The following is a 57,671-nucleotide window of genomic DNA, read 5'->3' as shown; positions in this document are numbered from 1 at the left end:
GGAATGGTCACATCTCCGTCAGAGCCCTTCCGGCTGACCTCCACAGAGGACGCCCTGCGCTCGCCGCCGCCTACCGGCAGCACGACCACAGCGGGCTCAATGCTTTCGTTGACCGCCGTGACCCGCACGGTCATTTCGGTCACGTCGTCTCTCAAAAGGGTAAATACGCCGAATTCGTCCACCTCGACACTGGTTTCGGGATGGCTTCCCAGCACCTCCCAGAACACAGGGCCGGAATACTCCATTTCCCTGCCGTACTGGTCATAGAACACAGGCGTCAGAGTAAAGCTGTGCTTTCCTCCCGGCACGCTGGTCTCCTGTACGCCAATGGCAGACAGCACGCTGTCCGCATAGGTCAGATCTACCGTGATACTGCCGGAGATCCCCGCGGCCTCAGAGGTGGCCACTACCTTCACATTCCGGGTGGCGGGCACATTGCTGCGCACCGTTACCCGGCCGGTGGTATCGTTCACCGCCATACCCTCCGGCGCGCCTTCCAGCTTCCAGGTAAACACTGCGGCAAACTCGTTGCCGTACTGGTCGTAGCCTACAGCATTGTAACGTACCGGCTGCGGCTCCACATTGGGCGTAAGCGGGATCTCGGTGTTTCCCGTTACCTCAATGCGGTCAAGCACTCTTCTGCCGCCTACCGTCAAGGTCTTTGTGGTGCTCTTATCGCCCAGCACCAATGTTACGGTAACAGACTTCGCACCGGTCTTAGGCGTAATTCTGCCGGAAGCGTCGATCACGGTGCCGCCATCGTTTTCACAGCTCCAGACAGGACGCTCCGTAAAGCTCATGGGCTCGCCGAACTGATCCAGCATCTGGGCGGTCAGCTGGGTGGTCACCCCACCTTCGATCAGATCTTCCTTAATATTGGCCCGGCTCACCTGAGGAACGCCGTGCACCAAGTCAATGATGTATTCGCCCTCCACACCGGAGAGCAGGTCTACCGCCACTACCCGCACCTGTGTCTGTTCCGGCGCGGCGCTGGTCACAGTAAACAGGCCCTTCTGGGTAATGGAAACACCCTCAGGAGCGTTATCCAAATACCAGCCGAACTTGCCCACTGTCTCAGAGCCGTACTGGTCATAGGAGGTTGCGGTAAACTGATAGGTATTTTTCTTTGCGGCTTCTCCGTCATAGGTGGGTACGGAAACCATTCTGCCATCGGGATCCTTCACGATCTTTACCGTCGTCGTATGAGGATCGCCGCTGATCACGATACGCTTTGTTCTGGACATGGTGCCGGAAGCGGATACGCGCACATACACCGCCTGCACGTCCTCTGTCAGGGTCAGCATGCCGCCGTGAGGCGTAATGGAGACCTTGCTCAGCTGCGACTCCGGCTCAGTCTGGGACACATACCAGTCGCTGACGCCCTTATAGTCGATAGCCGTTCCATACTGGTCATAGTAATCCGCATGGAGCTGGGCCACCTCTGTGCCAAAGGGCAGAGAGTTCTCCCGCACCTCTATGGTTTTGAGTATGCTGGGGCTGCGGTCCAGGATCTGAATAGTCCTGCCGCTTATCTTGTTCTGCTTTTGATCGTTGATTTCAGTAGCAACTATCTGAATATTTCCGGGAGCGGTATTGGCCGCTACAGAAAGCTGGTTTGTCACCGCACCGTCCGCGTCGGGGAAGGTAACTCCCTCCGGCGCGCCCCGCAGCTCCCAGGTGACCTTCAGGTCGTTCATGGGTTGCAAATACTGGTCAATGCCGGAAGCGGTATACTCCGCGTGAGCGGAAGTTTGATTGCCATAGGGGATATACAGGATCCCGTAACCATCGGTACGGGTCACCTTGATCTCCCGCAGCTCAGGCGCATCGTCACTGAGAGGGATCACCTTGTTTGCCACAGCAGGCGTTTTGTCCCCTACGGTAACAGTGGCCTGTACTTTTACAGACTCCAGACTTGTGTCAAAGTAAAGCACGCCGGATTCGGGAGAGGCAAAGTAGGTATTCGCGTTGGCGCCGTCGGGCAGCACCCATTCTACCTTGTCATACCCCGCCATTTCCTCACCGTACTGATCCAAAGCCACAGCGGTGAGGGTAAAGGGCATCTGCGCTCTGGGGATATAATCGTTCTTAATGGCGGCGGAGGTGAATTCCGGAGAAGCCCGCTTGATCACCAGAGTAGCCGTGCCGGACTTGCCGGACTCAGACTCTCTGGCAATGACGCGCACTTCTTCGCTGTAAGCGGAAGAGCTTACGCTCACCACGCCGTTCTGATCAATGGACACGCCGCCGGTGGAGCTTTCCACTTCCCAGGTCACTTCGCGGCCTTCCATTTCATCGCCGTACTGATTGTACACATGGGCCTGATAGGTGGCGGTCTCCTTGGAAGAGCTTGCCTTGGCCGGTACGATCACCGCGCCGGTTTTGCCAGTGCGGGTGATCTCCACCTTATCCACATACTCATCGCCGGTCCTTTGCAGCAGCACTTCTCCTGTGGAAACGCCGCGGCAACTCGCTTCCACCACGACCCATGTGGTGGTGGGATCCAGCGGGTTCAAGCTGGCGGTATAGCCATCGGAATTTTCCACCAGACTGGTGAGATAGCCGTCATTCTTTACCAGCTTCCAGGATACGGAGCCCTGACGGGACATTTCCTTTTTATACTGATCCAGCCATACCGGCTCTAAAACCATGACCTGCTTATCGCTGGGCAAAGCCTTCTGCTTGACCTCCAGATAAGTGAATTCCGAAGGCTCCCGGATAATATCCACTTCACAGGTACCGTAAACACCGGTATCGCTGTCGGTGGCATACACGGTCATCTTCATATTGGGGGCGCTGCTGGTCACTGTCAGAACACCGGTCTGAGAAATGTTCACAGTAGCCTCTTTATCGCTGAGGCTCCAGATCAGATGGGTATCCATTTCCACGCCGTACTGGTCATAGCCCTGCGCGGTAAACGCCTTGGTGGAGGGGGCATCGGTGCTTGCCATGTCGGGCACCCGCACGCCGCCTGCCGGGTGAGACGTTACTACGATCTTAGACAGGTATCTTCCTGTTCCCAGGGTAATATCCGCCTCGTCCGTAAGGCTCTTTGTGGAACCCGCATCGGGCAGCACGCTTACCTTCACATGGGCGGAGGTATTGCTGCCGAAGGTGATATCGGCGTTCTGATCTTCCTCCCGCTTTGTCACAGTCACACCGGAAGTAGTAGTGCTCCAGGTGGCATTCGCCGTGGAAGGACGGTTCATCTCATCGCCAAACTGATCCAGATACCGCAGGGTCAGTGTTCCGGTCTCTGTTCCGGCAGGGAAGCCGCTTTCCACGATCTCCACACTGCTCAGCCTGGGAGATTCCCGCACTACCGCAAATTCCTTATAACCGGAGGCTTCCGTCTGCTCAGCGGTATCCATATCGTCACCGATCCAGCAGGTAGCGGTCACACGAACGTCCGGGATTTCTTCCGCTTTCGCCGGAATGGTAACTGTACCGGTGTTCGCGTCGATCGTCGTTCCTACCGGAGCGTTTTGCACACTCCACTGAATCTTTACCTTGCCGCTTTCCAGATCCTCTATGGTGTACGCTTCCGCATACTGGTCATATACCGTGGCGGTAAAAGAGACAGTACGCGCTGTTGTGCCGTTGATACGAACCGGCAGGAAGCTGCCCTTTGCCAACTCTACCTCCACAGAAGTGGGCATCTTGGGATCGGCAGAAACGGGAATGGTCACTTCGCCGGAATTGATCCTGGCTGCTTCTACTGTTACAGTAAGGCTTGTGGTATCTCCTGAGCCGCCAAAGGTCACATAGCCGCCCTGAGATACGTCTACCTGAGTCTCCTCCGGAAGCGCGCGGATCTTATCCCATTCCTCATAGCCCCGCGGGAAGGTCTCTCTGCCGTACTGGTCGTAATAGATGGCTTCCAGCTGTACATTCTGGCGGGGCAAAAGCTTCTTCTGCCGAACACCGATGGAGGAGAAAACAGACTCCTCCTTGGTCAGCATCAGCTCTACCGTGCCGAAAATACCGGTAGCCTCGTCCACTGCGGTGATCACAGCCTTGCCCTCTTCGGCAGAGCTGCTCACGGTGAGCACACCGTATTCATTGATGGAAAGCCCCTTGGAGGAAGCGCCGGAAACCAGCCATTTCACATTGGTCAAGGGCGTTCCATCGTGAATATCCAGATCATACTGATCGATACCATATGCCTCGTAACTTACAGAAACCTGACGATCCGTGCCGTCTACCTGAGCAGGGATCGCCACTGGGCCATCACCTAACGCCCGCCGCACAATAACCTGCTTCAGTATAGAGGGGTCTCCTCCTACTTCCAGGTAATCATGCTTTGGAGCAAGATCTCTCAGGCCCAAGTCCTCAGGATCGCTGCCTGTATAGGAAACGGTAACGCCAACCGAAGTCTCATTTTTCACAAATCTAATCCAAGAGGCGCCATCTGTTTTCCGTGTAATTGACGCACCTATCCCATTATCCTTTACCCAGGTGAAGTCTCCCGGCTCTGTAGGAATTTCTACATTAAACTGGTCATATACAATAGCTTCCAGCTGATATTCTCCCGTGCCTGCGGGGAATTTTTTATTGTAGATCTCCAGCCGGTCCGCCCGGAAAGCGCTGCCTGTTCTGGTGATCTCAACAAAGGTTTTTCCCAAAATACCGGTGGTATAATCCTTGGCCAGAACGGCAACATCCTGCTTCTTCTCCGCATAAATATCAGCGGTAAGATTACCATTCTGGTCAATAGTCACACCTTCCGGCGCCCCTACCAAGCTCCACACCACACCGTCCAGAACACTCTGTCTCATGGTCTGACCATACTGATCATAGGGTGTGGCACGGAATCGCACGGAGCCGGAACCGGCATTGATCACATCGGTCTCACCCTGTACCTTGATCGTAGTGAGTCTGCGCTCTCCCGCCTGATACAGATAGATAGGACCATAAGCCTTTCCGTCCACCGTGATTTGGATCGATACATCCCACGCGGTTCTGGAATAGATCAGGCGGTTTGGCCTGCCGGATTCAGAATGGTCAAAATTGGCTCTGGCCTGCTCCTCTTCAGGCTCAGCACTCAGCACCTCCCAGAGAATTTCTTCCGGTGTATACTCCATTTCCCTGCCATATTGATCCAGAAATACCGGAGTCAGATCCAGATATGTGGTATCACTGTAGGAAACGGGCAGGAAGCGTTCGCGAGTTGTCACATTGGTCAGAATACTGTCCTCCTGCTCAGCTAAAATGCTGAAAGAGGTAAACCCGCTGACGCCGCTGCTGCGGTCCACCGCGGTCAAGGTCAATCCCTGTTCAGAAGTGGAAGCAGCCTTGCTGGAAATGCTCACCGTTCCACGGTTGACCGTTTTTCCGTCAATGGTCACAGTATCTCCCACCACGGTCACGCCGTCAACGGTCTTTTCAAAATTCCAGTTAAACAGCCGTCCCTCGATCTCTTTATCGTACTGATCGTAAACCCGGGCAATGTACTCCACCTTGGCGTCACTGCTGCCAGACCGGGGCACATGCACAGGGATCTCACCGTTGTATTTCACGATCTCGACCCGGGTGGCCTTAGGCGCCTCCCGGCCAATGGTAATGGTCTCCTGGATCGGGGCCACATCTTTTACCGCATCACCCACCGGGGTGATGGTAACAGTAATACTTTCCGTAGTGTCGCCCATCACCAGAACACCATCTGCCGAAACGGTAGCGGCTCCCGCCGTAGGATCCCCTTCCACGGAAGAAACCAGCTTCCAGGAGGCAGAAGCACCGTCTACCACAATGGCGTCATAGTATTGATCGAAAAATTCATATTCCAGCTGTATCGGGCGAGCGGCAGCCGCCAGAGAGCGAGGCGTCTTCATGCGAATGCCAATCAAATTGGGCTCTTCCCGCTCTACTTTGGCCACGCCGGTGGCCACCACCACCGGTTGGCCGTCCGCCGCGCTTTCTGTAGCGGCCTTCACCGTTACATTGCCTGCCGGGGTAGTGCTGAACACGCGCAGAGTAGCACTGGGGTCCTGAGCGGGATCGGTTTTACCAGTAATGGTGATCGCCTGGTCAGGAGTATCCACAATGCTCCAGTGCAGTTTATTTGCACCTGTAAAATCTCTGAATTCCTCTCCGTACTGGTCTCTGGCATAAGGACGCACCTCAAAGCTCTCAGACTGAGGTGTTCCGTCCGCCAGGAAGGGCTTTACCAATCTGGAAGAAGGATCCACCGTCAAGGTCAGCTTGTCCACATAAGGCTTTTCGCTGCTGACACTGATCCGGTGATTCCTGCATTCTACGGAACCTACCGCCACATTGACGTAGAACCACTCAGAATACTGAGTGTAAGTGGCAAGTCCGGCATCCGTCAGAGTGACCGTACCGCCGCCAAACCAGCCGGAACCGGCTCCGTCTCCCGGTTCCCATACAGGAGTACCTGTGGGCTGCATAGGCAGTCCATACTGGTTCAGATATTCTGCCTTCAAATAGGTAGAACCGCCGTTTTCCGGATCCTTATACACCTGCTTCTGCTTGACACGCAGAGAGGTGAGCTCATCCGGCTCATAGCCTACGGAGAAGGTGGCGGAACCGTGGAACCATGTATCCCCTTCCCCGGGAGCTGTCGCGGTGATCGTGGTAGCTTCGCTGGGGTTCGTAACAGAATTGATATGTACCACACCGCGCTGCGTATAGGTAAGCCCGGTAGGTTCATTCTGCATGGACCACGTCACGCCGGCGGGAGTTCCCATGGAATCGCCGAACTGGTCGTACCCAATGGCGCGGTACACCGAAAGCCTTTCGGCATTGAGTCCGTCTCTTCCCACGGGAGGAATATACATATGAAGGCCGCCCAGAACATTCCTTACTTCCAGGTCGGTCAGCACAGATTCCTCCGCGCTGATCGCAAGCTCCTTTTCCACTGTTCTGGAAGAACCGCCATATTCCGCGGTCAAGCTTACCGTGACACTGCCTTCCGTCACACTTTCCGGCACCAGGATCTGGTTTCCGTTGTTTATTTCAACGCCTTCCGGCGGAGAAACCAGGGTCCAGGTCAGCTTTGCGGCGTCAAGGTCGATCAGTTCCTCTCCAAAGCTGTCATACAGTCTGGCAGTCAGCGGTGTCGTCGTGCCGGGCCGCAACCTGCCGTTTGTGATCTCCGCACGGCCCAGGGCATTCTTTCCCTCAGCCGAGTGAACCACTTTAACATCCTTAAAGCCTACCAGATCTGTAATATTTCCTCTTCGATCATAATAGGTCACTGTAAGACGGATCGTTCCCTCCGGCACCTGCTGATTCAAGGTCAGGTTACCGTACTGATTCTGCTTGGTCGTGCTGGTGGAACCGTCCCGTGTGGTCAATTCAACACCGCTCATACCGGGTGCGGAGAATTCCCACTTGATCTTCTGAACATAGTTTCTCAGGCTTAAGTTAGCTCCAAATTGATCCCGCAAATAAACCTGATAGTCCCCTGTGGTGACCGGGTACGTTTCCTGACCCGGCTGCAACGTAATGGTATCAGGACCGCTGATTTCAAGATAGCTTGGTGTTCCGTTACCCTCACCAATAGCATAGATCTTTTTGATAACCTCAGCCGTATGTCCTGTTAACCTGGACTCTACCACTAACCTGATCAAGGTATAGGTATCCGGCGCGGTGGCCTGCACAGAATAAGTATCTGTAACAACATTATTCGTATAACGCCATTCCGTACTGCCGCTGTCCTTCAGCTGTGAATAGTTCTTTTCCAGCGTCTCGCCTGCCCGCAAAGTATAAGGATTTCCATACTGATCATAGTACAAGGGTGTAAGAGGAACATACCTCTCTGCCAATATAATGGATTCCTTGATGTCTACCCTTGCCAGGTAAGGCTCACTTTCATGCACGGTAAAAAGCTTTGCCGTTCCAAAGATACCGGAGTTCCTTTCGATCGCCACCACCGTATAAGTTCCTACAGCGGCTGTGCTGTCCACAGTCACACGTCCATCCTTACTGATGGAAACGCCATTGTGCTCTCCTAAAATATCCCATACAACGGTATCGCTGCCAATATCCAACCCACTGCTGTCCATAACTTTTGCTTTAAACTGCAGATTGCTGACATAATTGGGTGTACCATCTGCCTTGGCCTCAGGGATCGCTACCGTAGTATTATCATCGGTAGTCACCGTAACCGAAGCCGCTTCACCGGCATCCAACACCTGCAAAGCTGTGAGCTCACTGGATACCGTTTCGTCCGGAGTATTCAGCAAAGACGCCTCAAACTGCACCCGAACCAGCTCCGCGCCCTTATAAGTGGTAACGCTGCCAACATTTGCGTCAAACTTTGCATACTGGTAGCCATCAATCCGGTTGGGCGGAACGGTATCAAAGACGTCTTTTAACCAATTAATTTTCAGCCTGGCGGCAGGAATCTGTGCACCATACTGGTCATAACATTTAGTTTCCAGAACGGTGGTTCCCATGCTCTTTACAGCTTCGTTTACCACTTCCGCTCTATCGACTTTGCTATCGTTCTTTGTCAATTCTACCGTGCGGCTCCCTGTTACATTAGCAGTCTCCGCAGTCAGATCTATTTTCCCTTTTGCCGCCTCAGAGGTAACAGTAAACGTAAGTTTTTGCTCCGTTTTCTCCCCATTCAGGGCACCGGTTTCCAATACAACGCCATCATATTGGCCTCTCTCAGGCTTGTATACTACGGTTTCCCCGTCCTTCAGGCTCCAGGGTTCCTCATACTGGTCAAAGAACTTCGCCGTTACAGGAACAGATAAAACACCATTTTCCCCTGTTTCCGAAACCTCCGGAACAGCATAGGTAGTTTTATCTATTGCCAACTCAATAGAATCCAGAGCCCGGATACCACCCCATACCAATGTACCAGTATCAGAGGCTTCCGTTTTGCCATTATAGGTAGGCGTAACCTTTACATGCACTTCGGGATGTTGATTCCCGTACACAGTTAAAAGGCCATCCTCTGTCACCTGATAGGGAACGGGATCATTATGTTCCTTGCTGGTATCGATTTCCCATTTCAGCTGCAGCTTAGCCAGATCTTCTTCCGTCATGATATAGTCTGCGCCGTACTGATCCACCGTGGCAATCTTCAGCTGGAAGGGCTTTTCCTCCGTACCATCAGGATAAATAGTACTCTTCACCCGCACATGGCCAAACTGAGAAGAGCCACGAGTAATGGTCAGCACCGCAGTATCAGAATCCTTCGCGCCGCCCTCAATTGCGACGGACACTTTGAGCCTGATCTCTTTTTCCGCATAGCTGCTGGTAATAGATAAGCAGTTCCGGTAAGGAGTACTTCCTTGCTCTTGAGAATCCCATATCTCGACATTCTCATCCTGAACAACGTCTCCCTTTTCATCTACAACAGACCACTGGTATGCCTTCGGATCTGTCACAGCCGGCATTTCCTGGTGATACTGATCGTATAGCTTGGCCACGTAATAGGTTCGGCGTGGAATCTTGATACCATTTATGGTAGCAGGCAGCGCAAGCTCTGTGGAAGGTTCCACATTCGCAAAAGACGCATCGGTATAGCGCACTAATTCCACAGATGAAAAGCGGGATTCTTCCTTTTGCAGGGCAGCCGTATAAAAACCCTGCTTATCCTGAGAAGTATCTCCGATCCCGGCGGGGTGGAAGGTCGCCTGTATTTTCATGTCTCCCGCCTGTGCATCCGCCGCGGTTTTATCTTCTCCAAAGCTGAATTTCACCTTGATTGGAGTCGTCCCGTTCCAGGCAATCAGGCCGTCCTCGTCCTCTGTCGCTCCGTCCTGAGGAGTCAGAATAAAAGCATCCGATTTTTCTCCACTCAGGGAAAGGAATAGGGTTCCTGCCCCGATGGAGTATCCATATTGATCTTTTACATCTACTGTAAGATCTAGGCCCTTTTCCTGGAAGCTGCCAGGCTCTACAGAAGAAATATCAATCTGTCCGGTACTGTTGCCTTTCTCGTCCTGTACCGCTACAGAAGTAGGCACAGAGGTCTCTTTCGTCAAAGCAACGCTCAAAACAGAATAGGCACGAAAACCGATTCTATCGTCCACAGCAGGAACATGCTCCTCCATGTAAACCAGGTTTCTGGAGGCTCTGAAATACACGGTCAGATCCTCGCCCTCGTTTTGAGAAGCTTCCGGCGTAATTTTTAGCTGGCCTGTGTAAGCCTCTACCTGTACGCCGTCCTTTTCCACCATTTCTGTCTCAAAGCTCACACCCTTGGGCATGTCCTCTTCGTTTGTAATGGGATTTCCCTCCGCATCGCAGAATTCCCAGTACAAATCGGTAGGCGCAAAAGAGCGCACCCGATCCTTCACATCGATACCCTTGATCTTACCGGTATAATCGATGCTGGTGGTTTTGGTCTGTCCAGCCTTGGGAACCTCTTCCGTGATGCTCTGCGCGCCCACGTACAGATGGGTAATGGCCGGAACATCCCAGCCGGTATAATAAATACCAATGTTCCAACGCTCGGGATCATTGGAAATATCCTGGCCGGTAGTCACATCTATGTTGCGGATCTGGCGGGGCACATTATAGTTGACACCGATATTGGCATCGACCGCGGGAAGTACATCGTAATAATAGCCTACCTCGTTCCGCTTTGTGCTGCCGCCGCTTACAGTAGTGCTGATGTATTCGATAGCCGCGATGGTATAGGCCGCTGTGCTGGACACAATGGCCTTTTCCTCGTCATAGCTTCTGGTCTCCTCTACATAGCCAATATCATCTGCCGTACCCAGCCGGAAGCTGTTGTCCGTCAGATTTCCGATATCGTTATTTTTCACTTTGAAGTAGAGAACGCCCGCTTCCACTTCCACGCCGCTGTCCGCACTGGTATTCAGCGTGAATTCATAGCTCAGATAAGTACGGGGGGATTCTCCGCTTTCTCCTTCTTCCGGAGAAACCACCACATATTTACTCTGGGACTCGTCCACCCGTATTTTGGAAGTAGGCTGTGTAACACTTCCTCCTACCGCATCGGAAAAACTGCCGATGGGGCTTTCTCCCTTTAAGCCGTAGCCTCCGGTCTTTCCCTTGTCGGAAGACACCTGCAAAGGCTCCTTGCCGCTGGCCAAATAGGGAGTCAACACCTTCGGATCCACAGAAAACAGAATGCGGCCCGAATGGATCCCGTAATTGCCCACACCTGTGGCCAATACCTTCATTTCCAGAATACCGTTTCCGGAGTCAAATTTAGATTGCTCCAACCGGATACCCGCCTGGGCATTCTGTGTGTCCGGACTGATTCTGGCGGATGCCAATGGTGCGCTGCTAAGCAGCAGCGTCACTGCCAAAAGGAAGGACAACACCCGTTTCATTTTCTTTTTCATGTGATCCACTCTCCTTATTTTTTCATAAGCAGAACTGTAATATTTGAAGTCTTTCTTGCTCAGAGCATTGGGGCTGCCCTGAGCAGGGAGAAAAGCAAAGCTTTTCCCTCTGCTCAAGGCGGTCCCGTTTGGGATCGTCTTAAGTCCCCGGTAAATGGGGAGGTTATTTCTTACGCGTCCGGCTGGATCGGGGAGAAGCTGCGGTACGGATAATGTTCATCCGTATTGCCCAGGTTTCCAATCAGGAAGCCGCGGTCCAGCGCATTGACTACGCCGTCCTGGTTAAAGTCGCAGCGCTTAATGATCGCCTCTTCCTCGGGAGAGGTACCCGGCTGACCTGTATATCGGTTATAGTGCTCGATCAGGATATTCAGGTCGGTATCGTTGACCTTCTGGTCACCGTTCACATCGCCGCCGATCAGACGAAGGTCAAAGGTATAGGTCTTACTGGTGGTTCCCAGCTCCAGAGAATAGGCTGTGGGCCTGGGCCGGTATTTCCGCCCGTTATAGGTAAGGAAGCCGTCCCTTTCTACAACGATGTAATACTTACCACCGCTGTAGGCGCCCTTATTCAGAATATTCTGAATCTCAAACTCGCCGCCGTATTCCTTGCTCTCCGTGGTATAAACCGGAGGCACGTTGAAGCTGCCGTCTTCCTGCAGGGTTGCGTTTTCCGCGTCATACAGGGAGATCTTCGCCACGCCGGTACGTTCGTTCAAGGCAGGCATTTCAGGTGTGATGTAGATGCGGCCCTTCAGGGTGCTCTGTCCCACTACCTGACGGATCTTTATCTTGACCGGTTCTTCCACATGGTCGGCGCTCAGGAATACCCAGCCCTCATATACACCGTCCTCCAGGCCGGACACGGGGTGGATCTCCACTGTGCCGATGCCGCCCAAAGACTGCTTCAGGTTGGTCTCGCTGGGCCTCTCCGCTTCAAAGTAACTGCTGGGAGTAGCGCCCTCACGGTCGTCGTACACTGCCGCCGTAATATTTTCCAGATCGCCCGTTCCACGATTTTCATAGGACAGTACAAGACTGGTAAGCTGGCTGTAATCCACCTGCAAGCCGGAGAACTGGTATTCATAACGATCTATCGCCCCGGTAGAGGTATTCAGCACCTCTTTCATGAAGGGCTGGCCGTTCTCGTCCTTGTTGATGACGCCCAGAATATAGCTTGTGACCGGGCTTTCATCGTCCTGAATGAAGACGTCGGTATAGGCGCCGCCGTTACTTACATAGCAATAGCCTTCATCAGAATTCTCAATGGAAAGTACCAGCCTTACAACCATGTGCCCCTGCATCTTATCCGTATCCTGCAAGGTCAAATACACATCTTTACTGGTGGAAGCGCCAAATGTAATGGTATCATACTCTCTGCCGCCGGCAAATCCAAAGGTCTCCTTTGCCGCTATCAACGCTTCGCCGGTCAGTTCGATGGGGTTGCCGCCCTCCAGAATCAGATTGCCGAATTCGTCCGCCTCATAATAGTGCGGAGTGACTCGCACAGTAGCACTGGCATCGGCGCTCCCCAGCTTATTGATGTTGAACGCCAAAGGCCGGCCCTCCGGATAATCTGCTTCCTTATAGGAGTACTTGCTTCTTGTAAAGCCATACTGCGCCATCTGGAAGCTGTCTTCCGTAGTCAGCACTACATGACCTGCGCTATATACCCTGGGCTTATCCGGCAGCTTGTAGTAAGACCACAGATAATAAGTGGCTCCTTCACTTAAGCCGCTGACACCAAACTTCAGGTTTCCGCCTACCGTAACCGGCGTATGATTGTAGTTTACATACACAGGAGAATCGATATATCCTATTGGGAATTCTGCTCCTGTGTTGGGATTATAGCTGCGGTCTGTTACCAGCAGCACGCCTACCTCATCAAACTGCGGGTGGACGCCCAAATTGGTTTTTACTTCACCGGAAATGTAGTCGTTACCCACGTTTCCTTCCGAATCCACCAGCTTGTAGACCAGGTAAACGGTCTTGCCGTTTTCCACCTTGGTGGTATAGGCCTTATCTGTGTCGGGCAGAGGATCTTCAAAGGTGATGTTACTGGGATCGTAGCACTCATTGTACTTGTCTATGATGTTCTGTATCGTGTACTCTTCCGTAACATAGTAATCGTACTCTGCCTTGGAGGTATCTCTCCAAATAAAGCTCTTCTTGGAGCGAATCTCAGTATAAGGCGCTGCCTTGATTACGAAGTCCACTGTTTGAGAAGAACTGTTCCCGCCGAACTTGGCGACCAGCTTCATCATATAGGTGTTTTCCCTGTCGGTAGCCTTCAGCTCCACATCGGGAATTACCGTATCGCCTTCGCCGGTTTTCAGCCAGGAGCAGATATTCTCCGCCAAGGCATATTCCAGTTCGGCCCAGTAGGTGGTCTTGCTGCCAACGTCCTTCAGGAGCTTATCACCAGCCGTGGCCAAGCGCGCATTGTACTGCTCTTCTGTAATGGTCACATATTTGGTCACAGGCGGCGCTACTCTGGCAATGGCCAAATTCATTCCATCCACTGTCAGTTTTCCGCCCACTACAAACCTGGGGCTGGAAGCATCCGCACCCAGGAGCGCCGTTGCCTTTGCCACCACAGCGGCGTCTCCAGTCACACACAGCTGCTGATACAGCGTGTTGTAATCACTGGAGCCCAAAGCCGCCTGATATTCGGCGGGCATCACCAGCAACGCTACCTTGCTCAGGTTGGTGGAAGCCGCGCTGTCTCTTGCGGCGGCCGCCTTTACCTGTACCAGATCGCTCTTCTGATAAACAGCTTGATTTTCCAGCTGTCTGGAGGTGCCTCCTACCACAGAGGACTGAGGTGTATTGCGGTTTATGACCAGCCGGAGTTCATCAGTGGTCTTCTTTGTCTCCGTGTCGCTGTCAGATGCCCGTATTTCCATGGAGGTGTATACTCCGGTGGGCAATCCGCTGGCGTCAAAGGTAACAGGATACAGATTCTCTCTCTGGGTTGCCGCTTCCTGGCTCTTGGGCATTGCCTCGGTGAGTTCAGGCGCCGCGCCCGGTACTGTGGCGATCGTGCCATTGACAGCAGGCTTAACGGTGCTTTCCGCACGGGAGCCGTCCGGATCCCAGGCAGCCACATTCACATGGAAGGTTTTATCCGCCATGCTCTGGTCTACCAGGAGATAGGGCTTTCCGTCGCCGGCGGTCTGAACCTTTCCGGCATCGTTATCGTAATAACGATCCTCTTCCTTCGCCAGCTCCACGGAGGGGCTCTTATTGAAGGTGATATACTGCTCGTTTACCGGGGTGTCCCAGCCCTCTTCCGCATATCTGGTATAGGCTGCCAGCTCCGCTTCGGTCCAGGTGCCGCTGGCCGTGCTCAGATGAGGCGTGGAGGAATCCTTGGTATACTCAAAATAGTATCCATCCCGGTTCACCACAAACTGCTTGCCCAGTGAGTATTCTACACCCTGGGTCTGACCGCCCAGGTTCTCAGAGGTGGTCGCGCCGTTGGAGCGGATCTCTTTCACATAGATCTTGTACTCATAGGCCGTGCTCAGGTTTTCCCAGGTAGCCCTGGCCGCGGTCTCGCCGGATACCTGAGTGACCTTTGTCTCCTTGGCCTTCTGGGTAACGCCGTCCGCTTCGCGGTTTGCTTTGGTGGGATCCCACTTGGTGATATCCACCTCGTGGTAGATCGGTTTCCCGTCTTCACCCAGCACAGGCTCGCCTTCCGCGTCTGTTTCCTTCTCAAAGGCCTTGAGCGTCAGGAAGTACTTCTGGTAACGGCCGCTTTCGTTGGGATTATAATTCATCTGCACCGTGATCCTGCCGCTGTTTTCCGTACCGGCAGTGCTGGCGGAAACAGGCTCCTTGCAGCCATATTGGAAGCAGGGATAGGTCATGGTCTCGGAGAACAGATATTCATACTCTGTCAGCTCGATCAGATGATCCATCTTTGAGGACTTTTCCGGATCTGCGGTAGAGCTGTACTTGGATCTGTAATACTCTCCGCTGACCGCCATTCTGCTGGAGCCGACACCCGCGGCGTTCACATAGGCATAGCTGTACTTGTAAACAGCGTCCGCCGCAAAGTTTACCCTGGCATCTTCATAGGACAGGGTCTCCGTGTCCAGCTCTACCAGGAACATACCATCGCGGTAGATCTGTACGCCCTTCACTTCTCCGGTAGGCGCATCCCAGTTCAACACAATAGGTGACATGGGAGAAGCCGGCTCCTCAAAGTAGAAGCTGTCGGCGGGCGGAGCCGCAGGGCTCAGCATAATGCTGGTGATATCCTTACTGTTCAAGCTGGTGCTGTACCCATCGTGGTTTCTCGCCACTACCTGCAAATGGTACCACCGGCCGGGGGTCAGGCCCCGAATAATGAACTTATCACCATCGCTTAGGGTTGCCCAGCCGCCGCCGGGCTCCTCCTCGTTAGCGATGAACATATCCGTCATGGAGCTGGAATTGGATACATAGACCATGTATTCCGTTCCCTCTGGGTTCCCGCTGGTATCCACAGTAAGCGCTACGCTCTTCGTAGCGTAGTTACCTGCGTCATCCAGTGCCTCCGCGCCCAGAGTTCCGGGCATGTTGGCCATGGCGTATACGGTAGAAATCTTTTCATCGCTGATATTTCCTACCCGGTCACGGGTGCGGACAGATACATAATACTGCTTATTGGGCTCCAACGGAATTTCCTTCTCCGCACCTTTTGTCAGAATTCCCGTATAGGAAATGGTATTGGATTCGCTCCACTCGCTCCATTCGCTGACATTCCTGTTATGATCGCTTTCCGGGCCATCAGCAATACGGAACTGGTAAGGCTCTTCCGCCAAAGCGTCATCGGCATCCTTTACGTTATTTGCCACTGCCGTGATCATATGCGTAGTTTCGATATGATTGACAGTTCTCTCTGTAAACTCGGCCTCCACGCGAATATTGGAATGAATGTTCTTCAGTACGTAAGAGCTTACCGCGCCCACGGAATAGCTTGTTGTAGCGGTAACACCATTCATTTCAAAGATCGTGAGAGACTTGACCCGGTAACCGGCCTTTGGCAGAGGCAGGATCAATACGTCCTTGCCCTCAGGAACAGCGGTAACAGCCAGGTTTCCGCCATCCGCCGCTTTCAAGCCGATCGCGCCGCCCACACCGGGTTGGGTACTGATCTTATAGGTCTGCCGGTCAAAAATGACCTCCAGCGTACCGTTACTGCCGGGATCTCTCAAGGTATATTGATACTTCCTGACATCTCCGGGCAATAATTTCAAGTCGCTGCTTCCGACCATGTCCTCAGTATCCATATCTCCATCGACCTGATGGCTCAAGTAGAGATGGGAAATCTTATAGCCGGGCTCAGGTGTGATCATAAAGGTTCTGGCTCCGCCAATCGGAAGATTGATGGCGTCTCCGGCGGAAACAATGGTACCGTGAGTCAGGCCGTCTTCGGCGGACACTCCCACACTTACCTTATAGACACGCCGCGCTGTACTGAGCACATCAAATTCTACCTTTACATCGATACCGGGATCTTCGCCCTCGCCTGTGTAGGCCGGCACATAGTACTCGTAAACAGCCGCGCCCGGAAGGAAGCCATCAGGCTGAGCGCCATTGATGAGCAGAGATTTTGTACTGTAGCCGTCATCGGAGTCCATCTGGATATAGATCTCTTCTTCCTCAGGAACACGATATTCGCCGTCACCACTGTTCAACACGTTTTCTTCGCTGTCAAAGATCGTTACACTGCCGCAATCAGAGGTAGACAGGCGCAGTACACGGGTGGGAACTTTTTCAAATCCTGCCCAGACAATGGTGTTGTCTTGATCAACGGTAAGCTCATAGGTACGCACATTGCTGTGCTCAACCTTTGTGAGCGTGCTCACATCGATGACCTCGGAATTCACCATGAACGTGGCTACCCGATACCCGGCGTTGGGACGCAGTGTCACCAGCACCTTTCCTCCGGGGAGCACCTGATTCTGAGACAGGGAAACAAATCCATGGCTATCCAGCTCATGAGCCTCCACATTGTACATCACCGTGGGATCTACAGGATCGGGCTCTGCGGGCTCTGTAGGCTCTGTAGGCTCTGTAGGCTCTTCGGAACCCTCTCCCCCTTCTTCTCCGGGATCTGCCAAAGGCGTGATATTCGCTTTCGGTTCTTCATCGGACACGGTTCTTGCCGCCGCAAACTGTACAGCCGCCATACTGCGGGTAAGGCTCCGGTACACCGGGGCCTCCAGCTCCGTTTTCGGGAAGGTGGCGGAAAGGGTCGCGTCCTCTCTTACATTTTCGATCTCCAGATAGTCAGCGTCTCTCTCGGCGCTGTGCTGTATCTTTCCGGTCACATCCTGGCCCGCGTAGGTCACGGTGCCCAAAATATGCCCTTCAGCGGGATGGAACTCAAAGTATATGCTTTCTCCCGCGGGTACAGCTACTTCCCGATCCAGCTCGTTGACCTCATCGTTCCGAATCGAATAAATATTGCCGGTCGTATCGTCAAAGCTCAGGCTGATCACGTATTCGTCCAGGATGTCCTTCATCGTGGAGGTAGCGGTCAGCGTCGGTCCCTTGGTTTCCGGCGGGGTGGTATCGATACATACCAACACCGTGCGGGGATAAACCGCTTCGTTGCCGGCCTTATCTATCGCCCTGACCAGAACGGTATATTTTCCGCTCTTTTCAAATTCTACCTCAGCAGAACCCTGTGTCAGGCCGCCCAGGGTGATCCAGGTTTTGCCGCCATCGGTGGAATACTGATATTCAGCGGATTCCGCGTTGATATCGGTAGCGCCGGACGCCACGATCCGCACATTTTTTGTCCACACGTTGGAAACGTACTCGCTGCCGTCCTCATTGAGGAACTGAACGTCCAGTCCGCTGGGGGCTGTCTTATCTATGGTGAATCTTACGGTTCTGGTGTCACTGACGATGCCGGAGCCGTTTACCACGGAAGCGGTCACCTCGTACACACCGTCGTCAGACAAGGTCAGCGTCTGCGCGGAGGGGATCACAACATTTACCGGCAGCTTATTCATACCTGCCGCCAGCATCTGGTCATCGGTCCACCATTCCTGGGCTTCTCTGGCCTTATACTTTATAGAATACCGGATATTCGCCACGCCGGTCATATCCGCCGCGCCGTAATAATCCTGATAATATTCCTGCCCGCCCGCATTCAATACCAGATCGCCGGAGCTGTTGGGAGCATACTTTGCTTTTCTGGGATCGAAGCGCACCGTAACATTGGTGGAGGAGAAGTCGAACAGATCGGTCGTCTGCGTGTCTGTCTTTCCGGCGGCTATATTGGCCTGAGAACCGTTTTCGTTGCTGATGTACGCCACATTCTGGTTCATCATGTTTGTGACGGAGATCTCAGGCGGCATGGGCTTGGAAATGGTCAGCTTAATGTCGGTGATCCTTGTTTTTGCGGTCTGGTTGCCTCCGGTCTCGTTAGCCATTCCGGTCTGGTTATCATAGGCAAATACCGCCACGTTCAAAGAATCTACCGGCGTTTTCCGCATGGCGGCCCTGCCGATCTTGATAGAACCGCCGGTCTTCGGCAGCTGCCGCAGGGCCGTCTTCGCATTGGAAACCTGGGTCAAAGTGCCGTCGGCATTCATTTTGTACCACTTGGTCTCCGTGCCAGAGGCGTTCTTATCGTAGAAGTAATAGCCGTAGCCTCTGAGGACGCCTTCCTGGTCTTCAGAGCCGCCCACATTGATCATAACAAACTTATCGTTGCTTGTTACATCCAGATAGCTGTTGGCCGCATAGGGCTGCTGCTCGGAAGAACCGGCCACCAGCATGCCGGTGGTAACCACCTGCGCGGTGGGAGCCTGGGTATCCTTTTCATACAGGATAGAACGGGCAGACTGGTCAGGGATATAGTCCTTATCCGTTTTGCCCAGCGCCGCCGATGCGGCGGAAAGGCCATAGGTCCTCTCAGTAAGCTGGATCTTGATATGCTTGCCGATCTGACCGCGGGCACTGATAAAGGAGTAAGGAACCTCCCACACGCCGCCGGTACTGCCGATTTCTCCGTTGCCGATATTTCCGGTGGCAGTAGGCGCCGTAACGCACTTCAGCACCAGCTGGCTGCCGTAATAGTAATCGTTTCCTCTCTTTGTCAGCTGGGTATACCCGCTCTCCTTATTCGCACCCTCTATGCCGACCTCTGTCAGGTTGATGGCAAAGGACGGAGTAAAGTAGTTTTTCTGGGGGTGAGAGCTGAGACGTTCTACCTTGATAGACCGGTGGGAAGAACCTGCGTCACTGGCGGTATCATACATAATGGTGGGGGTCATGCTCATGACGCTCTGGGGCGCATAGGTGACCGTAACACCTTCTGTGGCGTTGACCTGGCACACATCGCTGACGGCGCCGTTGATGGCTTCGTAGCGATAGCCCGTGACCTGACCGCTGGCATTTTTCACCGCCACTCTGCGGGTCGCGGTATCGGTAACGCGCTCGTAAATGGTCAGTACCGTGCCGGAGGGCATATCATTGTAGCCGGTCAGGCTGTTGAGGGTACGGCCGTTCAGGCTGCTGGTTGACCAGCCGCTTTCTCTCGACACTACCAGCTTATCTCCACTCTTTGTCAGGAACTGATACTTCCATTCCCGCTTGACAATACCGCTGAGCTGAACGCCGCCCTCGCTGATGGGGCCGCTGGGGCAGTCCGGGTCATAGGAAACATCCGTGACCTGCAAAACCTTCGTGCTGCCCTGGTTGGCAATGGTGGCGGCAAATTGCGCCACAGGCCTCTGGTTCACCACAAAATCAAACACGGCAGTGGCGGGATCCAGGGTATTGTTCTTCACATCCTCCTCAGAGGGGGCAAAGTAATAGGTATACCGCCCGGGCAGGGTGATGCCGGTTTCCAGCGCGTCGGAATACTGCCCGCTTCGCACGTCCACCTCATCTCCCATGCCCTTGGGATCGTGCACCATATACCAGCGGCCCGCGGGGAAGTCCGGGTTCGCCGAGGATTCGCCCCGCTCCGGCGGATTGACCGCCAGGTGCAGGTTGGAAATGTTATCCAGGGTATAGGCGACGCCCTTCTGAAGGCCCCCGCTGGGAGATACCTGATCCTTGATGGGCCCGTTGTCGGTATTGAAGCCCAACTCAATATAGTACTGCTGCGTAATATAAGTGGCTATATCTGTATATTCTTGAGCAGTACCTTGCGGTCCAGAGCCAAGTCGGCTTTCATACATACCGTACAGAGCCCGGTCTGCATCAGTCGCGCCCTGGCCCGCCATACGATTTAAGAAATCGATAGTGCCCTGACGCTGGCTGGCCTTGCCCCAGCCTACATATCTTGCCTTATCGTTATTCAAACGCCACTGAATCTGTGCTGTCAGAATAGGATCGCTGAAATCCCCCTGCGGGTCATCGGAAAGGTTCATAATAAATCTTGCCTTTCCTTCGCCCCAGGAAGGCTCTGTAACCACTTCAGACAAGGTACGGCCTACGTTATAGAAAATAGCGATGTTGCTGAATTCTACGCGAGTTTCAATTTGGCAGCTATGGCTGTCATAACCAATAACCGGGCCGAAACCGTAGCAGTCTGTATCACGGTAGGGGTTGGAAGCATCGTCCACATCGCCAATGGTGTGTCCGTCTACTGTAGGACGAGGTGTGGAAACATTGTTCAGGATCTTGTTGCCATTTGCCCGGAAATACTTCACGTTCAGATTGCTGTCTGCCATGGTATTTTCGATTTTATAAATTGAGCAAGTCGAACCGGTCAGATCGATCATGAAATTTTGGATCGTTGCGCCGCTGCCGCTGAGGTTTGCGGTAGCAATAACGGTACCCGTATTTGTTCCACCGCTATCTGCCAGCGTTTCTACAGGCTGATCCGTAAACTTCTGCACCTGAATACCGCAGGCACTGGTTTGACCTCGTTTGTCTGTCAGGCTCCACGAACCACCGCCCTGCACGATCATCACACGGTAACCGGAGACGACCCAGGTTCCCGCCTGGTTTTTGCGGATCGTAGTATTAAACCAGAAACCAGACTGTCTGTAAGTATGGAAGTCGCACTTTGCCGTATCCATAGTAAAGATAATGGACTTATTGGTGTTCTGAGAGAAATGATAGAACAGCCAGTCGCTGTTTGCTTCCTCACTGACACCGGCAAACAGAATTTTGGACCAGTCACTATTCCCGCCGATATCCATAATATGGCGCTTACGCATCATACAGGCATTGGTGTCTTCACCATTATCACCGTTCCCTACGGCATGCCGGTCTGTATACGCACGTACACGGCCATTCTCGTTGATTGCTACACTTGAACCGGTACGAGTATCGTGGTCATATTGCGCCCATTCTGTAATCTTTTTGCTGGCATCTCCGCTCATCAAACCGGAAATATTGATCCACTCCGGCTTATAAATGGAATAGCCCTTTGCCTCCACAATATTATAGGGGCAGCTGGCGCCCTGAGTACATGCGCCTGTGCCGCTGTCTGTAGTGTAGGTACAGGTATGGCTCTGCGTATACAAATAGGGGTTGAAGTCAGCGGCGTTGATATTGCTGCTGCCGGAAGTACCGTAGTACTTCTCATTGATCATCTTTGCCGCGCGCATTTTCAACGGAACAATGTTGCGTTCCATTTCCAGCTCGGTATTACCCAAAGCCATAGCCACCTCAATGGGGTCATGGGAAAGGGTGGCTACCGTGGTCACGTTGCTGGAGGTACGTATCGCAACTTCATTGGATACCATAGACTCATTGCCTAGCATATCCACAGCCTTGAACAGCAGGGGAACATAATCGCTATAGCCCAGGCCGGTAAGGTCAATGCCTACCTGATATACAAAATTCTGAGAGCTTGTATAGTTGTTCCCTGTATATACCGGCACGGTATCGCTGGTGTTGGTAAGCTTTACCAGCTTTTTATCAGAAGCGATGGTGCTGATATCCGTCCAGGTAAGGCCGCCGTTTGTAGAGAACTTAAAGGTTTTCAGCGCTTTGCCGGTCTGAGGCTCGGAGTAAGCGAACGCCCAGACATCGCTTTCGGTATAAGTACGGTTATCATAGGGCTTAAAGCTTCCGCTCTCTTTCTTCGCAAGCCGGGCCTGAGGGGCCTTGGGAGACGTCAGATCCACACGGAAGTAGCCTTCTACCACTTCTGAAATGAAGCCGGCCTCGTCCTCCGCCCGCGCCACTACACGGTAGTAACCATCCTTGGAAACCACCAGCTCGGTCATATTGCTTACAGGGTTTCCAGAGGAATCCAGCTTATCGGACAAGGAGGCCCAATCCTTATAATCACACCCGGTATCGTATGTAGTGGGCGTATAGGTGCTGAGCCTCTGCAATACAGCGGCTGTGGTGGAAAGCCCGCCGGGAACGCTGTCTGTGGGCAGGTAGTACATGCTGTAGCTGTACTGCTTGATACCGGAGCCGCCATTATCCTGGGAATCTCCGATATTGATGCTCACCTGGGCTGCTCCGTCTTCTCCTGTGCCGCCTACTACCACTGCCTTATCCAGGGACAGATCCTTATTTTCTCCGCCGCTGACCGCCCGCATAACAGGCTTTGTAGGCGCGCCGGAGTCAATGGTAAAGGGGTCGGAATAGCTTACGGCCGTATAGCCGGTATACAGGTCTGTCACCACCAGCTTAAAGGCGCAGGTAGTGCTGTTGATGGGCGCTGTATTCCCCGCCACACCCAAATCCTGAAGACAGCTGGGAACATGGAAGTTCAGCCAGGTTTTCGCAAAAGTGGCCGATACTGTTCCGTTGCTGTCCGTCATTTCCTTTGTAGTGCTGTAGGACGGGATCTGATACCAAGCGGAATGATCTTCGCCGTAAACTTCGTTTCCATCCTCATCTGTAGTCGTTGTAAAATCGCGGTTTGCGGTGAAGTAAATATCCGCCTTCAAAGCCGGGCCGCTATAAGTCCTGCCGTCCGCTCCCACATAGTTTTCCACGCCAACCGCGTTGGAATCGTTGAAGGTAGTGAGCATGGAAAGGTTCATCAGGCCCTTACCACCCTGATAAATGGTGGTAACACCGCCGATGCTGAAAGAGTTGATATTCGGCTTCCGGTAATTGAAGCTCAGCTCCGAGGTATACTTCGGCGTATTGGTTTTGCCGTCTGTAGCGATCATACCCCGGATATCATAAGTCTTTCCCGCTTCCAGGCCTTCTACAGAGATATGGATCGGCTCATCGAGATTCCAAGCAGAAAGATCGTCGATTTCCCTTACATACTTCTGGGTAACTGACGTAGTCCAGGCCTCTGTGCTTTTCTTGATCTGATAACCCACAGAAGCTTTCAGGCCGCGGCCTTTTTCGGTAAGGTACAGGTCAAACTCCGCCTTACCGCCTGCTGCGTCGGGGGATTCTACCAAAACACCCGTATTTACCTGCCCGTCGGGAACATCGCTGGAATAAGAGCTGTCATAGCTTGCCGCATAATCGCTCTTATAATCCATTTTCTTGCTGTCGCTGTTCGCTTCGCCCTGAGCATAGTTATAGAACCTGAAGCTGCAGGTATACTCACTGTAGGGCCTGTTTGTGATCTGGTTCCAGTCTGATACAGAGCCGTTCCTGTATGCTTTAATGGAAACAGACCCTTCGCCGTATTTCTCCTGGCTGCTACTGTTAAAGCTAATGCTCAGCTGAGACATCAGGGTATCAAAGCTGCCCTTTGTCAAAGCTTCCCGAGACTTATACGTATAGTACAGTCTGTCGTTTTTATCCCTTTCTTCAGTCCATTTGTTTTTTCCGCTGCTGTTGCTGACTTGCAGCTGCAGCGGGGTGTTTTCGTCAATGTTTGTCAGCGTAATTCGCAGGGAATACACCTTGTTCATGCCGCTGGTGCCAACAAACACCTTATCCGACTGAAAGTTCAGCGTTTCTGTAAGGGAGGCGGTAAGTACGCCATCCTGCTTCACAGTGCTGCTGCCAGCTACCAGAATACTGAACTCGGCATTCCAGGCAAGCGCGGCTGTGCTTCCTACTACTGCCATCAGCATAGCCAGCAGCAAGGCTACTACGATCAGCCTTCTTCCGAAATTTCCTTTTCTGAAACTAGCTTTCATCTTACTCATGAAAACCGTACCTCCTTTTCGTTCCCGCAACGGTTAGGCGATACCCGCCGCACGTAGGACATATGCATAAGCCCAATGCCTCTTATCGATATCAATAAATGGACAATAGGCGTACTTCTGAATGTTGGTGCGCTCCAGGTCGTTCAAAGCGTTCTTCGTGATCATCACGATCAGCTTCACGGCCTCCGCCCTGGTGATGTGCTTTTCCGGACGGTAGGTGCCGTCCTCATAGCCGTCTGCTACCTTGGCTTCCGCCAGAGCTTCAATATACTTTTCATACCAGGCACCGGGCCTTACGTCCTGGAAGGTGCCCGATTTTCCTGAAGTGAGCTTCGCGGCGTCCGCCAGGATCCTGGCCGCCTCGCCTCTGGTGATATAGGCGTTTGGCCGGAAAGTTCCATCACCATAGCCGTCTATGATCTTCAGCTGCTTCGCGTAGGCAATGGAATTGGAATACCATCTTCCCTGCGCTACGTCCTGGAAGGCTTTTCCGTAATTTTTCTCGGAATCAAAGCCGCCCAGGGCCCTTACCACCATGGAAACGAACTCCGCTCTGGTGATCTTATTTTCCGGGCGGACAGTCTTATCGCCATAACCCTCCAGGAACCTGGTGGTGGTCACATCTTTATAGACCGCTACGTAGGTGATATCGGTAAACACGGCTATCTGCGTGGCGTCTACCACCATCTCACCGTCTGAGGTCCAGCCCACAAAGCCGTAGCCCTCCACTGTTTTCACACCCGGCGGGTTCTGGGGCGCTTCGCCGGAAGTGATGGCAATTTGGCTTTCGCCTACCAGCTTTCCGTACTCTCCGGCATCAAAGGTAACGGTCACTCCGGTGTTGTTGTAGGGCCGGTGAACACTGATCTGGGAATATTCGTATACCCAGCGGGATTGATCCATCATATACCGGGTATCGATCACCAGGCACTGCAGCAGGATCAGCTTATTGGTATAGAAGCTTTCCGGCTGTACCGTCAAGGTAGTGGTGCTGTCGGGCGCGTCGTTTTTCAGTACCAGGAACTGGCTGGGCGGCCTTTCGTTGCCCTTTTCGTCCAGCTCCACATTATAGGGCAGGTAATTTCCGCCCTCGTCCTTCTCCGGCAGCATCAGGCTCCACTGAATGGAAACGTTCCCGGTGTAAATTCCGCCGTACTGGTCATAGATCGTTGTATAAACATAGTCCTGAATGGGATCTTTACTGCCCGCCATTACGAAATCTTTGCAAGTGCGGTTGATCTTCACTGTATAGGGGCGAAGCTCTTCCTGAATAATGGGAACTGTCAGTTTCTTAAAGCCAGCCTCGCCCAAGGGCTCATAATTGGCTGTGAAAGCCAGCTTCTCAAGACAATCGCACTCGGTATAAACGGTAAGCTCTCCGGTAAGCCGGTCAAATTCCGCGATCAGGGTTTTTGTTCCGGTCTCGTCCTCCGGGCCGCTGTACTCCACTCGGTATATCTTGTATTCGATGGGCAGATTGCCGTTTTCGGCGCTTTCGCCCCGTTTGTAGATCTCCTCTACCAGAATATTGTTCAGGCCCTCCAGCACGGACCGATCCAGATCCATTGCGATCTCAGCATCTTCCACAGGAGCACCGTACTGATCATACACCACCGGATCAAACTGATAGACCACAGACTTATCCTTCGCATAGGGTCTTTGCAGGGGCGTATCCACGCCGTTTTCATCGGCCCCGGTGATATACAGATAGGTGCTTTCCGGCTCCTCGCGGTTCAGCCGCAGGGTAACTGTTTTGGTAAAGTACCGGTCCTCGGCCTGATTGCTGGTATGCAGCCGCAGGGTCACAGTGTGGCTCAGCTGCCCGGCAGGCACCGCCCGGTTCGTAATGTTAAAGGTAACGTCCTCGCCTTCCGCGATCCCGTCTCCGTCAGTATCGCCAGTGGCAAATTCCACGCCGGTATGGTCGCCCACAAACTCCCACAGGGGGTGATACAGGGCGGAATCAGACCGCATCCAGGCGCCGTACTGGTCTACCACCTCGGCGCGCAGGGTAAGCTGATCGGCAAAATCTGGATCCGGTTTATTCGCCATCTGCTTATTGTTCCAATAGGGGATATCAAACCGGTACTGGTTGGTTTCCGCCAGATACAATTCATAAGCATAGGCGGTACCCTTGCTCAAAACCACCAGCAGGGAGCTTTCGTCCCGAACGTTTTCCGGTTTTCCATGAGGCGTGGCCTGCAAGGTCACCAAAAGGCCCGTTACGGTGGAATTCACGTACAACGTTCCCCGGCTGGTACCGGCCGCCTGCGTCAGCCGCAGCCCCGGCGCTGTTGTAACAAGCTTGATATCCGCTGTTTCTTCCGGCATTTTTCTGCCGTACTGGTCGTAGACCTCGGCATCTATAATGATCTCCTTGGCGGCGGCGCCCTTCGGCGGCACCACCGGCTTTACCACGCCGTTTTCTATTACAGAGCCCTCGCCCGCATCGGTCATTACAGGTACCGCATAAGCAGGTGCGGCATCATCCAGATCCAGATGAATTTTCAGGTCCTCATACACAGTGGTGTCATCTTTCGCGGCACCCCGCAGGGTAAAGCCCACGTCTGCGCCGTTTCGCAGATCCTGCAAAGCCTGAGCTGTATAATACAACCGCACCATTCCGGCATATTCATCATAGATCTGCGCCTGTACTCCGGGGCTGGCATTTTCTACCGTCCACTTTACCATTTTGGAAATGGGGTTCGTAAACTGGTCCCGAACGACCCATACAGCCGTATAAGTCTCATAGCCCTGCCCGGTCTGCGCGGGAAGGGGAAGGGTAACTTCATTCCCCGCCGGAATAGGCTGCACCGTTCCGGAAGAATTTTTGATTCCGGTAAATTCTACCGCTCTGGGCTCCAGCGCTTCGTCCTGACGGAGGGAAAGGTAGAGCGTGCTCCGCAGAGAGCCACAGGCCGCTACAATAGGCACAGAACCCGGAGAAGCGGTGTGATCGATGGTAACGGTTTTCGCCGTGGTGTTTACGGTAACACCCTTGGGCAGCGGAGTGGTGTAGCTCCAGCTGACCGGCGCGTTTTCCAGAACAACACCATACTGATCTCTCACATAAACTACCAGCGGCACCGTTACTGTTTTCCCGTTTTCCGGGATTTGCACGCCGTTGTTATAAACCTCCATATCCTGCGGGAAATACAGGCGGTCCGGCACAGAGGCGTCTCTCGTGATCTTAATAGTCTTGGTATTCCGCACACTGTTGGCGCCGACCACCGTCACAGTGATCTCCTGCGGAATATTGTTGGCCAAGGTAGTGCTGGAGAACCGCAGCCCTCCCCCGGCCGTGAAGGTCACCACGCCCCGGGCGCTGTAAGAATTGCTGCTGAGGTCGTGGGGGATATCTCCCGTCTCCATATCGATCATTTCACTGGGGTTATCCGGGTTTGGCACCTGCGTGGTCCGATACAGGGTGGCATCGGGGAATTTCACCGCATCCAGCCGCCAGGCCAAATCTCCCTGCTGGAACACCTGATCATCGCCATACTGTGTGGTACCGGAAGCGGTCAGATATTGCAATACAGCTCCTCCATCTGTACTGAACACATAGGGAACTTCCGTTTCCTTGATCTCCACAGAATCCGGGCGGGCAGGTTCGCGCCGCACCTCTACCGTAATGCTTCGGGAACGGCTGCTTCCGTTCTGCACGAAAACGCCGGTAATGGTCACATCGCAGTCCGCTGCGCATTTCTTCACGGTCAGCGCCCCGGTGCCGCTGTCAACGCTGATATCTCCCGCGGCGGAGGCAGGGGAAACTGTGTATCTCCATCTGGCGCTGTAATCTGCCATCAAGTCTTCGTACTGGTCGTACACCTGCACCGAAGGAGTATAAGTTTCGTCCCTTCCATTTTTTGTGGAAGGCGTGATCTCATTTGTGCCGTTATAGATCAAATTTTGCACAGTAGTGGGCTTGCTGGGCTCCCGTACAATGTTCACCGCTACCGTATTGGAGCGGCAGGAGCCAAACTGGGCGTAGATCTTAAATTCAGAGGTTCTTGCCGTGGTGTCTACCGTAACATGAGTATTGTTAGCGCCCGTCAGGGAAACTCCATCGGGCAGCTCCCCTTCTACATAGACGCTCCAGGGATCGTAATGGACCCCTTCCTGGTTCAACCTGCCACCGGGCGCATACGCTTCCTCCACCGCGCCCCAATCCCACTGGCTGCCGTACTGGTCAACAGGAACTACGTCCAATAACCGGTCAGCAGTGCCCTCTGCCTTCAAGGGCACCATAATGGTGTACCCGGTCTGATGGGCAGGGGGATAAATTGCGATCTGCTGAAGGCTTCTGGGCTTTCTCGTAAATTGGAACTGATATTCCACAAACCGGGTTTCCCCTTCAAAGGCAGCGGTGATGCGCAGGTTGAAGCGAGCCCCCTCCAGCGTGTTGCTGTTATAGGTAAATTTCCCCTGTGTGTTCATTTCCTGTAAATAAACACCCTGAGGAGCTCCGCCGTCCGGGTAAGAAAGCTCATAAGAAATGGTAAAACCTTTTTGTCTGGCCTTTGCCACATCGATAGCCCCATTGGCGTCCTGGCGAAGCCCGGAAACCAAGTCATGCCTCAAAAGCTCTTCGGGCATCACGTCCTTATCCCGCCACTGATTTGCCAACTCCATAATACGGACATATTCGGTATTGGTGGCAACCTTGTTGTCGATATTGCGGGCGGGCACCTCATAGCTCAACTGATAAACGGTGCCTTTTATGCCGTTTTCCTCTACCTCTTTCATACCCAGCATTTGGTAACTATTGGTCAGAGAGGTGCGCATATAGGAAAGCCGATCCTTTGGCTTGCTGACATAAACTGTTTTTTCCTCCGTGATCTTCGTTCCGCCCGGCTCTGTATAAGTAGCCCGAAGGATATGCTCTCCTTCTACCACATCATTTACACTTGTATCGTCCCTATATATAATAGTATACGAATTTCCTATTCCCCGAGTGATCTCAAAGGGACAGCTTTTTCCAAACGCAGTATAGATTTTCTGTGTATTCGAAGTGGGAACCAGCTCCAAGGCAGGCCATTTATCCTGATAAGCAGCCTGGTACTGATCGTACAGGAAACCATAAAGGCTGGTTCCCTGAGAAATTACATCCTTGATCGTTTCCTGGCCGGAGCCGTCCAGCGCCGTATTGCCCACACAGAAGCCCTCCACCGGTTCTCCGGCAGAGTTTGTCACGCTGCTCACCAAATTCTCCGTCTGCGTGCCTACCGCAGACGGAACTACAGTACCCTTATACAGGCCGATATCGATCATATCTCCATGGATCGCTTTTCCATCCATTTCAAAAATCGCCCGAATGGCAAACCTGGCTTTTTGCCCGGTGATAACCGGACCAGCAGCTTCGGTGTGCCAAAGAAGATTATCCAGATTGGCAGCCTCATGAGTCACATGAAGCTGAGGCGCGGCCACATCTGTACGAACGATTTCCTGCTCAGGTCCTTCCAGGAATTCATCCGCATAGGTGATCTCCGACGGCACCATATCCAGCGTAACGCCTACCGGTGCTTTCATAAAGTATTCGTCCAGGTTGGGATCTTCAGGATCTAATACCTTATATACTACCCACAGCTTTTTCCCCACCAGCTTCGAGCCTTCCAGCTTGGGGTCTGTCAGGGTAGCTTCCTTTACACGGTAATATTCCCCGTTGACGGTGGGAACCAGCTTTCCTTCTCCGCTTTCCTCCGTGACCTCACAGCTTTCCAGGGAAATATCATCGTTCAAAATAAATTCCCATTTGAGCCCTGTAAAGAAACCCTCAAAATCGTCATGCTCCGGAGAAGTCGTGCCCGAAGTCTCCGTGCCCGCGTAATACTTCAAAGCAGGTCTTTTGCCGTTCCCCTGATGGCCCTCCGGAATCCAGTTGCCCTCTGTATCGTTCTGCTGAGACTGCTCATAGGTGGGAATATCATATCGGGGATACCGGCCGCTTTCGATCACCACGCCGGAAGAATTGGTCGGTCTTTGGAAATCGGGATCCGGAATTTCAATGCCCTGGCCGGGATGCTCCGGGTCTTCTATGGTGTCGCCGCTGACAGTATTGTTATTGCCTACAGAGAGGCTTCTTACTAAATATTTAACATTGACATTATCATACCAAACACCGGGAGCCTCTTCTCCCGCAATGCTCTGCGCGGGATTCCGGCTCCATGTAGTGCGGGAAGCGCTGCCATTCTTTCTCCAGGTGGAAAGCTGCGGCTCATCGTAATAATAATAGGCCTCGCCCTCCTGAGCTGAATAATATTCATCTCTGTACTTCTGAATAAAGCCCGCGCCGCCCATGGCCAGGGAAACCTTTTCTCCGGCGGAGTTCTCATAATAGAACTGATCTACGATCTCCTGAGCTTCCTTGGCTGTCTCGGGAACGTGAATAGAGCCGGAAAACAGCATCTCTGTACTCTCAGCAGGGTTCATGTTGTCATAGCATTGAAAATCCAAATCAATTACTGTGACATAGCCCTCTTCATCGGGCTCCGGAAATTCACCTTCGTTAAAGTAGAACTGGAAATAGCAGTCCAGCATGCTGGTATTCCCCTGATCCTTCCGGGCGCCGGATACCAAATATCCTGTATAGCGGGAATACAGGTTCTGAGAGCTCATGGCCATTTCAAAATCTCCCGTATCGGAGATGATCTTTGCCTTTTCCGTGGCCAGGAATTCCTGTACGGCCTGGGGCATGGTGCTGCGGTTGGAAAGTACCGCCGCGATCTTTCCATTATAAGCCCGGATCGCTCTGCGCTCTTCTGTCAGAAAGGGCGGCTGCGGATCCGCACGGGGACGGGTAATGGGAACTACCCGGTTTCCATCCGTCTGAAACACGAACACGCCTTCCCGCACGGTTTCATTCCGTGCGCCGGGCTCCGGCTTGATCTGTAAACTCATAGTGAGAATACCGGTAGTCGCGTCAAAGCCGGTCTGCACAAAGCGCATCCGGGTATCCGGAACCGCGGCGGTTTCTTCCGTTTCCAAATCAGAAAAAGGAGTCTCCTCTTCCGCTGTTATTTTTAACGCCTGCACAGCAGGAACCACCGGCAACCCGTAGACCGCCAGGAGCAATGTTAATATGAGTGCGACCACCCTTTTCCACTGTTTCATTGAATTCCTGCCTCCTCAAAACACTTTGTTCTCCGGGAGCAGCTTTCCTGCCGCTCTCCGAAAAATCAACATTCTGTAAATTTCGTTCCCTATCCCGCAAGGTCTTGCGGTTTCTTTTTGCCAAATGGGCACAGCACCCCTATCATTTATTACATATACTAACATTATATCCAAAATGGAAAAAACGTCAATATTTTTCCGCAAATTTTCTTGCTTTTTCTTTGTGAAAAATTCAGGAAAGCAACTGCTTTCTTCTGAGAAACCACGAAAATTTCTGTGGGAATTTTCAAAATTATACAAAATGTAGAGGTGTTAGGATTTCCTGACTCTAGAAGCGGTAAAGCTGCGATACAAAAAATTTTAGAATCGCGCTATACGCTCCGTAATTTTTTCAAAAAAACTTGGTTTTTTCGGAGAATTCTCCATTGACAACGGAAATTTTATCCCCTATAATAACGTCGAGTAATTCTATAACTATGGCCTTTTTCCGTTTTTTAGCTTTATGAGGTCTTGCATACACTAATAAAGTACAAAAGCGGATCTGCTGGATACTAACAATAAGGAGGGAACCTGATTTGAAACAAAATTCTCATCATCCATCTGGCGGAAAGCTTCGCGGCCTGTTTTGTCTGGGCCTTGCCGCTGTATTGGCCGCTGGGATTGCCTTAAACAGCACCGCTGCCGGTACCGCGCCCACGCAGTACGACATTTCCGTATGGAGCTCTCCCACCCACACCGCCGCTCTTTCCGGCGACACGCTGTACTTCTGGGGAACCAATGAGCGCGGTCAGTTCCCCGGTTCAGAACTGGTTTATTCCCCTGAACCGACTCTTGTGCAACGCGGAGTAAAAGATGCTTCCGTATCCGTTAATCGCACTTTGACAGTATCCTCTGACGGGCAGCTCCGTTCTTATGGAATTGAGCCCGCTACTGATATTGCCGCTCCCAAGGACGGCCTTGTGTTGGCAAGAAATGTCGCTCAGGTAGAGGCTGAGGATCTTTTTGCCGCCTATATCGATAAAAAGGGCGCCCTTTACACGTGGGGACAGAATGGGTCCTTTCAGCTGGGTACCGGCTCAGTGGAGTCCTCTGCTGAACCTATCCGAATTTTGGACAGCGGCGTAAAAAAGGTCAGCCTGGGTAATTCCTTTGGCTTGGCCTTACTGGACGATGGCTCTGTGTATGGCTGGGGTAACATTTCCTCTCTTCTTCCGGATTCCGATGAAAATTCCTCAGAAGGGGCTATAGATCATCCCGTGAAAATAGCGGAGAATACACAGGATATCAGCACTGGAAAAATGCATGCATGTCTGTTGAAAAAGGATGGATCTCTGTGGGCCGGCGGCGACAACACCTTCAGCCAGATCGGCATAGAAGATTATTCCTCCAACGGTCTCACGCAGGTCATGGCTGGAATTCGCTGCGTCAGCGCAGGTTCTTATCACAATTTCGCCGTATCCAATGACGGTGCTGTCTACGCTTGGGGCTACGGTATGTTTGGTCAGTTGGGCAGCGGCAATACTGAACGCTACAGCACCCCCACGGAAACTTCCTTTGATTTCGTGCAGCTGTTTGCCTGCAGCGACAACACCTTCGGTGTATCCACCGATGGCTCGCTGTATTCCTTCGGAAACAACACCAACTACCGCCTGGGCAAATCCAACGGCTCCGATTCTCTGCTGCCCGTGCGCATTCTGGACCAGAAGATGAATTGGGTCTATACCGATGAGCCCGAGTCCAATGAGCCCTCTCACGGCGCGGACAACAGCGGCGATCTTCCCGATCACTCCGATAACGAGCCCTCTCAGCTGCCTGACGACAGTTCCAAAGAGCCTGAGATCGTCAGTGTTCCCTTTGTCAGCGGCTACGAAGACGGCACCTTTAAACCCGATAAAAACGTGACCAGGGCCGAATTCCTCCGTATGTTGGTTTCCGCCCTCTGTGAGGATTTCGATCCTGATCACAATTACGGCACCTGCTCCTTCTCCGATATTCCTCTGGGCAAATGGTATGAGAACTACATCGCCTTTGCGGAACAGAAGGGCCTGGTGGCAGGCTATGAGGACGGCACCTTCCATCCGGAGGCCTCTATCACCCGCGCTGAGGCCAGCAGCCTGGCTGCGGCGATTTTGAAGCTGGACATTGCTTCCGCTCCTTCCGCTAGCTTTACCGATGTAGGCGTGAAAAACTGGGCGGCTCCGGCCATCAACGCTCTGGTAGAGAAGGGGATCCTGCATGGCGATGGAAACGGCAAGTTCCGCCCCGGCAGCCCGATCACCCGTGCGGAAGCGGTCATTGTGGCAGCCTCCGCCGCCGGCTTCCAGCCCGATTCCGATACCGTGGAGCAGCTGACAAAGAGATTCCCCGAAAGTCCCTTTAAAGACGTTCCCACTTCCAAGGGCTATTATGTGTATCTGCTTCGTGCGGTAGGCTACGCGCAATAGTTTTCCCCTTTCAACGGATTATTTCTATTCCCTATATTTCCCTTATTCGGCAGACTGGCATTGTCCAAATGGACAATGCCAGTCTGTTTTTTCGTCCGCCCATTGCGGTCTTCGATTTTTCATTGCATTCGCCGGGGAAAAATGCTATACTGAAAAAACACCGAGCTTCATTTCCGGCACCAGAAAGCTTAAGGCGCCACCGCACAATTCCCGGTTAGCGCCTTAAAATTTCAGCGGCTTTCTCGTTCGGTTTTTTAGCGAAGATCCCACAGGGCGCTTCCGGAAAACGGTAAGCGGCCCTTTTGAAAAAAGGAGCGGGTAACATATGAATCAAACGGAAAAAACCATGGAAAAAATTGTGAACCTCTGTAAAACCAGGGGCTTCATTTTCCCCGGCAGCGATATTTACGGCGGCCTTGCCAACACCTGGGACTACGGCCCCCTCGGGGCAAGGCTCAAAAACAATGTAAAGGACACTTGGCGAAAGCGCTTCATTCAGGAACGGAAAAACAGCTATGAGGTGGACGCCGATATTCTGATGCACCCCCGGGTATGGGAGGCCAGTGGCCATGTTGCCTCTTTCTCCGACCCTCTTTTGGACTGCAAGGAATGCAAAATGCGCCACCGGGCCGATAATCTCATCGACGATTTCGACCCTGAGGCCCACGCCGACGGCATGACAAAGGAAGAGATGTTCCAATATATCAAGGATCATCACATTCCCTGCCCCAACTGCGGCAAACACAATTTTACGGATATCCGGGAATTCAACCTGATGTTCCAAACCTATCGCGGCGTCACCAACGACAGCAAAAGCGTCATTTATCTGCGCCCGGAAAACGCCCAGGGGGAATACGTCAATTTCCTGAATGTTCAGCGCACCATGCGGGCAAAGCTGCCCTTCTCCATCGGGCAGATCGGCAAGGCCTTCCGCAACGAGATCACCCCCGGGAACTTCACCTTCCGTACCATCGAATTTGAGCAGATGGAATTCCAGACCTTCTGCAAGGAGGGCTCCGACGAGGAGCTGTACACCTATTTTAAGGAGTACGGCAAGCAATATTTTGAGGATCTGGGTCTTCCCGCGGAGCACCTGCGCTTCCACGACCACGAAAAGCTGGCCCATTATGCCAAGGCGGCCTGCGATATCGAGTTCCTGTTCCCCTTCGGCTGGGGCGAAATCAACGGCACCCACAACCGCACCGATTTCGATCTCACCCGCCACCAGGAATACAGCGGCCAGAAGCAGGAGTATCTGGACCCGGAAACCAACGAGAAATTCATTCCCTATATCATCGAATCCACTTATGGGCTGGACAGAACAGTGCTGGCCCTGCTGTGTGAGGCCTACGACGAGGAGCTTTTGGACGCGGAAAAGAATGACAGCCGTGTGGTTCTGCATCTGAACCCTGTTGTGGTCCCCTATAAGGCCGCCGTGCTGCCCCTTTCCAAGAAGCTGGGGCCCAAGGCGCTGGAAATTCGCGACCTGCTCTCCAAGCACTTTATGACCGATTACGACGAGACCGGCTCCATCGGCAAGCGCTACCGTCGGGAGGACGAGATCGGTACGCCTTTCTGCGTCACAGTGGACTTCCAGACTGTTGGCGACGAGAATTCTCCTGCCGACAACTGCGTTACCGTTCGCGACCGGGATTCCATGGAGCAGGCGCGCATGCCCATCGAGGCGCTTGTTTCCTATCTGGAAGAGCGGATCCATTTCTAAAAATCACCAGCGCGGCGGCGGTTGCGCCGCGGGCACTCGTGTCCCTACTTGGTGCGAAAGGATAGTTTCTGACCCGGCCAGAAGATTAAGATGGCAAATTGTAGTTTGCGGCGAGACGCCGCGGCCACTCGTGCCCCCACTTGGTACGGAAGTTTGGCTTCTGACCCGACCGGAAGGTTAAGATGGCAAATTGTAGTTTAACGAACCAATCGTTAGCTGTTAGCTGTTAGTTGTTAGTCGTTAGAAAAGGGAACGCTCTCTCTTTTGTCATTCTGAGGAACGCAGAAAGCTATAGCTTTCTTGACGAAGAATCTCGACCTTGATTCCGGAAAAAGGGCAAAGGACGAGATTCTTCACTTCGTTCAGAATGACAGGTGGAGAGCGAGCGGGTAACCGCTAAATTATAGGTAACCTCTAAAAACTCATTGTTCCGATGAAACGATTTAGAAAAATCGGCCTTTTACAGGCTTTACAAGTGCATTTTTCTGAGTTTTTAGAGACTCCCTATAGTTTATCGATAAGGAAAGGCAACATGCTGTAGGGACAGCCCTCCGGGCTGTCCGGGGAATTTGTACGTAATTTGCGGACAGCCCAGAGGGCTGTCCCTACATTTAAAGCCTGATAAATTCATATTTATCAGGCGTTGGTGATAACCCTTATACTGCCAGCAATGCTTATGCCCTTGACCTTGCTAATTGCTAATTACTAATTCCCCCCCGTCCGGCATCCGGTAGAAGGATTTTACGCTTATGAAAATTGACAGACTTTTAGGTATTCTGGCGGCGCTGCTGCGCCGGGATAAGGTCACCGCACCTTTTCTGGCGGAAAAATTTGAGGTGTCCCGGCGCACCATCAGCCGGGACATTGAAACCCTTTGCATGGCGGGCATTCCCATTGTCACCGAGCAGGGCCGAAACGGCGGCATCTCCATTGCCCCGGGCTACACCTTTTCCAGGCAGCTTTTTACAGAGGAGGAGCTGCACGCCATTCTTTCCGGCATTCGGGGGATCGACAGCGTCTCTCCCGCCCCCCACCGGGCAGTGCTGGAGGAAAAGCTTTCCCCTTCGGAAAGGGGCTCTTCGCCCTTGCTGATCGACCTCGCCTCCCATTATCACGACAGCCTGACGGAAAAAATTTCCCTGTTTCGCCGGGCCATCGACAGTTCCTTGCTTGTCACCTTCCGCTATTACTCGGAAAAAGGAGAGTCGGCCCGCACGGTAGAGCCCTATTACGTGGTTTTTCAGTGGGGGGACTGGTATCTGCTGGCCTGGTGTACGGAAAGGACGGATTTCCGGCTTTTTAAGCTTTCCCGGCTGTGGGAGCCGCGGCTGACCTCCACCGGCTTTTCTCACAGAAGGGTGCCGGAGGAAAAGCTGGATTTTGAACAGACCTGGCAGGAAAACTACCGGCTGGAGGCCGTTTTTGACCCAGAAGTAAAATACCGGCTGATCGAGGAATACGGCCCCGGCTGTTTTTCCACAGAGCCGGACGGCCGCCTGCGGTTTTCCGTGGACTTCACCTTTTACAGCTCCATGCTTTCCTGGGTGCTTTCCTTTGGAAGCAGCGTTCAGGTGCTCTCCCCGCCAAAGCTGCGGGAGGACCTGAAAAAACAGGGGGAATTTTTTCTTTCCCACTATGCAAAACAGGACAGTTAGCTGTCCTGTTTGAGCGTGTCGAAAAAGCTTTTCGCCCCGCTCAAACCTCTTGAAAAAATCTATGATTTTTCCAAGAGGTTCTGATTGAAACGCGAGAGAGGGACCCTGATGGTCCCTGGAAGCTGCAAAGCAGCTTTTTCACACTCTTCCCCCTTCCGTTTTTCATAACTAGAAGCTCAACCTGAAACAGGACAGTTAGCTGTCCTGTTTTTTCTGTTATATTAAATGACAACATATCCTGCCGTCATACTTTGAAGCAGGCGGGAGAAGGCCCATATTTTTTCAAAAAGGAATGGTGTGAAATGAGTAAGCTTCAGGATTTGAAACAGGAGATCACCACATACTGCGGACTGGACTGTGTCGGCTGCGAATTTGTGGAAAGCTGCCACTGCGGCGGCTGTATCGCCACAAAGGGGCGGCCCTTCCACGTCTCCGCGGATCAGGAAGCCTGCGAGGTGGCAAAATGCGCCATGGAAAGGGGCGTCACCTTCTGCGGGGAATGTGAAAGCTTCCCCTGCGAGCTTTTGCAAAGCTTTTCCAACGACCCCGAGCACGGCGACAAGCCCCAGGGGGCCAGAATCCGCCGCTGCCGGGAGCTGATGGCGGCACTGGAGCGGGAAAAGGGCGGCGCCCTGTGAAGCGCGAGTTCTTTTCCTATCCGGAAAGGATCGAGCAAAGCTCCCTGTACGGCTTTTCCTGGATGGAATATGTGACGGCGATCCCGTCTCCTCTGGTGGCCGTATCGAGCTATAAAAGCAACGGCAAGCCCAATGTGGCAATGCAGTCCTGGTGTACCTTTTCAGGTGGTTCGGACGGATTTTACACGATCTTTGCCAATGTCCACAAGCGGCAGCACATGTACGTCTCCGTGCGAGAAACCGGCTGTCTGGTGGTAAACTTCCCCTCCCAGAAATACTTTGCCGCCTGTATGCGCTCCATTCATCAAAATGATTTTGACACAGATGAGATCGCCGCTTCCGGCCTTTCCGCAGAGCCCGCCGTAAAAGTAAACGCTCCCAGAATTCAAGAATGCTTTTTGAATTTGGAATGCGAGCTTGCCTGGGAAAGAGAGCTTTTTCCCGGCAGCGACAGCATGGTATTGTGCGCAAGGGTGGTGACGAAACACGCTATCGCACTGAAAAACCGGGGCGCTATGGCGAAACGGGCTATCTTTATAACCTTCGCTCTACCCTGAACCCGAAGACCGGAGCCAGAGACAGGGCCGCCCTGGGCATTCTCCAGGCTCTCCCTCCTTATGACATTTTGTAAAATGACGCTCTTTTTCTTTTCAATTTGTCAAGTAAACCAAAACAGCCGCCGCAAAATTTGAACTTTTGCGGCGGCGACTTTTTTAGGCGCTGGATACCCTGGAAGCTGGACAGATGCGATAAATTATGTTTGGCGAACTAGGGCTTGTTTGAAAATAGAGAAAATGGCGGATTTTTGTACAAGGCGAGATGGTTTCAAGGCGGAAACCGCAGGACAGGCTGACGCCTGTCGAGGATTTCCAACGCGGAAATCCGTCCGCATTGTGCAAAAAGACGGCGTTTGCGATTTTTTAAACAAGCCCTGGTTGTTAGCTGTTAGCCGTTAGAGAAAGGCAAGTTGTTCTCTTTTTTATCATTCTGCGGAACGAAGAATCTCGCCCTTACTTCTGAAGCAAAGAGCAAAAGGACGAGATCTTTCGCCACCTTCGGTGACTCAGGATGACAATTTGGAGAAGCCTTTTCCTTTTCTAACAACCAACTACTAAGGACTAACACGCCAAATCCCAATTTATCGAATTCTGTCCTTACCCTTAATTGCTAATTGCTCATTTTCCCTCTGACAACTTGCAATCATCAAGCAAAACGCTTCTATAAAATCCCATATTTGGGGCTTCATTTCCAAAAACCAAGAAAAAACCCCTAAATTTTGTGAATTCAGGCAGAAAAAAGATTGAATCGTATCGGTTTCTGTGATAGAATGAAATAGTATAAGTAGGCGTATGCTCTTTTGGCAGGAGGGATCTTCATGGCCCCCAAACGGCGCCGCTTTGCAGTGCTGCTTGGCTCGCTGCTGTTTGCGGCTTCTATCCTGAGCGTTCCCGCCCTCGCCACAGAGGAGGGCGGGCTTGTTTCCTATACGGAAAATGGAGATAATGGGGCCATTGTATTTCCTACCAATCCCGCGCCGCCCACCCCAACGCCGGAACCGACTCCCACACCTACGCCGGTTCCTACCCCCACGCCCACACCTGTGCCCACCCCTGAACCTACACCGGTGGTCGATCCCACTCCTTCCGAGGATCCGGACGATCCGCCTTATGTTCCCGATGATCCCACTCCATCGCCCTCCAGAAGGCCAAACGGGGGTGGCACGGCGGTTACGCCCGCCCCCACGCCTCACCCCTCTAACCGGCCCGTTCCCTCGGAACAGCCTGTGGTGCAGCGACCCAGCATTACCCCGAAGCCAGATGGGCCTCTGGTTTCTTCTCCGGAAGCCCCGGACGACGGTACCAATTATGTGACCTTCGCGCAGCTCAACACAAAAAATAATTCTTTGGCGATCGCTCTGTTTTACGGCGGCCTTGCCTGCGCGGTGCTGGGCGTAACCGGTCTGATCATTTTATTGGCGCGTTTTCTGCGAAAACGCCGGCGGGACGAGAAAGAAGCTATTTTCCGTGAAATTGAGGCTGCGGAAAACCGTCACCATTCTGCTGAAAGAATTCCCAGTAGAATGCCGGAGCTTGTGACCTCTCCAAATCATGCTCCTTCCACGCCGCATTCTGGGGAGGGCTCTCCTCGTCCAAAAGAACCTGTTTACCGCTCACAGGAGCATTCTCTCAGGCAGCCTTCTTCCTCTCAGGGGGCCTCTCAGCATCTTCCTCTCCCCATTTCTTCGGAAGAAGAGCCTCTTCCTTCTTCTGTTCACCGGAACTCTCCCCGGGTTTCTTCCGCTCCGCTTGCTTACCCTGTCTCCGCCACCCACCCCAAAACCGGCCCGAATGCCCCCATTGTTCCCGTGCAGGCCTCTATGTACACGGAGGAATTTTCTCTGCCGGAGGATGCGCCCGCCCCTGCCCCGAAGCCGCAAATGGCCTCCAGGCTCCGGCAGTCTGCCCAGCGTCCGGCGGAAAAGCAGACCTCTTCAGAAAAAAGCAGCGGTTCTTCTGTTTCCGAGCCCCAGGTGAAGCCCCGGAAACCGGAGACCTCCGAACCGCCTTCTCCCCCGAAAGAAGCTCCTAAGCCCGTAAAGCCAGAGCCGCCCGTTCAGGAAAAAGCGGAGCCCCCAAAGCAGGAGCACAAACCTGAAAAGCCCCTAAAGGCCGCCGCTTCCTCCTCCAAGGCGGAAGCAAAGCCGGAAAAAGCCGCCGAGCCCTCAGACGCGCAGATCCCCGGCCAGATGAGCCTGCTGGATTGAGCCTTTTCGGGGAAGCAAAAAAGTTTTCCAAAAGATTCCCTCCATGCCTGCATAGGAAAAACTTACTTTGAAGAATAGTTCCTTCTAAAAAAAGCAAGGGCAAGACAAACCGCAACGGTTTGTCTTGCCCTTGCTTTTTCCTAATTGTTCCTTTATACCTGCGCCACCGTCCAGCATCTATAATCAGAAAAAGCATTTTACAGCAACCGCAAAAAACTGAGATCCGGTCACCGCTCATTTTCATCATAGAAACTTACGAAATCCGCAAACAGCTTTTCGTCCAATGAGCCGCACCATTTTTCCCTGTCCAAATTTCTGTGGATATAATCCGCTTTATCCGCCGCAAACCGTTCCCTGTTTTCGGGAGCTTGAGGATCATATGCCAGGGTCTTGAGCCATTTGTCAAATTCTGCGTTAAACTCATTTTTGTATGCTTTGTCATTGAAGTACTCATGGCCCTGATCCTCGAAACGAACAAAGGTAAATCTGGGATCATTTTGGTACTTTTTATAGTAAATGTCGTAGCCGTATTCGATCGGAACGACCTCGTCGTCGGCGCTGTGCAGGATCATAACAGCCGCGTCACTGCTTGCAAAGCCGTCCATGGCCGTGTTGGAAGCGTAGCTGCCGAACTTCATCTGCTCATACAGCCTGACAAAAGGCATCATCAAATAAATACCTGCCCCCGCCTGCCTTTTTCCTTCCGCCTCAAACATCTCTGCCGAAGAGTTCACCCCCGAACAGGCGATCACCGCCTTTACCTCGGGGTGATAGGTCAGCACGCTGCAAACGCTGTACCCGCCCCAGCTGTGTCCGAATAAAAAAATTGGCAGATCGGGGAAATTCCCGCTTTTTTCCACAAAGGTGATCGCATGGTCCAAGTCGATCACGCCCTGGGGGAAGCCCCCCACGCCCTTTCCTTCGCTTTCATCATTTCCCGTGGCGTCATAGGCGAAAACACAGTATCCGTGCCGGGCAAAATAATTCGCGCAGTCCATGTAGGAATTGTGCCCGCCGCCTCCAAAGCCATGCGCCATGACAATGATGCCGTGCTGCTCTCCTTCCGAACGATACAGATATCCCGTTAAATTTTGTCCCTTGTCGGAAGTAAATTCGTATTTCTCGCGCCGCAGCCCGTCAAAATCATTGACGTGCAGCATAAGCGGCTCATAGCTTTCAAACCGCTGGTCGAAATTTTCTCCATATATCATGACAGATAATGCCCAACCACCGGCAACGATCAGTACAACCACGATGGATAATGCAATTAAGAGGAGCTTTCTTTTCTTGGGTTTCGGTTTCATCTTTTTCTCTCCTTTGCCCTCTTGTTTCCTTGGGAAATTCCCTTTTTAAGCGAACCAATTATAACAAAACACCCACTGAAAAGCAACTGCTTCTCAGCGGGTGTTCACTTTCTTATAGCTTCTTTATTTTTGTGTTTCGCCTTTATCCTCCAACAGGGTGACCGTTACCTTCAGCTCAGTGCCGTTTTGCCGGTACAGCGTGATCTCCGCCGTATCGCCGGGAGCGTACTTCAAAAGCAGGTTGGAAATATCCGAAAGGCTTGTGACGGTCTCGCCGTCAATGGCGGTGATGATATCGCCCTCTCTGGCCTCTGTGCCGGTAAAGGCGCTTTCCTCCCCGATCTCAGAGATCATAAAGCCCTGGGGCATTTGGTAAAGGGCCACCATGGCGTCTGAGACCTCCATACCGGTGATCCCCAAGCGGGTGCGTCCCTTTACATAGCCGCCGGAAAGCAGCTCGTTGATAATGGATTGGGCCTTGCTGACAGGAATGGCAAAGCCCATTCCCTCATAGCCGTCGGTAATGATCTTGGAGGAATTGATCCCGATGACCTGGCCGTACATATTCACCAGCGGGCCGCCGGAATTGCCAGGGTTGATGGCCGCGTCCGTCTGGATATAGGTCATGCCGTTTTCACTGTAGCGGCCTACTTCCCGATCCAGGCCGGACACATAGCCGCCGGTCATGGAGCCGGAGAACTTTTCGCCGCCGGGGTTGCCGATAGCCACTACGGAATCGCCGATCTCCAATTCCCCCGCATCCCCGAATTCCGCCGGAGTAAAGTTGTGGTCGTTGGTTTTCAGGATCGCCAGGTCGGTGGTACGGTCCACGCCCACCACCACGGCCTCGTATTCCTCGCCGCCGGAGGTGATGATCTTCACCACGCTGCTCTTGGTGTTGAGCACCACGTGGGAATTGGTGATGATATAGCCGTCGGAGGTGGCGATGATGCCGGTGCCGGTGCTGTTCTGCTCCTGGCCGTTTCGCGTTAGAGTAACGGCCACCGTCACTGTGGATTTTACCACCTTTTTATAGACCTCCTGGCTGGTCAGCTCCTGCCCCTGGGGCTTTTTGTGAATGGTGATCCCCTCGGTGTTGGGAGTGATATCCACATCCGGCTCGCCGGGGCTTTCCTCTTTGCTGTCCGGCGGGATCACGCCGTCGTCAAAATCGGGAATATCGTCCTCTTCGCCATCGCCAGGCTGCTGGGGCAGCGGCATTTGGAAGCCGGGGGTATTTCCGTAGGGGAAGCTTTTTTCCGCCGTTGCCGCATGCCAGGCCAAGTATCCAAAAAGCCCCAGAATCGCTGCGGCAGCTAAAATAGAGGCGATCCAGATGAAAACCTTCAGCCCTGTGGAAAGCTTCTTCTTCGGCGGGCGGGGCGGCTCTGCTCCATAAGGAGAATAAACCGGCTGCTGGGCATAGCCGTAATACGCAGGCTGTACTTGTACAGCCTGCTGCTGAGGCTGGAAGCCCGGCGCATAGGGCTGGGGGGTACCGCCATAAGGGGCCGCGCCCGGATAGGCGGCCGGAGGCTGAGGAGCATACCCATAGGGAGCCTGGGGAGGCTGCTGATAAGGCGGCGCATAGCCATACACACCAGGCTGCGGAAGATAGGGTGCCGCGCCCTCCATGGGCCGCGCCCCCTGGGGCGGGACCGCCGTTTCAGGCTGGACAACAGACCTGGCCGCTCCCACAGGCGCGTTTTCGCCTGACAGGGAAGCAGCCCCGCTTTCTGCCGGATCGTACTGAGGCTCCCGCGACGGAAGTTCTCTTGCTTCCACCGGCTGTTCCACGCTGGGAACAGGGGCCTCCGCCGCCTCCCGCACCGGCTCTGCCGGGCCTACGCTGAAGCCGTCTTCCCGTACAGCCTCCACGGAAACAGGAGCCTGCTCCCGCGGTGCGGGAGTACTTTCCACGGCAGCCGCGTTTTCGGCAGCGGGATTTTCTATGGCCGCATTTTCCTGTCCGGAAACCGGCTCTTCGGCCGGCGGTTCTCCCTCTGTGGGGAGCTTATGGATCTGCTCGTCTATCATCTTTCTCTTCCCTTTCTTAATTTAAGGTTTTACTTTCTATAGCAAACAACAAGGCCTTATTTCCCTGTTTTCCCGTGCTCCTTTTGTTCCTTCTGCCGCCCCTCTTTTCCCTTCGTCTCCCGGGGCTTTAGCTCCTTCAGCTTCAGGGGAAGCCCCTCCTTCAACTTAGGCGGCTCCGGGGGCTTGGGAAGGTAAAATTCAAAGCGGCAATTCTGCCCCGCCACAGAGCTTACGCCGATATCTCCGCTGTGCAGCTTCAGGATCGTCTTCACGATATAGAGTCCCAAGCCCATGCCGTTTTTATCCTGGCTTCGGGAACGGTCCGTCTTGTAAAACCGCTCGAAGATCCGGGGCAGCTCCTCAGCGGCAATCCCCTGTCCGCTGTTTTCTATCACCACGCTGGTGCGGTCGATCCCATCTGTGATCTGCACGGCGATATAGCCGCCCTGCTCCGTAAATTTTACTGCGTTTTCGATCAGATTATAGACCACCTGGTGGATCAGGTCCTGGTCGCCGTACACCGTTTGGGCCCTGGCGTTTTCCAGCCCCCGCACCTCGATCTGCTTCTCGTCGATGCGCTGCTCAAAGGTCAGCAGCGTATCCACAAGGATCCGGGTGATATTGAAGCTGACAGGCTTCAGCTTCATTTCCCCGTTGTCGATGCGGGAAAGGTCCAGCATGGATCTCACCAACCGGGAAAGCCTTTTTACCTCGCTTGACACCACCTGCAAATACTTTTCCTGTTCCTCCCGGGAGATCGTGCCGTCTAAAATGCCGTCGATAAACCCGGCAATGGTGGTCATAGGCGTTTTCAGCTCGTGAGATACGTTGGCGATAAAGCTGCGGCGGGTCCCCTCGGAAATGGAAAGGGAATTGGCCATATTGTTGAAGGAAACCGCCAGCTGGCCCAGCTCGTCCTCGCTGGTGACCGGCACCCGCACGGAAAAATCTCCCGCACCGAAGCTTCTGGCCGCCGCCGACATCTGCCGCAAGGGCTTTACCAGCCGGTAAGCGAACATTCCGATCACACAGAAGGCCACCGCCAGAGCCACTGCCGCCGCCACCAGGAAAATGCGGAACCACTCGTCCCGAAAGCTGTTTACCGTGACCACACTGGTGGCGGCAAACACCGCGCCAACACAGGTATTATCCGTCCTGGCGTACATGGGTACGCCGATGATATAATAGCTGCTTTTATAAAAGCCGTCTAAATTGTTTTTCCCCTCGTACATTCCCTTCGCCGCCAGCGCCACTGCCTGCTCCGGCACCTGTACAGGGCTTTGCAGTTTGCTGTTGGGATAATTTCCCGCCAGGATATTTCCCTTCAGATCCGTGATAAAAATATCGGCGTCGATACTGGTGGAGAAGCTGGAAATAAAGCCCTGCAGCACTTCCGCTGGCAGCCGGTACTGGTTTTTTTCCTCCTGCACCAGGTATCCTTCCGCCAGACCCGCAATGGACGACGCGTTTTGGGTGAGAAGCTCCTTCTTTTCATTTCTCCAGTATTGGGAAAAAAATAGCATCATCATGCTTCCCAGCATGGTAAAGCTGAGGATCACAATGATCATGGTAATGCTGAGATATCGCTTAAAAATGCTTTTCTGCATTTTGCCGAAGATCCTTTCCCGGAAACCTGCCTCGCAGAAAGCAGCTTATTCCTTTACTTCAAATTTGTAGCCCACGCCCCACACGGTTTTCAGCGCCCACTGGTCGGAAACGCCCTCCAGCTTTTCCCGCAGGCGCTTTACGTGCACGTCTACGGTGCGGCTGTCCCCGTAGTAATCAAAGCCCCACACCTCGTCTAGCAGCTGGTCTCTGGTAAATACCCGGTTGGGATTGGAGGCCAGGTGGTAGATCAGCTCCATCTCCTTGGGCGGCGTATCTATCTGTACGCCCTTTACCTTCAATTCATAGTTTGTCAAATTGATGGATAAATTTTCGTAGGAAACCGCCTTATTTCCGCTTTGCTTGTCTCCGTTCTGGGTACTGCGGCGCAGCACTGCCTTGATCCGGGCGATCACTTCCTTGGTTTCAAAGGGCTTTACCACATAGTCGTCCGCGCCCAGATCCAATCCCAGCACCCGGTCGAACACCTCGCCCTTGGCGGTGAGCATAATGATCGGACAGGCGGATTTTTTGCGGATCTCCCTGCATACCTGCCAGCCGTCCAGGCCGGGCAGCATAATATCCAGCAGCACCAGGTCCGGCTCCGCCGCGTCAAACATTTTCAGCGCCGCTTCCCCATCGTTGGCAAGAAACGCCGTAAAACCCTCTTTTTCAATATACAGCCGAAGCAGCTCGCAAATATTGGTATCATCGTCCACGATCAATATTTTTTCGGAAGCCATTTTTCCGCCCCTTTTCTTTTTCCTTATTTTTGGAAGAAAATTCATCCCTGCGGGACCCTTATGAAAGAGCTTATTCGCAGAGTTCCAGCATTATTTTCATTTTACCCGCTCTCTATGGCAAAATCAAGAAAAAGAGATGAACATTCTGTGAAAAAAGCGCTCGAGTCTGGACGGAAAAAGGAAGCCCGGCACTTTTGCCGAGCTTCCTTTTTCCACAGGTTTCTGGCGTACTGCCGGAAAGGCGCTTCTGACCCGATTGCAGGTAAGCTGATAAATTGGAATTTAGTGACGAGAAAAGCCTCCCCTTGCTTGCAAGGGGAGGGGGACCACCGTTAGGTGGTGGAGGGGATAGTCACACACAGAAAGTGGGATAAAACCGCCAGTTTTAATCCCCTCAGTCGCGGCTTCGCCGTGACAGCTCCCCTTATAAATAAGTGGAGCCTAAGGACGTTAAACTACAATTTGCCGATTTACTTCTGGTCGGGTCGGAAACCAAACTCCCGCACCAAGCAGGGACACAAGCGGCCGCGGCGCCTCGCCGCTGAACTATACTTTATCGCATTTCACTTTATTATTTACTCTTATCCTAAATTTCTCTTTGTACCCGCCGCTCTGACTCTTAATAGTACATTTGCAGCGCCTGGGGCAGAACCGCGGCCTCTACCTGCTCTCCGCCGGAGGCGTATTCTCCGTCCAGAGACCAGGGCATGGGCTCGGCACAAGTGAATTTCGCACCCGCCGTATGCACAAAGGTGATCATTTCCTCATCGTACTTTCCGCTCATCAGGGAGAAGATCACCCGGTTCAGTTCCAAAAGGTTCCGGGGCATTTTTACCAGCGTCAGCTCCAGCTTTCCGTCCGACAGGTCCACCTTGCCGGAATCCAGCTTTACAATACCGCCAAAGGAGGTGGAATTGCTGAGAGCGCCGAAAACGTAATCTCCCTCATACACCTCGCCCTCCGCCGTTTCCACCTTGACCTGATAGGATTTCAGGGTAGGCAGCTCCTTGATCCCTTCCAGAATATAGGCCAGATGCCCCAGGGAATTTTTCAGGCTCTGGGTGGTAGAGTAGGAAGACTGGGTAAATGCGCCGAAGGACGCCACGTAGATAAAATATCTTTCCCCAAAGCGCCCGGCGTCCAGGGGCTTCGGACAGCCCTCCACAATCTGCCGGGCCGCCTTTCCCGGCTCCTTGGAAAGCCCCAGGGAACTGGCAAAATCATTGGTGGAGCCCGCCGGAATATAGCCGATGGGAACAGAAGCGCCAGCTTTTAAGACCTCCGCCACCATTTCGCTCAGGGTACCGTCTCCCCCGCAGCAGATCAGGGTTTCCGGCTTCTCCTCCAAAGAAGACCGGATCACCGCCTCGGCCTGCCGGGCGCTTTCCGTTTTAACGGTGAAAACCTCCCTGCCGCTTTCCTTCAGGATCTTCCGCACTTCCTCGATCTCCCGCAGAATATTTTGACGCCCCGCGTGGGGATTTACCACAACTACGGTTTTCATGCTTTTCTCATCTCCCTTTTCCCACAATGACCGGAGTATCGTCCCTTTCAGATTATCCTTCCCCCTTTTTGGCAGAAAATTCCTCTGCCTCCGGGGGTTCCGTATTTTTTCCCAAGAGGCCCCAAACCTGCCGGCGCGGCTCTTTTCCCCGCGCTGACAGCGCAAGGAACGCGGCGATCCACAGAGCGGACAGCACCAGCAGCACCACATACTGTACGAAGGCCATTCTGTCTCCGGCGCGCCGGGCGGCGGCCGCAAGGCCTTCCCCCTCCGCGCCCACAAAAATCAAACAGATAAGATTCATCAAAAGCATCAGGGCAGGCATTGACAGAGAAGCTCCGACCCGGAGAAGCGGCAAAGCTTTCTTTTCACCTTCTCCTGCAGCTTCGCCATTTTCCGGGCATTTCCGAAGCAGCCGGGAAAATACTCTTTCACTCACCTGTTTTCCTTTTTCTTTTGCTTGTTGCAGCACCAAGAACCGGGGCAGCGCCGCTTTCAGCAGCGCCCATACAAGCACGGCAAGCACGGCGGCAAAGCCCGCAACGATCCCCCACCGCACGGCGGTCCCCCATTTCACGGCAAGGATCAGCGCCCCCGCAAAGGTGGGAAGGGCGCAGCCCGCGGCGGGGAGGCCCAGGGCGGAAAGCGCCCAGCTTTTCCGCCCGCCGGCGGTCTGATCCGCCGCCCGGAAGGACAAGAGACCGGCCAAAACCGCCAGGGCTGTTTCCAAAAGGAAGAGCCCCAGCAAAAGAAGTCCCCGGCCCCAAAGATAACCGGAGCGAATGGCCTCCGTATCCATGCGGAGCTCCTGATACAGCAAACTCTTGAAAGAAACTCCCACCCGCTCCTTCAAAGCCCGCGGCGCTTCCTCCGCGGCGGAAATGACCGTTTCCATACTCTCCCTGGGGGCCCGGTCCAGCAGCGGCAAAAGCGCGTAAAGCTGCTCGATATCCAGTTTGGAAAAGCCTACTTCGGAAAAAACAAAGCTCTGCTTTTCTGCATTCTCTTTCCCGGAGCCAGCCTTTTCGCCGTTATTTGCGTTTTCCTCGCCGAAGGCCTTTTCCTGAGAGCCCAGCATGGTTTCCGCCTCCGCTTCAGAGGAGCTTTCCGCTTCCGCAAAAGAGCTTTCCTCCGGAAGCTGAAACAGCGCGCCCTCCGGCATGCTGGTAAGCACGCCGTTCGGCAGAGAGCCTTCCTTTCCTTCCAGATCTCTCAGGTTATCGCCGAATTTCCCGATCTCCTTTTTTTCCTCCCGGGCCGCGGCAAGGCCCTGAGAAATGGTGTTCAGCTCGCCGGTCTGCTCTGTCTGCCGCAAATACAGCAGCAGGGCATAGACCGCCTTTTCATAAAGCTCGCCTGCTTCCTGGACCCGGGCTTCCTCCAGCCCCTCCCGCAGCACGCTGATGGTTCCCTCCTGAGCGTAGGGATATTTCTCCGACAGGCGCTGGGCCTCGCTGCTTTCCGACTCAACGGTAAGGTAGAGCTCCTCCAGCAGCCGCTGCTGCTCCTCTGTCAAAAAGCTTTGCAAAAGCGTTTTTCCCTGTAAGCTCATGGCCTCTGGCGCGCCCGGCTCAAGGCCTCCCTGCTGAACGCCCCGGTTCACCAGGCCGCCCATCAGGGCGGGAAGGGCCAAACCGCACAGGGCCTGCGCAAAAAACAGGACAAGGCAGAAAAACGCCAATGCCGCACAGGGCTTTAGAGCCTTTATCATCTGTTTCATACTGCCTTTCCTCCTTCTATACCGTTTCTGGCATCTTCTTTTCCCGATAGAACCGACCCGCAAGAGGCCGCTGCCTCTTATTTTAATCGGCTTTTTCCCGCCGTCAACCTGCTTCTACGAAAAATTTACAGGCTGTTCACAAAAAGAAAGGCCTTGCTTAGGGCTTGTTTGAAAAAAACCTGGCTTTACAAAAAGCAGCTGCTGCAAAAGAATAAATTTTGCAGCAGCTGTTTTATTGCAGATACGTGATTCTGGAGGTGACGGCACCGACCATAGACAATGAAAAATGAGCAAGGAAGGGCAGGGGCAAAACAATAAACAGTAAGGCGGTAAATTATAGTTTAGCGGCGAGGCGCCGCGGCCGCTCGTGTCCCTGCTTGGTGCGGGAGTTTGGTTTCCGACCCGACCGGAAGTAAATCGGCAAATTGTAGTTTAGCGAACTAGTCGTTAGCTATTAGTTGTTAGTCGTTAGAGAGGGGCGAGTTCTCACTTTTGTCATTCTGAGGAACGAAGAATCTCGTCCTTCATTTCCTGAATAGAAGGGAAAAGGGCGAGATTCTTCACTTCGTTCAGAATGACAGGAGGAAAATAAGCGAATCACTTTTGGTCGGGTCAGAAACCGATTTCCCGCACCAAACAGCTTCACGAGTGGGTGCAGCGGTACGCTGCAAATTCCAATTTAGCTGCTCCTGCCCTCCATTGCTCATTATACTTGGGCGCGCCGCCCTTCCTGCTATCGAGCAGTTTCTGTGGCATTCTGTAGCGCGCTCTCTGCTATTTTACCCTCGGACTCCACGGTTTCTTTCCCGTTTCCATCGCTCAGCGGAATTTTTCCTTCACCCGCTCAAACAGCACGGGGGTGATCCCTGGGTAGGTCAGGTCCTCCGGCAGGGACTCGAAAAGGTTTACTTCCTTCATTTCGCTTTCCGGCAGCGCGGCAAGTTCTGTGATCTCCGCGAAAAACACCGCGCCGGCGGCGCCGGAAACTTCGTCCTCGGCATAATAGCCGCAAACCGGCTCCAGGGTAAATTCCGACGCGCCAGATTCCTCCCACAGCTCTCTGCGGGCCGCCTGCTCCGGCGTGTCCCCCGGCTCGATATGGCCTCCCTGGGTCTCCCAGGTAACACGGTTTTTATGGCGGCTCAAAAGAAGCTTTCCCCGGCAGCGGGAAAAGATCACCACATACCGGTACGCCGCCGTTTCCTCCATGGGAAAAACCCTTTTGCATACAGAACCTTTTTTCCCGCTCATTCCTTTTCTCCTTTCTCCATGCCGCAGACCCTGCGCACCGCCAGGTCGTAACCGGGATCTGCTTTTTTCAGAGACACCGGCCGCCCGGCGGCGCTCAAAAAGCAGTGAGAGGTTTTTCCCCGGCACCGCAGCGCCCCGGTCTCTTTGTCCCGCACGGTATAGAAAAAGGCGATCCGGGTACCTGTATAGCTTTCTATCCCCGTTTCCACCCGCACCGTTTCTCCAAAGCGGGTCATGGACTTGTACTCCGCCTCCGCGTGCAGTACCGGGCTGACGATCCCTTTCGCTTCCAAGCCCTCCAGGCTCATGCCGCAGACCCGCATCAGGTGAACGCGGGCCTCCTCAAACCAGCGGATATAGTTGGAATGATGCACACAGTCCATTCGGTCTGTTTCGTAATAGTACACCGGCCGCTCATACTCTACTGTTTTCACAGCAAGCGCTCCTTTCCGTCAAAGGCCTGCTTTTTTCGCTATCCACTATAACACAGTCTCCCGCCGAAAAGCAATCTTCTTCCCCCCTCTTTTCTAACATCGAAAGGCTTCCTTTTGCATAAGCTTTTTAGGACAAATTTCCCGAAGCGCCATTTATTGTTATGGGCGGACAGGTTGATTTTCCCGTCAAAAAATGCTATGATTCTCTATGTTCCGAAAAATTCAGGCAGTAAGCAAAAATTTTTTCTTTTTCTTATTTTGTTTTTTTGAACCGGCGCCGCTTTGTAAAAGGAGCGCCGCCGAAGCTCTCTTACCGTTAAAGAAGGCAGTGATGCAAAACCATGAAAATCGGTATGGACGTAGGCTCTACCACATTAAAATGCGTTGTGTTCGATGAAGCCGGCACGCCGGTATTCCGGGAATACGAGCGCCATTTTTCCCAGATCGCGGAAAAGGCTTCGGGTATGCTTTCCCGAATCCGGGAGCAGTTTCCGGAGGCCTCTTCCGCCAGGCTGTGCGTTTCCGGCTCCGCCGGTATGGGGCTGGCGGAGGATCTGGACATTCCCTTCGTGCAGGAGGTTTACGCCACCCGCACCGCCGTAAAGGCCTATTTGCCGGAGGCGGACGTGGTGATCGAGCTGGGAGGCGAGGACGCGAAGATCCTGTTCCTTTCCGGCTCTATGGAGGTGCGCATGAACGGCTCCTGCGCCGGCGGCACCGGGGCCTTCATCGACCAGATGGCTACCCTTTTGAACATTGCCCCGGACGAGCTCAATGAGATCGCGAAAACCAGCGAGCGCACCTACAGCATCGCTTCCCGCTGCGGCGTGTTCGCGAAATCCGACATTCAGGCCCTGCTGAATCAGGGGGCCCAGAAAAATGACATCGCCCTAAGCATTCTGAACGCCGTGGTCAACCAGACGGTGGCCGGCCTTGCCCAAGGTAGGGAGATCAAGGGAAAAGTGGTCTATCTCGGCGGCCCGCTGACCTTTCTTTCGGAGCTTCGCGCGGCCTTTGACCGCATTCTGGGCGTAAGCGGCGTCTGCCCGGAAAATTCCCTGTACTATGTGGCGGCGGGCGCCGCCATGAGCGAGACCAGTCGGGAATTTTCCCTTCCGGAGCTTACGGAACGGATCAAAAACTACAGCTCCAGCCACCACTACCAAAGCAGCGAGGCCCTGTTCCGGAATGAAGCGGAGTACGAGGAATTTACCGCCCGGCACCAACGGGACACCATTCCCACCGACGCCCCCCTGCTTCCCGGAAATATCGCCTATGTGGGCATCGATGCTGGCTCCACCACCTTAAAGGCCACCGCCATCAACGAAAATGAGGAGATCATTTTCTCCCGGTACCTGCCGAATTCCGGAAACCCCGTGCCGCTGGTGAAGGAATTTCTTCTGGCCCTGTACCAGAAATTCCCGGGCATTGTGATCCGCTGCGCGGCCTCCACCGGCTACGGCGAGGAGATCATCAAAAACGCCTTTCGGCTGGATCTGGGCGTGGTGGAAACCATCGCCCACTTTACCGCCGCCCGGAAATTCGAGCCGGAGGTGGATTTCATCATCGATATCGGCGGCCAGGATATCAAGTGCTTCAAGATCAAAAACGGGGCCATCGACAACATTTTCTTAAACGAGGCCTGTTCCTCCGGCTGCGGATCCTTTTTGCAGACCTTTGCCGGGGCCCTGGGCTATGAAATGAGCGATTTCGCAAAGTGCGGCCTGTTTGCCGACAGCCCGGTAGACCTGGGCTCCCGCTGCACGGTGTTTATGAATTCCTCCGTAAAGCAGGCTCAGAAGGACGGGGCCTCTATTGAGAACATTTCCGCTGGCCTTTCCATGAGCGTGGTGAAAAACGCCCTGTATAAGGTCATTCGTGTCACAGACGCCAAAAGCCTGGGCGACCACATTGTGGTGCAGGGCGGCACCTTCTTAAACGACGCGGTGCTGCGGGCCTTTGAAAAGGAGATCGGCAAAAACGTGACCCGTCCCTCCGTGTCCGGTCTGATGGGGGCCTACGGCGCTGCTTTATACGCGAAGCAGCATGAAACAGGAGAAAGAAGCGGGATTTTAGACGAGCGGGGTCTTGCCGCCTTTACCCACGAGGTAAGGGCCGTTACCTGCAACGGCTGCCAGAACCACTGCCGCCTGACGGTGAATACCTTCGGCGCGGGGGAAGGCGGCTCCGCCCGGTACATTGCCGGAAACCGCTGCGACAAGCCCCTGCAGAAGCACGGCGAGACCACACAATATAACCTGTATGATTATAAGCGGCAGCTTCTGAACTCTTACGCTCCCTGTGAGGGAAAGCGGGGGACCATCGGGATCCCCATGGGGCTCAACATGTTTGAGCTGTACCCCTTCTGGTACACTTTCTTTACGAAGCTGGGCTTCGGGGTGTTCCATTCCCCGGATTCCGACCGGGAGCTGTATTTCCGGGGCCAGCATACCATTCCCTCCGATACGGTATGCTACCCGGCAAAGCTGATCCATGGCCACATCGAGGCCCTGCTGGAGCGAAAGGCGGACGCCATTTTTTACCCCTGCATGAGCTATAATCTCGATGAGCACAAGGGCGATAACCACTATAACTGCCCTGTGGTGGCCTATTATCCCGAGGTATTGGACGCCAATATCGAGGCCCTGAGCGAAACGAAATTTATTTACGACTATGTGGGCCTGCACCGACGGAAAGATTTCCCCGGAAAAATGCAGAAGATCCTGGCAAAATATTTCCCTGCCATTCCGGAGCAGGAGGTCAAAGCGGCTTCCGATGCGGCCTATGGGGAATACGAGGCATACATGGAGCGGATCCGCCAAAAGGGCCGGGAGTTTTTGGCCCTTGCCGAGGAAAAGAACCTTCCCGTGATCATTCTTTCCGGGCGGCCCTATCACCTGGACGGGGAAATCAACCACGGCATCGACAAGCTGATCTGCGAATGCGGGGCCGTGGTGGTCACGGAGGATTCCGTCAGCGACCGGGTGGAGAAATTCCCCACCACCGTGCTGAACCAGTGGACCTACCACGCCCGGCTGTACTGCGCCGCCAAATACGTGGCGGAAAGCAAGGAAAAACGAATTAACCTGGTGCAGCTGGTCTCCTTCGGCTGCGGCGTAGACGCCATCACCGGAGACGAGGTGCGCTCTATCCTGGAAGAGGGCGGGCGCATCTACACCCAGATCAAGATCGACGAAATCACAAACCTGGGCGCGGTGCGCATTCGCCTGCGCAGCCTGTTCGCCGCTCTGGGGCTCTAGTTGTTAGAGATTAGTCGTTAGTTGTTAGACAGGGCAGGGCCTTTTCTCTACAACTAATAACTCAATTCGAGATTAGCTTCCAGACAGAGCAAAGCCCTTTTTCTAACAACTAACAACTAACAACTTACAGCTAACAACTAAACTAAGTAGGTGATACCCATGGCCGATGAAAAGAACAGAGTGGAGTTTACGAAGGAGATGAAGAAGGATTACACCATCATCACTCCCAACATGGCTCCGCTTCATTTTGAGCTCATAAAAAACGTGCTGCAAAGTTTTGGCTACCACGTGGATCTGCTGCGCACCACAGGCCGGGAGATCGTGGACGAGGGCTTAAAATACGTGCACAACGATACCTGCTACCCCGCCCTGCTCTCTATTGGACAGATGATGCACGCCCTGCACAGCGGGAAATACGACCTGCACAAGGTGGCCCTGATCATGACCCAAACAGGCGGCGGCTGCCGGGCCTCCAACTACATTCATCTTCTTCGCAAGGCGCTGAAGAAGGACGGGCTGGACTACATTCCTGTGATCTCCCTGAACCTTTCCGGGCTGGAAAGCAATTCCGGGTTCCAGATCACCCTTCCCCTGCTGCGCAGGGCCATTGCCGCCCTGACCTACGGCGACCTGCTGATGCTCTTAAAAAACCAGACCAAGCCCTATGAGGTGACGGAAGGCGCAAGCGATGCCCTGGTGGAGCACTGGATCTCCACCCTGACCAGCCTCTTTGAGCAGGGAAAGGCCTTTACCCAGCGGGAGGTGCGCCAGTATTTCGATACCATCGCCCAGTCCTTTGCGGATCTTCCTTTGCGGGACGTAAAGAAGACGAAAGTCGGCGTGGTGGGCGAGATCTATGTAAAATATTCCCCCTTAGCCAATAACAGCCTGGAGGAATTCCTGTTTGAGCAGGGCTGTGAAACCATGGTGCCGGGCATTTTGTCCTTTATGATCTTCAAGGTGGATAACCGCCTGGAGGACATTGCCCTTTACGGCGGAAACCCTGCGAAAAAGCAGCTTTGCACCATGCTGAAATGGTATTTCACAAAATTTGAAACAGACCTGATCGCCGCGGTGAAGAAGTTCCCCCAATTCACGCCTCCCGCCCCTTACCGCCATTTGAAGGAGCTTGCCGGAAATGTCATCGGCTACGGCTGCAAAATGGGCGAGGGCTGGCTTCTTACGGCGGAGGTGATGGAGCTTATTGAAAGCGGCTACGGCAACGTGGTGTGCACCCAGCCCTTCGGCTGCCTGCCCAACCACATTGTAGGCAAGGGCATGATCCGCAAGGTAAAGGGCATTTACCCCAAAGCCAATATCGTTCCCATCGATTACGACCCCAGCGCTACCAGAGTCAACCAGGAAAACCGCATCAAGCTGATGCTGGCTGTGGCAAGAGAGCAGGAGGAGGAGGCCTCTCCAAAAGCGCCCCTTTCTCCCGCCGCTTCTGAAGCCTGAGCGCTTTCTGCGCGGCGTAATCCGCCGGGAAAGGAACTCCCCTTTATGAGCTTGCTTCGTTTTGGAAAATATACGGGAAAGTATGCCGGCCAGCGGCTGCCCAGGCGGATCATCGCCATGCTGCTGGCTGTTATCGTTATGGGCTTGGGGGTCAGCCTGTTTCTTATTGGCTCTATGGGCGCGGACCCCTTTTCCACCATCAACCTGGGGATTTCTTCCCGGCTTGGCCTTTCCTTTGGTCTGTGGCAAGCGATATTCAACGGAATTTTGCTGGTACTGGTGCTGTTTTTTGACCGCTCCATGCTGGGGCTCGGCACCCTGGGAAATATGTTTCTCGTAGGCTTCTCCGCCGACTTTTTTACCCCGATCCTGGAGAAGCTTTTCACTGCCGGTGAGCTTTCCCTGTGGGCACGGCTGCTGTTTACCTTAGGCGGCGTGGCGCTGCAGATCATCGGCTGCTCCTTTTACGTTACCTCCAACCTGGGCATGGCGCCCTATGACTGTATTTCCTTTCTTGTACCCAATAAAACGAAGCTCTCCTTCCGCTGGTGGCGCATTCTCAGCGATGTATTCTGCGTGGCGGTGGGATTTTTGTGCGGCGCGAAGGTCGGGCTTGGCACCCTGATCATGGCCTTCGGCACCGGCCCGCTGCTGCCCCTTTGCAATAAATACCTTGCCGCCCCGGCGCTGAAGATCACGGAGATTCCGAAGGAGGGATCCTGATGGAACAAAAAAAGGGAAAGCCTTCCAAGCTTTCCCTGGAGCTTTTGAGCGAAAAGAACCTGGCCGCCGCGCGAAAGCTTCAGCGGGAGGATATCAGCGAGGATTTTGTAGACACCGTCGATACCATCTGGGAGCTGACCCAATACGGGCTTTCCCATCACTGTATCGGACATACCTATGCCGTAAACTATGAGGGCCGCTGTATCGGTCTGATCCTGCTGGGCGAAGCCCTGCCCTGGGAAACAGATCCGGCGGAAATGCGGGAAACTCCCTTTTACCGCCTGATGGGCTTTGTCCTGGACCGGTCTTTCCGCGGCCAGGGCATCGGCGGCGCGGTGTTGGAGGAAGCCATCTCCCTCATTTACCGGGAATTCGGCGTGCGCCCCATCGCCTGCGGCGTCCACCGGGAAAACCACCGGGCCGCCCGCTTCTATGAAAAGCACGGCTTTCATAGAACAGACGCCATGGAGGGAAACGATTTTTATTTTCTTCGTTACCCGGGCACGAAATAAAGCGGCGAGCCGCCGCAGGCACTCGTGAAGCGGCTTGGTACGGGAAACCGGTTTCTGAGCCGACCACAGCCAGGGAGATAAATTAGAATTTGCAGGGCTAACGAACAGCAGAAACTTCTTGCCTTTCTCGCCTATCGGCTCGGTCGGTTCGCACCAGCGTCCCACCGGGACGCGCTCACCCCTGAAAGGGGAGGTGGCGCGGCGAAGCCGTGACGGAGGGGTTATAGGGCACTGATGGACCGCATGAAACCTATATTTTCTACCTCACCACCACGGAACCCCTCAGTTAGCCTTCGGCTGACAGCTTTCTCCGCTTCGCTTCGGTTGCTGTGCCCCAGTGGGGCACAGCAACCGCTCTGACCCGTTCTCGTTTGTCAACTCGGTCGTTGCTGGACGTGTGCCACCGGCACACAGCAACCGAGCCGACAGGCGAGAAC

Annotated in this window: 21 protein-coding genes (1 of these 21 running past the window's edge); 10 read left to right on the top strand and 11 right to left on the bottom strand. The window is 53.6% G+C overall.

Annotated elements, in window-relative coordinates:
* The 3 genes from U8T64_RS12215 to U8T64_RS12205 all read right to left on the bottom strand — a co-directional run.
* A protein-coding gene (locus U8T64_RS12215; protein WP_322183855.1) for a hypothetical protein crosses the window boundary here: on the bottom strand, positions 1 to 11,297 show its 5' end (the start). The gene continues 18,136 nt to the left of window position 1, outside the view; 11,297 of the gene's 29,433 nt are visible here — the first part of the coding sequence; it begins with the start codon at positions 11,295 to 11,297; its stop codon lies off the left edge, out of view.
* 170 nt (positions 11,298 to 11,467) lie between these two features.
* Positions 11,468 to 24,349, bottom strand: a complete 12,882-nt coding sequence (locus U8T64_RS12210) for a dockerin type I domain-containing protein (RefSeq protein WP_322183853.1) — start codon at positions 24,347 to 24,349, stop codon at positions 11,468 to 11,470.
* 33 nt (positions 24,350 to 24,382) lie between these two features.
* On the bottom strand, positions 24,383 to 31,459 hold the full coding sequence (locus U8T64_RS12205; RefSeq protein WP_322183851.1) for an S-layer homology domain-containing protein: 7,077 nt from the start codon (positions 31,457 to 31,459) through the stop codon (positions 24,383 to 24,385).
* Positions 31,460 to 32,034: 575 nt separating this feature from the next.
* Between U8T64_RS12205 and U8T64_RS12200 the strand changes: the two genes are divergently transcribed.
* The 6 genes from U8T64_RS12200 (at position 32,035) to U8T64_RS12175 (ending at position 40,683) form a co-directional block, all read left to right on the top strand.
* Positions 32,035 to 33,903 carry an RCC1 domain-containing protein gene (locus U8T64_RS12200; protein ID WP_322183849.1) on the top strand — a complete coding sequence of 623 codons (1,869 nt, stop codon included), beginning with the start codon at positions 32,035 to 32,037 and terminating at the stop codon, positions 33,901 to 33,903.
* Between the two features lie 325 nt (positions 33,904 to 34,228).
* Positions 34,229 to 35,626, top strand: coding sequence for a glycine--tRNA ligase (locus U8T64_RS12195; protein WP_322183847.1), 1,398 nt, complete (start codon positions 34,229 to 34,231; stop codon positions 35,624 to 35,626).
* Between the two features lie 749 nt (positions 35,627 to 36,375).
* Positions 36,376 to 37,281 (top strand): helix-turn-helix transcriptional regulator, encoded by a 906-nt coding sequence (locus U8T64_RS12190; RefSeq protein ID WP_322183846.1) that lies wholly within the window; start codon positions 36,376 to 36,378, stop codon positions 37,279 to 37,281.
* 302 nt (positions 37,282 to 37,583) lie between these two features.
* Entirely contained in the window at positions 37,584 to 37,919 is a 336-nt protein-coding gene (locus U8T64_RS12185; RefSeq protein WP_322183844.1) for a DUF3795 domain-containing protein, read from the top strand.
* Positions 37,916 to 38,476, top strand: coding sequence for a flavin reductase family protein (locus tag U8T64_RS12180; protein ID WP_322183842.1), 561 nt, complete (start codon positions 37,916 to 37,918; stop codon positions 38,474 to 38,476). Before U8T64_RS12185 ends, U8T64_RS12180 begins: the two co-directional genes overlap by 4 nt.
* Positions 38,477 to 39,294: 818 nt before the next feature.
* The gene (locus tag U8T64_RS12175) at positions 39,295 to 40,683 is read left to right on the top strand and encodes a hypothetical protein (RefSeq protein WP_322183841.1); all 1,389 of its coding nucleotides are present in this window, start codon (positions 39,295 to 39,297) and stop codon (positions 40,681 to 40,683) included.
* A 227-nt stretch (positions 40,684 to 40,910) separates the two neighbouring features.
* Here U8T64_RS12175 and U8T64_RS12170 read toward each other — a convergent pair whose 3' ends face one another.
* From U8T64_RS12170 to U8T64_RS12135, 8 genes are all read right to left on the bottom strand, one after another.
* Entirely contained in the window at positions 40,911 to 41,987 is a 1,077-nt protein-coding gene (locus tag U8T64_RS12170) for an alpha/beta hydrolase family protein (RefSeq protein WP_322183839.1), read from the bottom strand.
* 123 nt (positions 41,988 to 42,110) lie between these two features.
* A complete protein-coding gene (locus tag U8T64_RS12165) occupies positions 42,111 to 44,024 on the bottom strand; it encodes a S1C family serine protease (RefSeq protein WP_322183837.1) in 1,914 nt (637 codons plus the stop codon).
* Between the two features lie 56 nt (positions 44,025 to 44,080).
* Positions 44,081 to 45,631 carry a HAMP domain-containing sensor histidine kinase gene (locus U8T64_RS12160; RefSeq protein ID WP_322183835.1) on the bottom strand — a complete coding sequence of 517 codons (1,551 nt, stop codon included), beginning with the start codon at positions 45,629 to 45,631 and terminating at the stop codon, positions 44,081 to 44,083.
* 45 nt (positions 45,632 to 45,676) lie between these two features.
* A complete protein-coding gene (locus tag U8T64_RS12155; protein WP_322183834.1) occupies positions 45,677 to 46,372 on the bottom strand; it encodes a response regulator transcription factor in 696 nt (231 codons plus the stop codon).
* A 619-nt stretch (positions 46,373 to 46,991) separates the two neighbouring features.
* Complete coding sequence (locus U8T64_RS12150; RefSeq protein WP_322183832.1) at positions 46,992 to 47,876, bottom strand: diacylglycerol/lipid kinase family protein; 885 nt, start codon at positions 47,874 to 47,876, stop codon at positions 46,992 to 46,994.
* Positions 47,877 to 47,928: 52 nt separating this feature from the next.
* A complete protein-coding gene (locus U8T64_RS12145; RefSeq protein WP_322183830.1) occupies positions 47,929 to 49,596 on the bottom strand; it encodes a 6TM ABC transporter family protein in 1,668 nt (555 codons plus the stop codon).
* 819 nt (positions 49,597 to 50,415) lie between these two features.
* Positions 50,416 to 50,847 carry an NUDIX hydrolase gene (locus tag U8T64_RS12140; RefSeq protein WP_322183828.1) on the bottom strand — a complete coding sequence of 144 codons (432 nt, stop codon included), beginning with the start codon at positions 50,845 to 50,847 and terminating at the stop codon, positions 50,416 to 50,418.
* Positions 50,844 to 51,281 (bottom strand): acyl-CoA thioesterase, encoded by a 438-nt coding sequence (locus U8T64_RS12135; RefSeq protein ID WP_322183826.1) that lies wholly within the window; start codon positions 51,279 to 51,281, stop codon positions 50,844 to 50,846. Before U8T64_RS12135 ends, U8T64_RS12140 begins: the two co-directional genes overlap by 4 nt.
* Positions 51,282 to 51,622: 341 nt before the next feature.
* Between U8T64_RS12135 and U8T64_RS12130 the strand changes: the two genes are divergently transcribed.
* The 4 genes from U8T64_RS12130 (at position 51,623) to U8T64_RS12115 (ending at position 57,234) form a co-directional block, all read left to right on the top strand.
* Complete coding sequence (locus tag U8T64_RS12130; protein WP_322183824.1) at positions 51,623 to 54,541, top strand: acyl-CoA dehydratase activase-related protein; 2,919 nt, start codon at positions 51,623 to 51,625, stop codon at positions 54,539 to 54,541.
* 159 nt (positions 54,542 to 54,700) lie between these two features.
* Positions 54,701 to 55,999 carry a 2-hydroxyacyl-CoA dehydratase gene (locus tag U8T64_RS12125; RefSeq protein WP_322183822.1) on the top strand — a complete coding sequence of 433 codons (1,299 nt, stop codon included), beginning with the start codon at positions 54,701 to 54,703 and terminating at the stop codon, positions 55,997 to 55,999.
* Between the two features lie 45 nt (positions 56,000 to 56,044).
* A complete protein-coding gene (locus U8T64_RS12120; protein ID WP_322183820.1) occupies positions 56,045 to 56,722 on the top strand; it encodes a YczE/YyaS/YitT family protein in 678 nt (225 codons plus the stop codon).
* Positions 56,722 to 57,234 carry a GNAT family N-acetyltransferase gene (locus tag U8T64_RS12115; protein WP_322183818.1) on the top strand — a complete coding sequence of 171 codons (513 nt, stop codon included), beginning with the start codon at positions 56,722 to 56,724 and terminating at the stop codon, positions 57,232 to 57,234. Before U8T64_RS12120 ends, U8T64_RS12115 begins: the two co-directional genes overlap by 1 nt.
* Positions 57,235 to 57,671: the final 437 nt, after the last annotated feature.

The sequence above is a fragment of the Neglectibacter caecimuris genome (genome assembly GCF_034335015.1).
GTDB lineage: Bacteria > Bacillota > Clostridia > Oscillospirales > Acutalibacteraceae > Acutalibacter > Acutalibacter caecimuris_A.
This window is presented reverse-complemented; position numbering and strand designations above follow the sequence as displayed.

Coding starts and splice junctions, on each gene's coding strand:
- U8T64_RS12210 (WP_322183853.1), bottom strand. CDS start 24,349: ATGAGTAAGATGAAAGCTAGTTTCAGAAAAGGAAATTTCGGAAGAAGG.
- U8T64_RS12205 (WP_322183851.1), bottom strand. CDS start 31,459: ATGAAACAGTGGAAAAGGGTGGTCGCACTCATATTAACATTGCTCCTG.
- U8T64_RS12195 (WP_322183847.1), top strand. CDS start 34,229: ATGAATCAAACGGAAAAAACCATGGAAAAAATTGTGAACCTCTGTAAA.
- U8T64_RS12190 (WP_322183846.1), top strand. CDS start 36,376: ATGAAAATTGACAGACTTTTAGGTATTCTGGCGGCGCTGCTGCGCCGG.
- U8T64_RS12185 (WP_322183844.1), top strand. CDS start 37,584: ATGAGTAAGCTTCAGGATTTGAAACAGGAGATCACCACATACTGCGGA.
- U8T64_RS12175 (WP_322183841.1), top strand. CDS start 39,295: ATGGCCCCCAAACGGCGCCGCTTTGCAGTGCTGCTTGGCTCGCTGCTG.
- U8T64_RS12170 (WP_322183839.1), bottom strand. CDS start 41,987: ATGAAACCGAAACCCAAGAAAAGAAAGCTCCTCTTAATTGCATTATCC.
- U8T64_RS12165 (WP_322183837.1), bottom strand. CDS start 44,024: ATGATAGACGAGCAGATCCATAAGCTCCCCACAGAGGGAGAACCGCCG.
- U8T64_RS12160 (WP_322183835.1), bottom strand. CDS start 45,631: ATGCAGAAAAGCATTTTTAAGCGATATCTCAGCATTACCATGATCATT.
- U8T64_RS12155 (WP_322183834.1), bottom strand. CDS start 46,372: ATGGCTTCCGAAAAAATATTGATCGTGGACGATGATACCAATATTTGC.
- U8T64_RS12150 (WP_322183832.1), bottom strand. CDS start 47,876: ATGAAAACCGTAGTTGTGGTAAATCCCCACGCGGGGCGTCAAAATATT.
- U8T64_RS12145 (WP_322183830.1), bottom strand. CDS start 49,596: ATGAAACAGATGATAAAGGCTCTAAAGCCCTGTGCGGCATTGGCGTTT.
- U8T64_RS12140 (WP_322183828.1), bottom strand. CDS start 50,847: ATGAGCGGGAAAAAAGGTTCTGTATGCAAAAGGGTTTTTCCCATGGAG.
- U8T64_RS12130 (WP_322183824.1), top strand. CDS start 51,623: ATGAAAATCGGTATGGACGTAGGCTCTACCACATTAAAATGCGTTGTG.
- U8T64_RS12125 (WP_322183822.1), top strand. CDS start 54,701: ATGGCCGATGAAAAGAACAGAGTGGAGTTTACGAAGGAGATGAAGAAG.
- U8T64_RS12120 (WP_322183820.1), top strand. CDS start 56,045: ATGAGCTTGCTTCGTTTTGGAAAATATACGGGAAAGTATGCCGGCCAG.
- U8T64_RS12115 (WP_322183818.1), top strand. CDS start 56,722: ATGGAACAAAAAAAGGGAAAGCCTTCCAAGCTTTCCCTGGAGCTTTTG.